Annotated in this window: 48 protein-coding genes and 1 tRNA gene (2 of these 49 only partly in view); 32 read left to right on the plus strand and 17 right to left on the minus strand. The window is 44.5% G+C overall.

Features of this window, described 5'->3' with window-relative positions; translation table 11 throughout:
* Nucleotides 1-563, minus strand: the 5' portion of a protein-coding gene (locus ACHZBG_RS08075; RefSeq protein ID WP_320128940.1) for a diguanylate cyclase. 352 nt of this gene lie to the left of the window's left edge; 563 of the gene's 915 nt are visible here — the first part of the coding sequence; its start codon is at nt 561-563; its stop codon lies beyond the left edge, outside the window.
* Between the two features lie 199 nt (nt 564-762).
* Nucleotides 763-2,853, minus strand: coding sequence for a glutamine synthetase III (locus tag ACHZBG_RS08080; protein WP_320128941.1), 2,091 nt, complete (start codon nt 2,851-2,853; stop codon nt 763-765).
* 399 nt (nt 2,854-3,252) lie between these two features.
* Between ACHZBG_RS08080 and ACHZBG_RS08085 the strand changes: the two genes are divergently transcribed.
* From ACHZBG_RS08085 to ACHZBG_RS08125, 9 genes are all read left to right on the plus strand, one after another.
* Nucleotides 3,253-4,356, plus strand: a complete 1,104-nt coding sequence (locus tag ACHZBG_RS08085; protein WP_320128942.1) for a glutamine amidotransferase family protein — start codon at nt 3,253-3,255, stop codon at nt 4,354-4,356.
* Nucleotides 4,357-4,368: 12 nt separating this feature from the next.
* Nucleotides 4,369-5,874 carry a glutamate synthase-related protein gene (locus ACHZBG_RS08090; protein ID WP_320128943.1) on the plus strand — a complete coding sequence of 502 codons (1,506 nt, stop codon included), beginning with the start codon at nt 4,369-4,371 and terminating at the stop codon, nt 5,872-5,874.
* Between the two features lie 9 nt (nt 5,875-5,883).
* Nucleotides 5,884-6,312 (plus strand): 4Fe-4S dicluster domain-containing protein, encoded by a 429-nt coding sequence (locus tag ACHZBG_RS08095; protein ID WP_320128944.1) that lies wholly within the window; start codon nt 5,884-5,886, stop codon nt 6,310-6,312.
* Between the two features lies 1 nt (nt 6,313).
* Nucleotides 6,314-7,546 carry an FAD-dependent oxidoreductase gene (locus ACHZBG_RS08100; protein WP_320128945.1) on the plus strand — a complete coding sequence of 411 codons (1,233 nt, stop codon included), beginning with the start codon at nt 6,314-6,316 and terminating at the stop codon, nt 7,544-7,546.
* Nucleotides 7,543-8,268, plus strand: a complete 726-nt coding sequence (locus tag ACHZBG_RS08105; protein ID WP_320128946.1) for a glutamate synthase — start codon at nt 7,543-7,545, stop codon at nt 8,266-8,268. The genes ACHZBG_RS08100 and ACHZBG_RS08105 overlap by 4 nt, the downstream gene beginning before the upstream one ends.
* A 16-nt stretch (nt 8,269-8,284) precedes the next feature.
* Complete coding sequence (locus ACHZBG_RS08110) at nt 8,285-9,565, plus strand: glutamine synthetase family protein (protein WP_320128947.1); 1,281 nt, start codon at nt 8,285-8,287, stop codon at nt 9,563-9,565.
* 14 nt (nt 9,566-9,579) lie between these two features.
* On the plus strand, nt 9,580-10,149 hold the full coding sequence (locus ACHZBG_RS08115; protein ID WP_320128948.1) for an ANTAR domain-containing protein: 570 nt from the start codon (nt 9,580-9,582) through the stop codon (nt 10,147-10,149).
* 12 nt (nt 10,150-10,161) lie between these two features.
* Nucleotides 10,162-11,766: a CTP synthase gene (locus ACHZBG_RS08120; RefSeq protein WP_320128949.1), complete on the plus strand. Its 1,605-nt coding sequence runs from the start codon at nt 10,162-10,164 to the stop codon at nt 11,764-11,766.
* 129 nt (nt 11,767-11,895) lie between these two features.
* A tRNA-Ala gene (locus ACHZBG_RS08125) sits at nt 11,896-11,968 on the plus strand.
* Between the two features lie 198 nt (nt 11,969-12,166).
* On the opposite strand, the gene ACHZBG_RS08130 is transcribed toward ACHZBG_RS08125, so the two are convergent.
* Nucleotides 12,167-12,319, minus strand: a complete 153-nt coding sequence (locus ACHZBG_RS08130) for a hypothetical protein (protein ID WP_320127719.1) — start codon at nt 12,317-12,319, stop codon at nt 12,167-12,169.
* On the opposite strand from ACHZBG_RS08130, the gene ACHZBG_RS08135 reads away from it, so the two are divergent.
* Nucleotides 12,302-13,678, plus strand: coding sequence for an ISL3 family transposase (locus ACHZBG_RS08135; RefSeq protein ID WP_320127720.1), 1,377 nt, complete (start codon nt 12,302-12,304; stop codon nt 13,676-13,678). The genes ACHZBG_RS08130 and ACHZBG_RS08135 overlap by 18 nt on opposite strands.
* Before the next feature lie 105 nt (nt 13,679-13,783).
* Here the strand turns inward: ACHZBG_RS08135 and ACHZBG_RS08140 are convergent, their stop codons facing one another.
* Nucleotides 13,784-14,446: an RloB domain-containing protein gene (locus ACHZBG_RS08140; protein ID WP_320128950.1), complete on the minus strand. Its 663-nt coding sequence runs from the start codon at nt 14,444-14,446 to the stop codon at nt 13,784-13,786.
* Nucleotides 14,433-15,758 carry an ATP-binding protein gene (locus tag ACHZBG_RS08145; protein WP_320128951.1) on the minus strand — a complete coding sequence of 442 codons (1,326 nt, stop codon included), beginning with the start codon at nt 15,756-15,758 and terminating at the stop codon, nt 14,433-14,435. Before ACHZBG_RS08145 ends, ACHZBG_RS08140 begins: the two co-directional genes overlap by 14 nt.
* A gap of 447 nt (nt 15,759-16,205) precedes the next feature.
* On the opposite strand from ACHZBG_RS08145, the gene ACHZBG_RS08150 reads away from it, so the two are divergent.
* The 3 genes from ACHZBG_RS08150 (at nt 16,206) to ACHZBG_RS08160 (ending at nt 18,147) form a co-directional block, all read left to right on the plus strand.
* On the plus strand, nt 16,206-16,550 hold the full coding sequence (locus ACHZBG_RS08150; protein WP_320128952.1) for a helix-turn-helix transcriptional regulator: 345 nt from the start codon (nt 16,206-16,208) through the stop codon (nt 16,548-16,550).
* Nucleotides 16,543-17,499, plus strand: coding sequence for an HAAS signaling domain-containing protein (locus tag ACHZBG_RS08155; protein WP_320128953.1), 957 nt, complete (start codon nt 16,543-16,545; stop codon nt 17,497-17,499). Before ACHZBG_RS08150 ends, ACHZBG_RS08155 begins: the two co-directional genes overlap by 8 nt.
* A gap of 147 nt (nt 17,500-17,646) precedes the next feature.
* Complete coding sequence (locus ACHZBG_RS08160) at nt 17,647-18,147, plus strand: hypothetical protein (protein ID WP_320128954.1); 501 nt, start codon at nt 17,647-17,649, stop codon at nt 18,145-18,147.
* 1 nt (nt 18,148) lies between these two features.
* On the opposite strand, the gene ACHZBG_RS08165 is transcribed toward ACHZBG_RS08160, so the two are convergent.
* The gene (locus ACHZBG_RS08165; protein ID WP_320128955.1) at nt 18,149-20,341 is read right to left on the minus strand and encodes a DUF4954 family protein; all 2,193 of its coding nucleotides are present in this window, start codon (nt 20,339-20,341) and stop codon (nt 18,149-18,151) included.
* Nucleotides 20,342-20,464: 123 nt separating this feature from the next.
* On the opposite strand from ACHZBG_RS08165, the gene ACHZBG_RS08170 reads away from it, so the two are divergent.
* On the plus strand, nt 20,465-21,550 hold the full coding sequence (locus ACHZBG_RS08170) for an acyltransferase domain-containing protein (RefSeq protein WP_320128956.1): 1,086 nt from the start codon (nt 20,465-20,467) through the stop codon (nt 21,548-21,550).
* Nucleotides 21,551-21,599: 49 nt separating this feature from the next.
* On the opposite strand, the gene pepT is transcribed toward ACHZBG_RS08170, so the two are convergent.
* The 8 genes from pepT to ACHZBG_RS08210 form a co-directional block, all read right to left on the minus strand.
* Entirely contained in the window at nt 21,600-22,841 is a 1,242-nt protein-coding gene (pepT, locus tag ACHZBG_RS08175; protein WP_320128957.1) for a peptidase T, read from the minus strand.
* A 17-nt stretch (nt 22,842-22,858) separates the two neighbouring features.
* Nucleotides 22,859-24,121: an alpha-L-fucosidase gene (locus tag ACHZBG_RS08180; RefSeq protein WP_320128958.1), complete on the minus strand. Its 1,263-nt coding sequence runs from the start codon at nt 24,119-24,121 to the stop codon at nt 22,859-22,861.
* Nucleotides 24,122-24,188: 67 nt separating this feature from the next.
* A complete protein-coding gene (locus ACHZBG_RS08185) occupies nt 24,189-25,028 on the minus strand; it encodes a carbohydrate ABC transporter permease (RefSeq protein ID WP_320128959.1) in 840 nt (279 codons plus the stop codon).
* A gap of 1 nt (nt 25,029) precedes the next feature.
* Complete coding sequence (locus tag ACHZBG_RS08190) at nt 25,030-25,908, minus strand: sugar ABC transporter permease (protein WP_320128960.1); 879 nt, start codon at nt 25,906-25,908, stop codon at nt 25,030-25,032.
* A gap of 96 nt (nt 25,909-26,004) precedes the next feature.
* Nucleotides 26,005-27,507, minus strand: a complete 1,503-nt coding sequence (gene ltrA / locus ACHZBG_RS08195) for a group II intron reverse transcriptase/maturase (RefSeq protein ID WP_320128961.1) — start codon at nt 27,505-27,507, stop codon at nt 26,005-26,007.
* A 377-nt stretch (nt 27,508-27,884) separates the two neighbouring features.
* Nucleotides 27,885-29,189 (minus strand): extracellular solute-binding protein, encoded by a 1,305-nt coding sequence (locus ACHZBG_RS08200; RefSeq protein WP_320128962.1) that lies wholly within the window; start codon nt 29,187-29,189, stop codon nt 27,885-27,887.
* Between the two features lie 86 nt (nt 29,190-29,275).
* The gene (locus ACHZBG_RS08205) at nt 29,276-30,700 is read right to left on the minus strand and encodes a response regulator (protein ID WP_320128963.1); all 1,425 of its coding nucleotides are present in this window, start codon (nt 30,698-30,700) and stop codon (nt 29,276-29,278) included.
* Nucleotides 30,693-32,480: a sensor histidine kinase gene (locus tag ACHZBG_RS08210; RefSeq protein ID WP_320128964.1), complete on the minus strand. Its 1,788-nt coding sequence runs from the start codon at nt 32,478-32,480 to the stop codon at nt 30,693-30,695. The genes ACHZBG_RS08205 and ACHZBG_RS08210 overlap by 8 nt, the downstream gene beginning before the upstream one ends.
* A gap of 314 nt (nt 32,481-32,794) precedes the next feature.
* Here ACHZBG_RS08210 and ACHZBG_RS08215 point away from each other — a divergent pair, with 314 nt between their 5' ends.
* Complete coding sequence (locus ACHZBG_RS08215; RefSeq protein WP_320128965.1) at nt 32,795-33,868, plus strand: alpha/beta hydrolase; 1,074 nt, start codon at nt 32,795-32,797, stop codon at nt 33,866-33,868.
* A gap of 107 nt (nt 33,869-33,975) precedes the next feature.
* Here ACHZBG_RS08215 and ACHZBG_RS08220 read toward each other — a convergent pair whose 3' ends face one another.
* A complete protein-coding gene (locus ACHZBG_RS08220; protein ID WP_320128966.1) occupies nt 33,976-36,222 on the minus strand; it encodes a helix-turn-helix transcriptional regulator in 2,247 nt (748 codons plus the stop codon).
* A 201-nt stretch (nt 36,223-36,423) separates the two neighbouring features.
* Between ACHZBG_RS08220 and ACHZBG_RS08225 the strand changes: the two genes are divergently transcribed.
* The 11 genes from ACHZBG_RS08225 (at nt 36,424) to ACHZBG_RS08275 (ending at nt 50,565) form a co-directional block, all read left to right on the plus strand.
* Complete coding sequence (locus tag ACHZBG_RS08225; RefSeq protein ID WP_320128967.1) at nt 36,424-37,395, plus strand: ABC transporter permease subunit; 972 nt, start codon at nt 36,424-36,426, stop codon at nt 37,393-37,395.
* 82 nt (nt 37,396-37,477) lie between these two features.
* On the plus strand, nt 37,478-38,362 hold the full coding sequence (locus ACHZBG_RS08230; RefSeq protein ID WP_320128968.1) for a carbohydrate ABC transporter permease: 885 nt from the start codon (nt 37,478-37,480) through the stop codon (nt 38,360-38,362).
* A 71-nt stretch (nt 38,363-38,433) separates the two neighbouring features.
* A complete protein-coding gene (locus tag ACHZBG_RS08235) occupies nt 38,434-40,056 on the plus strand; it encodes an extracellular solute-binding protein (RefSeq protein WP_320128969.1) in 1,623 nt (540 codons plus the stop codon).
* 159 nt (nt 40,057-40,215) lie between these two features.
* Nucleotides 40,216-41,301, plus strand: a complete 1,086-nt coding sequence (locus ACHZBG_RS08240; RefSeq protein WP_320128970.1) for an alpha/beta hydrolase family protein — start codon at nt 40,216-40,218, stop codon at nt 41,299-41,301.
* A gap of 293 nt (nt 41,302-41,594) precedes the next feature.
* Entirely contained in the window at nt 41,595-43,346 is a 1,752-nt protein-coding gene (locus tag ACHZBG_RS08245; RefSeq protein ID WP_320128971.1) for a DUF2264 domain-containing protein, read from the plus strand.
* Nucleotides 43,347-43,696: 350 nt separating this feature from the next.
* Nucleotides 43,697-44,695 carry a LacI family DNA-binding transcriptional regulator gene (locus ACHZBG_RS08250; protein WP_320128972.1) on the plus strand — a complete coding sequence of 333 codons (999 nt, stop codon included), beginning with the start codon at nt 43,697-43,699 and terminating at the stop codon, nt 44,693-44,695.
* A 40-nt stretch (nt 44,696-44,735) separates the two neighbouring features.
* Nucleotides 44,736-46,001: an ABC transporter substrate-binding protein gene (locus tag ACHZBG_RS08255; RefSeq protein ID WP_320128973.1), complete on the plus strand. Its 1,266-nt coding sequence runs from the start codon at nt 44,736-44,738 to the stop codon at nt 45,999-46,001.
* Between the two features lie 65 nt (nt 46,002-46,066).
* The gene (locus tag ACHZBG_RS08260; RefSeq protein WP_320128974.1) at nt 46,067-46,939 is read left to right on the plus strand and encodes a sugar ABC transporter permease; all 873 of its coding nucleotides are present in this window, start codon (nt 46,067-46,069) and stop codon (nt 46,937-46,939) included.
* On the plus strand, nt 46,936-47,763 hold the full coding sequence (locus tag ACHZBG_RS08265; protein ID WP_320128975.1) for a carbohydrate ABC transporter permease: 828 nt from the start codon (nt 46,936-46,938) through the stop codon (nt 47,761-47,763). The genes ACHZBG_RS08260 and ACHZBG_RS08265 overlap by 4 nt, the downstream gene beginning before the upstream one ends.
* Nucleotides 47,764-47,767: 4 nt before the next feature.
* On the plus strand, nt 47,768-49,816 hold the full coding sequence (locus tag ACHZBG_RS08270; RefSeq protein WP_320128976.1) for a hypothetical protein: 2,049 nt from the start codon (nt 47,768-47,770) through the stop codon (nt 49,814-49,816).
* A 14-nt stretch (nt 49,817-49,830) separates the two neighbouring features.
* Entirely contained in the window at nt 49,831-50,565 is a 735-nt protein-coding gene (locus ACHZBG_RS08275; RefSeq protein ID WP_320128977.1) for an endonuclease/exonuclease/phosphatase family protein, read from the plus strand.
* Nucleotides 50,566-50,569: 4 nt separating this feature from the next.
* Here ACHZBG_RS08275 and ACHZBG_RS08280 read toward each other — a convergent pair whose 3' ends face one another.
* A complete protein-coding gene (locus tag ACHZBG_RS08280) occupies nt 50,570-51,361 on the minus strand; it encodes an SGNH/GDSL hydrolase family protein (protein ID WP_320128978.1) in 792 nt (263 codons plus the stop codon).
* A gap of 261 nt (nt 51,362-51,622) precedes the next feature.
* Nucleotides 51,623-52,366: a GntR family transcriptional regulator gene (locus ACHZBG_RS08285; protein WP_320128979.1), complete on the minus strand. Its 744-nt coding sequence runs from the start codon at nt 52,364-52,366 to the stop codon at nt 51,623-51,625.
* Between the two features lie 240 nt (nt 52,367-52,606).
* On the opposite strand from ACHZBG_RS08285, the gene ACHZBG_RS08290 reads away from it, so the two are divergent.
* The 6 genes in view from ACHZBG_RS08290 to ACHZBG_RS08315 are tightly spaced (at most 39 nt apart) and all read left to right on the plus strand, a layout consistent with a single transcriptional unit that may run on beyond the window.
* Complete coding sequence (locus ACHZBG_RS08290; protein ID WP_320128980.1) at nt 52,607-53,596, plus strand: C4-dicarboxylate TRAP transporter substrate-binding protein; 990 nt, start codon at nt 52,607-52,609, stop codon at nt 53,594-53,596.
* 20 nt (nt 53,597-53,616) lie between these two features.
* Nucleotides 53,617-54,072, plus strand: a complete 456-nt coding sequence (locus tag ACHZBG_RS08295; RefSeq protein WP_320128981.1) for a TRAP transporter small permease subunit — start codon at nt 53,617-53,619, stop codon at nt 54,070-54,072.
* Nucleotides 54,073-54,088: 16 nt separating this feature from the next.
* Nucleotides 54,089-55,369, plus strand: coding sequence for a TRAP transporter large permease (locus ACHZBG_RS08300; protein ID WP_320128982.1), 1,281 nt, complete (start codon nt 54,089-54,091; stop codon nt 55,367-55,369).
* 39 nt (nt 55,370-55,408) lie between these two features.
* Complete coding sequence (gene yiaK / locus ACHZBG_RS08305) at nt 55,409-56,419, plus strand: 3-dehydro-L-gulonate 2-dehydrogenase (RefSeq protein WP_320128983.1); 1,011 nt, start codon at nt 55,409-55,411, stop codon at nt 56,417-56,419.
* A gap of 11 nt (nt 56,420-56,430) precedes the next feature.
* Nucleotides 56,431-56,904, plus strand: coding sequence for a YhcH/YjgK/YiaL family protein (locus ACHZBG_RS08310; RefSeq protein ID WP_320128984.1), 474 nt, complete (start codon nt 56,431-56,433; stop codon nt 56,902-56,904).
* On the plus strand, nt 56,901-57,671 hold the 5' portion of the coding sequence (locus ACHZBG_RS08315; RefSeq protein ID WP_320128985.1) for a zinc-binding alcohol dehydrogenase family protein. 246 nt of this gene lie beyond the right edge of the window; only the first 771 of its 1,017 coding nucleotides appear in the window; its start codon is at nt 56,901-56,903; its stop codon lies beyond the right edge, outside the window. Before ACHZBG_RS08310 ends, ACHZBG_RS08315 begins: the two co-directional genes overlap by 4 nt.

The following is a 57,671-nucleotide window of genomic DNA, read 5'->3' on the forward strand; positions in this document are numbered from 1 at the left end:
TTGATAAATTTGAAATGGTCGATATCACACAAAAGAACATGAACCGGCACCTGATTGATCAAGAAACACTGGAGCTCCTCGGTGACGCGCTCAAGAAAGAATCTCCTGTTTGCAATCGCAGTAAGCGGATCGAGATACGAAAGCTCATTCAGGCGCTGGTGAAGCATTTTTCGTTCCGAGATATTAATAAGCAGAACGGAAACGGCACGATGACCTTTATACGGTTTTTTCATCGGATACATCCGCGCTTCAAACCACTGCAAACCGCCGGGCCCGTTCTGCTCAGGAATATCTACCCTATCGGTTTGAAGCTGGTACTCAAAACAGTTGAGGGTAGTTCCCTGAAGGGTCTGGGTAACCTTACCCATGAAAAAACTGACAAATTCAGGGTCAAGGAAATCGTGGATATTCCGATTTTTCAAGGAGCTGGCATCATCATACAGGGTTCTTTCAGTTCCCCCAAGAACCTCAAGATAGATACCATCTTCGGAGACGACAAGAAAAGGATCAGGAATCATATTGAAAAGAGATATGGATAACTCTGACAGGTCATCTTCTTTCATAGCATTCCTCCTCCTGTCTCGAACATACCAAAGACTTGCAGTAAATACCATAAGCATACCATTCTTTCTCTCAAAAAGGGCGAAAGAAATTCATATTCCAAAAAATGCACAAACCAAGCAAAAGACGTGAATGAGGCCTCCTTGTCAAAGGGAGGCCTCAAAGGAAGAAAAAAGGAGGTTGCAATACAGATAAGGGAATTTATACGGAAAAGAGCAATTGCTCATAGGTTGGCAAGGGCCAATCCTGATCCGATACCAACAATTCCATCTCATCACAGATAGCACGGGCCGTAGCCATTGGAGGAATTATCTGTGCATGATAGAATCTGGCACTTTCCGTTGTATTACCAATCATTTTCGCCTCTATGACCAGTTTCTCAAGTCCCTCGGTCTCCTTGGCAAGACTATCGGAAAGATCGCTCAAGCGAGTAATCAAGCCAGTCTCGTAGGAAAGGGCAAGAGCCGGTGTCACAAGATGCTTGCTATTGGCACTCGAGGCAAGAGAGCCAGTAAATTTACTGACAGCAGGTAAAATCTGTCTTCTGATCATATCCACCATGGTCAAGGCCTCGATATTGATGGTCTTGGCATAGTTTTCCATGACAATGTCATACCTGCTGTGAATCTCGGAACTCGAGAAGATATTGAACTTCTTGAAAACATCAATATTCTTCTTTGCAATGAAGGTTGGCAATGCATCGACGGTGGATTTAAGGTTGAGCAAGCCTCTTCGAGTTGCTTCCTCAAGCCATTCGTCACTGTAGTTGTTGCCATTGAATACAATCCTGCGATGCTGTTGGTAGGTCTCTTTTACGAGTTTGGCCAAGGCAACGGAGAAATCCTTCGCACCTTCAAGCTGCTCGGCAAAAAGTTGGAGCCTGTCGGCAATGATGGTATTGAGAATGATGTTCGGGCCAGAGACACTGAATGAAGAACCAAGCATACGGAACTCGAACTTGTTACCGGTGAAGGCAAACGGGCTGGTACGGTTTCTATCGGTAGTGTCCTTGATGAAATGAGGAAGAACATGTACGCCAAGAAGCATTGATTCAGGTGCTTTGTTAGCCGAAACGGTTCCATTTGCAATGGAATCGAGAATTCCTGTCAGCTCATCACCGAGGAACATCGAGACTATGGCAGGAGGAGCTTCGTTGGCACCAAGGCGATGATCATTTCCGGCACTTGCAACAGAAACTCTCAACAGATCCTGATAATCATCGACTGCAGCGATGACGGCAACAAGGAACAACAAGAATTGTTCATTATCCTTGGGACTGTCACCAGGCTCAAGCAAGTTGATTCCCGTATCGGTGGAGATCGACCAGTTGTTGTGCTTGCCGGATCCATTGACCCCTGCAAACGGTTTTTCGTGCAACAGGCAAACAAGTCCATGACGGTCGGCAACCTTTCTCATCAACTCCATGGTCAATTGGTTATGGTCGGTGGCAATATTGCTGGAAGTAAAGATAGGGGCAAGCTCATGTTGGCTCGGCGCAACTTCGTTGTGCTCTGTCTTGGCAAGGATTCCCAGTTTCCACAATTCAACATCCAGGTCTTGCATATAGGCAGCTACCCTAGGCTTGAGGCTTCCGAAATAGTGGTCTTCCAGTTCCTGGCCCTTGGGAGGACGTGCACCAAGCAAAGTTCTTCCGGTGTTGATCAAATCCTTGCGCTTGAGATAAAGAGCCTTGTCCAACAAGAAATATTCCTGCTCGGGACCTACTGTGGTTATTACTCTCTTGATCTCAGACTTTCCGAATAGGTGGAGGATACGCACTGCCTGTTCACTGATGGCTTCCATGGAACGAAGCAACGGAGTCTTCTTGTCCAGGACTTCACCACTATAGGAACAGAAAGCTGTGGGGATGCACAGGGTCTTTTCCTTGATAAAAGCATAGCTGCTTGGATCCCAGGCAGTATACCCTCTTGCCTCAAAGGTTGCCCGAAGGCCACCAGAGGGGAACGAGGAAGCATCAGGCTCACCCTTGATCAATTCCTTTCCGGAGAATTCCATGAGGGCACAGCCATCCTTGGTGGGGGTAATGAAGCTTTCATGCTTCTCTGCCGTAATCCCGGTCATTGGCTGGAACCAATGGGTGTAGTGGGTAACTCCGTTGTCCAGAGCCCATTCCTTCATCGCATGCGCAACAACGTTGGCAATGTTGATATCAAGGTCTTTTCCTTCCCTGACAGTTTCCTTAAGAGCTTTATATGTCTCCTTGGGAAGACATTCATGCATTTTCTTGTCATTGAATACCATAGAACCGAAATAATCCGCTACTGTTTCCATTCCCTTTTCCTCCATAACATTCATTAATAATGGGGTATCTGGCTACACCCTTCGTCAGTCTGAACACCCGTAGGCCGCGACAGAAAGGAGAGCCACCCAACCCCTCCCCGATTTAGTTTTTTTAATCGGGAAAACAGAAAAAGCGCTGTAGTCTCTCTATACAACGAGACTACAGCGCCTTTGCTGATGGTCTTTTCTACAGCAAATAAGCCTTGCTTGTCAACGAATTAGTCCATTTTTTTTGTAAATTTATTTTTTTGTCACCCCCGTGACAAAATTCTCCTTCTTCGTTATGATGTTTCCAATTAACTCTGGACAAAGACGTCCATCAAAAAAGGCTTGTCAGCACAAGTCTCATTTGATGGGCGTCTTTTTCATTTTTTTGAGGGAGAACAACCTATGGACGAGTATCACCAACGATTACCCCTTGAGGGAGATGAACGGTATCCGAGCGGATGTGCCATCAGCGGTATTATCAGCAAGAAAGGAAAGCGATTTTCCGGTAGAGACGCAATTACGTCAATTAGCATCATGCACGACCGTTCGAATGGACTGGGTGGAGGATTTGCTGGCTATGGGATTTATCCCGAGTACAAAGACTTTTATGCCTTCCATATCTTCTATTATAGTAATGAAGCAAAAAAAGCTTGCGAAGACTACCTGGAAGAGCACTTTGATCTGATCAACCTTTCAAAAATCCCGACTGAAAAACATACCAGAATCACGGATGAACCATTGATCTGGAGATATTTTGTCACCCCCTTGCCGACAAAATTGGCAAATAGTCAGTTGGATGAAAAAGAATATACGGCACGTTGTGTCATTTCCATCAATGCAGAGATAAAAGGTGCCTACGTTTTTTCTTCCGGGAAAAACATGGGAGTCTTCAAGGCCGTAGGCTATCCCGAGGATGTCGGTGAATTCTATCGCCTGGATGACTACAAAGGGTATTCCTGGACCGTCCATGGTCGGTACCCTACCAATACTCCCGGCTGGTGGGGAGGCGCCCATCCGTTTGCCTTGCTCGATTACTCGATTGTGCACAACGGCGAAATTTCCTCCTACGATGCCAACCGTCGTTTCATAGAGATGTTCGGTTATCATTGCACGCTCCAGACCGATACGGAAGTCATTACGTATATGATAGATTACCTGAACCGAAAACAGGGCTTAACCCTGGAAGAAGTTGCCCACGTAATCGCTGCTCCCTTCTGGACGACCATCGAGCGCAAGAGCGAGGAAGAGAAGGCTGAGTATACCTACCTGCGAAATACGTTTGCAAGCATGCTTATCACAGGGCCTTTCTCGATTATCCTCGGATTCAACGGCGGCTTGATGGCTCTCAATGACCGTTTGAAACTACGATCTTTGGTAGCGGCGGAAAAAGACGACATGGTCTATCTGGCAAGTGAAGAAGCGGCCATCAGAATTATCGAACCCAATCCGACACGGGTCTGGCATCCAAGCGGCGGACAACCGGTAATCATTACCCTCGACAAGTAAAAGGAAAGTCTTATGGCAATCAATTATTTATATCCCGACTTTGAAGTACATAGAGATATCCAAAAGTGCATAACCTGCCGGGTTTGTGAAAGGCAGTGTGCAAATGAAGTTCATAGTTATGACAAGGAAACCAACAAAATGGTCGCTGACGATACAAAATGCGTCAACTGCCACCGTTGTGTATCCCTTTGTCCCACCCATGCCTTGAAAATCGTCAAGACCGATCATTGTTTCAAGGAAAACGCCAACTGGAAGGGCGAGGTAATCCAGAACATCTACCGGCAGGCAGAAAGTGGCGGGGTACTGCTCGCCTCCATGGGAACTCCCAAGGATTATCCTGTCTACTGGGACAAGATGCTTATCAACGCCTCACAGGTAACCAACCCCTCCATCGACCCGCTTCGCGAACCCATGGAGACAAAAACCTTCCTGGGACAAAAGACCTCAAAGGTCAGACGAGATGAGAACGGAAAACTCATAACAGAGACTCCTCCCCAACTCGCCTTGAACATACCTATCATGTTCAGTGCAATGTCGTATGGATCGATCAGCTACAACGCCCACAAGAGCCTTGCCCTGGCCGCCCAGAAACTCGGTATTTTTTACAATACCGGTGAAGGCGGTTTGCATGAGGATTTCTATAGATATGGTCCGAACACCATCGTACAGGTAGCCTCCGGCAGATTTGGGGTACATCCCGATTACCTGAGAACTGGTGCTGCCATCGAAATCAAGATGGGTCAGGGAGCAAAACCCGGTATCGGGGGACACCTTCCGGGGTCCAAGATCGGGGAAGATATCTCCAAGACCCGAATGATTCCCGAGCATGCCGATGCGATAAGCCCTGCCCCTCACCATGACATCTATTCCATCGAGGATTTGCGCCAGCTCGTCTACGCCCTCAAGGAAGCGACCGAATACAAGAAACCTATCATCGTAAAGGTAGCGGCTGTGCACAATATCTCGGCCATCGCCTCTGGAATAGCACGAAGCGGAGCTGACATCATTGCCATCGACGGCTTCCGTGGAGGCACGGGGGCAGCCCCCGCCATGATCAGGGACAATGTCGGCATCCCGATTGAACTTGCCCTTGCCAGTGTCGATACCCGCCTCAGGCAGGAAGGGATTCGCAACAATGTGAGTCTGGTTGTCGGAGGATCCATCCGAAGCAGTGCCGATGTCATCAAGGCAATCGCACTCGGAGCCGATGCAATATATGTCGCAACCAGTGCCTTGCTTGCCTTGGGTTGCCATCTTTGTAGGACTTGTCAGTTGGGAAAATGCAACTGGGGTATCGCAACGCAACGACCGGAGTTGGTAAAACGCCTCAATCCTGAAATCGGATCCGAACGGTTGGTAAACCTCATTACCGCCTGGAATCATGAGATCAAGGAAATGATGGGCGGAATGGGTATCAACTCCATCGAGGCTCTGAGGGGAAACCGTCTCATGCTCAGGGGTATCGGGCTTACCGAAACCGAATTGGAGATCCTCGGAATCAAGCATGCTGGACAATAGGAGAATATAATGAAAAGGGTTTACGTCAACGAACAATGGTGTCTGGGATGTCATCTCTGTGAATTCTACTGTGCCTACGCGAACTCCGGCGAAGAAAATATGGTCAAGGCCCTCAAGGATGCAATTATCAGACCAAGAATCAAGGTCGAGGAAAAGGACGGCATCAGCTTTGCGGTAAACTGCCGTCACTGCACTGAGCCCTTGTGCGTAAAGAGTTGCATTGCAGGCGCCCTTACCCAAGTCGATGGTTTGATCGTAATCGACCAGAGTAAATGCGTCGGGTGTTTTTCTTGCATAATGGCTTGCCCCTACGGAGCACTCATGCCGAATGAAAACGGCGTGATGCAGAAATGTGAACTTTGTACCACCAATTCACATGGAACCCCCGAATGCGTAAAAGGTTGCCCCAACAAGGCAATCGTCTTTGAGGAGCGGTGATATGAACTATGTAATCATTGGAAATTCAATTGCCTCGGTCGGCTGTATCGAGAGTATCAGGAAAATTGACCAGGAGGGAACGATAACCGTTATAGGGGATGAGTCACACCAGTGCTATTCCCGCCCCCTTATTTCCTACTTGCTTGAGGGCAAGACCACCAAGGAAAAAATGGTTTACCGTTCTCCGTTGTTCTATGAACAAAACAAGGTGAGGCTTGTCCTGGGCAAGAAAGCCACCAGCCTCGATACCAAGAAAAAGTTGGTTATCCTGGAAGACGATTTGCAATATCCTTACGACAAACTTCTTGTTGCAACAGGTTCTTGCCCTTTCGTCCCACCGATGAAAAACCTTGAGCATGTAAAGAATCGTTTCACGTTCATGACCTTGGATGATGCCAACAGTCTTGAGAAAGCCATTTCCAAGGATAGTAGGGTCTTGATTATCGGTGCCGGCCTTATCGGACTTAAATGTGCCGAGGGAATCCTGGATCGAGTTAAATCGATAACTGTGGTAGACTTGGCAAAACGAGTGCTACCCAGTATCCTTGACGAGGAAGGGTCTTCCCTGGTAGAAAAGCATCTGAAAAAACGAGGAATTACGTGTATTCTGGGAGACAGCGTCGCTGAATTCCAGGACACTGATGCCTTGCTGAAAAGCGGAACCGTAGTAGGTTTCGATGTTTTGGTACTTGCAGTCGGGGTTCGCCCGAATATTTCCTTGGTAAAAGAAGCCGCTGGAGCTACGAATCGAGCCATCCTGGTCGATGAACAATGCAAGACCTCACTTGAGGATGTCTATGCCGCTGGGGATTGTACCGAAGGTTTCGATCTGGTAAGTGGTGAAAAGAGAGTACTGGCAATTCTTCCCAATGCCTACATGCAGGGAGAAATAGCAGGGAGAAATATGGCAGGGGAATTAGCTTCCTTTGACAAAGCCATGGCAATGAATGCCATTGGATTCTTTGGTTTGCATATCATCACTGCAGGAGCCTATGTAGGAGATGATACGGTAATCAGGACAGAGACCGGCTACAAACGATTGTTTGTACAGAATGGATGCCTTGTCGGATGCATTCTTATCGGGGATATGATCGACAGGGCAGGCATATATACCTCCCTGATCAGGAACAAGACAGACCTTTCCACCATAGATTTCGCCTTGATCAGCGAAAAACCCCTCCTCATGGCTTTCGCAAAGAAAGAACGGAAAGAAAAACTGGGAGCTGCACAATGAAAACCATACAAGTAGGATTGACCCATTTCCAGGACTTGAACAGGGAAATCAGGGAATGCGAAGATAAGGACTTACAACTCGATGATGTCAATGGCCAACGATATATAGGTTGTGCTCTCAAGGATAGGAATATCATCATCAATGGAACAGCAGGCAATGCCCTCGGCTCCTACCTTGATGGTTCTACCATTACGGTAAACGGAAATGCCCAGGATGCCACCGGCGATACCATGAACGAAGGCACTATCATCATCCATGGCAGTTGTGGCGATGCCGCCGGTTATTCCATGCGCGGGGGAAGGATCTTCATAAGAAATAGCTCGGGCTACCGAGCGGGCATCCATATGAAAGCCTATCAGGAAAAGCAACCGGTACTGATAATCGGTGACAGGGCCGGCAGTTTTCTCGGTGAATATCTCGCCGGTGGAACAATAATCGTCCTTGGTCTCGACCAAGAAGGCAAACCTCCTGTAGGATATTTCTGTGGAACGGGGATGCATGGTGGAAAAATATACCTAAGATGTGATACCCTACCGGTAGATTTACCTCAGCAAGTTTCTGCTTCCGATGCAACACCGGAGGATTTGGAAGAAATTTCTGGGTATCTTGATGCATATTGTGGGGTATTTGACTTGGATAAAGATACTTTGTTGTCACACCATTTTTATGTATTGAGGCCAAATTCGAGTACACCGTACAAAATGCTCTATACATATGTTTAATTCGGGGAGGATGGTAATGACCAATACACAAGAAGAAGTAATGCAGTTTATCAAGGAGCAAGATGTTCGTTTTGTCCGCCTTGTATTCTGTGATATCTTTGGTCATATAAAAAACATTTCCATCGCCGAGGATGAATTGCCAAGGGCCTTTGCCACAGGGATTTCGTTTGATGCCTCTGCTGTCAAAGGCTTTCTCCAGATTGATGAAAGTGACCTATTCCTATTCCCCGATCCCTCTACCCTTGCCGTTCTTCCCTGGCGCCCTTCCCAGGGACGGGTAGTACGATTATTTTGCTCAATCATGCGACCGGACGGAACGCCCTTTGAAGGAGATGGTCGCTCCCTGCTTCAATCAAAAATCAGGGAAGCTGCCCTCGATGGATATAAAATGGGAATTGGGCCCGAGTGCGAATTCTACCTTTTCAAGAACGGTGAGGATGGCATGCCTACCATGACTCCCCTTGACAGGGGCACGTATCTTGATGTAGCTCCTGTAGACAAGGGAGAAAACGTTCGCCGGGAAATTTGCCTGATGCTTCAACAGATGGGGTTTTATACGGAACGATCCCATCATGAGTCAGGACCTGGCCAGAATGAAGTTGATTTCAAGTATGGACCGGCTCTGGAAGCCGCAGATAATTTCTTGACCTTCAAGTCAGTTGTGAAGACAGTCGCGGACAGAAGCGGACTTTTTGCTTCCTTTTTACCCAAACCCCTGGAAGGAGAAAGTGGCAGTGGCTTGCATATCAACCTTTCCCTTTCAAAAGAAGGGGTCCCGGATCAATATCTTGAGGAAGCCATGACTGCAGGAATACTGAGGAGAATCAGGGAAATAACCCTATTTCTCAACCCGATGGTCAATTCTTATGAACGCCTTGGAGCTTTCGAGGCCCCAAGATACGTTGGCTGGGGGAAAGCCAATAGATCCTTGCTTATCAGGATTCCCCCTTCCAGCGGAGAATACAGAAGAATTGAGGTCAGATCCCCCGACCCTTCCTGTAATCCCTATCTGGCATTCTCTCTTCTTATCGCTTCAGCTATGGAAGGTGTAAAGGAAAATCTGAAGGTCCCGGCAGAATATTGTGGGGATGCATTCCAAAAACAGAATGCCCCGACACTGCCTGAAGACCTAGCAGAGGCAATGGAATTAGCAGAAAACAGTAGTTTTGTGCGTTCTGTAATTCCAAAGCGGTTGTTTACTTTTTTCCTTGAAGGCAAACATGCCGAATGGAAGGCGTATGAAGAAAGCAGTGACAAAAACCAATTTAGCCGCAGTTCTTTCTTCCTGACAACCTAGACCCAGGAGAATTTATGCTTCGTGTCCTTGTAGTTTCGTCGACAGTGAAAGGGAGTGAGTCCCTTTCAACCCTCATCAGGGAATATGAGGGATATGTTGACATCGCTACAACCACGTTCTGCAGTGAAGCCAGACGAATGATTTTTGACAATGAATTCGACCTGGTAGTCATCAATGCTCCCCTCAGTGATGAATCAGGAGAGCAACTAGCCTCCACAATAACAGAACAAACCCTTGCAGGGGTAATCATGGTAGTCAGGAACGAATACCTTGAAACCACGGAAACCATCATGGGAGCCAGTGGTGTCCTGGTAGTTTCCAAACCGGTAATCAAACAACTCTTTTTCCAAACGTTGGGTCTCGCACGTTCGATGCGCAGACGACTTACCGTGATGCAAAACGAAAATGACAAACTTCAAAAGAAAATTGAGGAAATAAAACTCATAGACCGGGCAAAATGGACATTAATCCAGAATCTCGGTATGGATGAACAGCAGGCACATCGTTATATTGAGAAGCAGGCAATGGATTTGAGAAAAAACCGTTATGATGTTGCTTCTGCAATTCTGAAAACATATCAATAGAGGAGATTCAAAATGTCCAAACATATATTTGTGACAGGTGGGGTCGTTTCAGGCCTAGGGAAAGGAATTACGGCGGCATCGCTAGGAAGACTGCTGAAGGCACGCGGATTGAAGATCGCTGCACAGAAACTTGACCCTTACATGAACGTGGATCCGGGAACCATGAGCCCATACCAACATGGGGAGGTCTTTGTAACCGACGATGGGTCGGAAACTGACCTTGATTTGGGCCACTACGAACGTTTCATCGATGAGAACCTGAATAAGTACTCCAATATGACCAGCGGAAAGGTGTATTGGAATGTTCTTACCAAGGAACGCAATGGAGAGTTTCTGGGATCGACAGTCCAGATCATTCCCCATGTAACCAATGAAATCAAGCATTTCATTTACTCCTTGGGCGAAAAGACCCAGGCCGATGTAGTGATCACCGAAATCGGCGGTACTACCGGCGATATCGAAAGCCAGCCTTTCTTGGAAGCCATAAGGCAGATCGGGCATGAGGTTGGCCATGGCAACTGCCTGTTCATCCATGTTACGTTGGTTCCTTATCTCAGAAGCAGTGGCGAGCACAAGAGCAAGCCAACCCAGCATTCTGTCAAGGAATTGATGGCCTCGGGAATTTTCCCGGACATCATCGTAACCCGTTCGGATGAACCGATCGAACAAGGGATCAAGGACAAGATTGCCCTGTTCTGCAATGTAAAGAAAGATTGCGTCATTGAGAACAAGACTGTTCCGGTACTCTATCAGGCTCCGATCATGCTCAGGGAAGAAAATCTTGACGAAATCGTCTGCAGGGAACTCAAGCTCAAGACAAAGCAACCTGACTTGAAGGAATGGAAGGCAATGCTCAGCCGTATCGAGAAGGCTGACAAGTCCGTAAAGATCGCACTGGTAGGAAAATATACACAACTCCATGATGCCTATCTCTCGGTCATGGAAGCTCTCAAGCATGCCGGTTGGGAAAATGAAAGCCAGGTGTCGATTTCCTGGGTTGACTCGGAAACCGTCAATCCAGAATCAGTGGAATCCCTTCTGGGAGATGTCCAGGGTATCCTGGTTCCCGGAGGATTTGGGGACAGGGGCATCGAAGGGATGATCGAAGCCGCTCGTTTTGCCAGGGAACGCAAAATCCCCTATCTGGGAATTTGCCTTGGCATGCAGATTGCCGTCATTGAATTCGCTCGCCATGTATTGGACCTGGAAGATGCAAACTCACGGGAATTCAACAAGAAATCGAAACATACGGTTATCGACCTGATGCCTGACCAGAAAGGAAACATTCCCAAGGGCGGCACCATGCGTCTGGGTTCCTATCCCTGTGCAATATCAGAGAATACCATTATGGACAAAGCCTACGAACAAGAGAAGATGATCTCGGAAAGACATAGGCATCGATATGAATTCAACAATGAGTACAGGGACCAGATGGTAGAGGCCGGCCTGATTATTTCCGGTACCAGTCCTGACGGTAAATTGGTTGAGGCCGTTGAATTGAAGGGACAGCCCTTCTATCTCGGCGTACAGTACCACCCCGAATTCAAGAGTCGCCCGAACAGGGCCCATCCGGTATTCAGGGAATTCATTGCATCGGCATTGAAAACGATAGAGTAAGGGACATGCAAGAAAGGCAGACCAGGAATGATTCTTAAAAGATCCTTCCTGGTTCCAGGCCTATTGCTCCCTTGGGTGCTGGCAGTTGACAGTTTCCGCACTCTACAGTAGTTTGTCATATGTAATTCTGGGGCCATAGCTCACCTGGTAGAGCGACTGGTTCGCAATCAGTAGGTAGAGGGTTCGAGTCCCTTTGGCTCCAAAAGAAAAGGAACTTCCAATATGGGAGTTCTTTTTTTAGGTTCATGGGAAAAATCTGTGGGAATTGAGAAAAGAATAGAAAGCAACTAACCATTGAGAAATAGAAAGAGGGCAATCCTTCTGTTAGTATTGAAGTAACAACAAATCAAGCTAACAAGGAAGGACGCCCGTGGACCAGTATACCAATTCCATCCTGCATTTACCAGATTTCCTGGTGACAGGCCCTGCAACTATCAAGGGAAAAGAGACCGAGTCCGGTCTTGTCATCGTTGAAACCATCCACGGGAGAATGACAAGTCCCCTGCCCGCGTGCTGCCCGCATTGCCAGGCAAAGATGCACGTCAACCAGCATCTGGACATCCTGCTGCACCACCTGAGCCTGGGAAACAGGAAGATCATCCTGGAGGTGGGCTACGAGCAATACCTGTGCACGGGATGCCACAGGACCTGCTGCCAACCGATTCCCTTCAAGCAACCCGGGCACTTCGCCACCACTTGCTTCCAGAGCATGGTGGAAGGATTCCTCAGCCATGCGGACATGACAGTCAAGGGGCTTGCCACCGCACTCCATACCAATCGCAAGCTGGTCAGGGAGATCGACAAGTCCATGCTGCAAGGCAAGTACGGGCAGATGCTGCCCACCCATTACAGCGCCCATCTGTGCGTCGACGAATTCTCCCTGCACAAGGGGCACCGGTATGCCACCGTGGTGCTTGACTGGCAGACAGGGGAGATATTGTTCTTGGAGGAAGGCAACGGAGAGAGGCAGCTGCTGCATTTCTTCGGCAAGGTCGGCCATGCATGGATGGCGAGGGTGCGATCGATATCAATGGACATGAACGCCCAGTATTGCAAGGCCGTGAAAAGCCTGTATCCCCATATCCATATAGTCTATGATGCATTCCACATCGTCAAGAACTTCAACGAACGGATATTGACGGAACTGAGGAGGCTCGAGCAGAACCGCTTGCGCGAGGGAATCGCCCAGTGCAAGGCCCGTTGCGCCAGGCTGAGGAAGGCCTGCAACGGTGCCCCGCCGGAAAGGAAGCAGGCCTTGCTGGCGGAAATCGCCGAACTGAGACTGTCCATCCAGGAGGCAGGGAGGAAATATGCCTCGCTCAAGGGTAGCCGGTATGTGATAACCAGCAGCAGGAAGGCCCTGATGAAGAAGGACGGGATAGCCCGGGAACACAACAGGGAACTGGCGGACAAGTATGAGGGAAAGGGGCTTCCCATGCCGGAGGGCGAGCACAAGTGGTCGATACGCAACGAGAGGAGGCTCGAGGAGATACTGGGGGAGGACCAGGACCTGAACCTGGCATTCTTCTTGGGCGACCAGCTGAAAGCCGGGCTCGAAAGCACCGACGGGCAATCCATGAGGGACGGCCTCGAGCAATGGTTGCGGCTCTCGGGAAGCTATGTCGCGCAGATACCGATGCTCGGGGCATTCAACAAAATGATTCGATCCAGAATGGATGGCATCGTCTCGCGTGTCCGCTTCCCTGTCTCCAACGGTCCGTTGGAGGGAACCAATAACATGATCAAGACAGTGCGGAGGCAGGCCTATGGCTATAGGGATACCGAATATTTCTTCCTCAAGCTTTGGGACAGGAGCAGGCGAAATCCCAAGCACAGGTCACTCGACCAGGTCATTGAGAAACGAAAGATGCTGAATGCGAAGGAACAGAAATCCCACAAGAAAATCTCATGAACCTTTTTTTAAGCCCTTTTCTGGTCAAGCCTCTTTCTGATTATCAACGAAAATATTTCTTGGGTAGATACAGGTATTTCTTTTTAAATAAACAAATCATAAGCATCATAACAATTCACAGTCTTTCATTATTTTTTCAATAGTCATCCAAAGATCTGAGGAAGGAGCATCTCCATAGTACGAATACCCAAATTGCTCAATTGGCTTAATATTATTTTCCTTCTTAAAAGTTTGAATTCGTTTAGCTCTCCTAATTGCATCAAAAACATCATCCAATGATAATTTATTGAGAATTCTGGCAAAATTATCCTCATGCTTATAATGTCGCAAGTCTGAAAAATGCTCATCATAGGCCCTATTAATCGGTACAAGGTACTGTGTTCTATTTTCAAGCATTCCAAAGCAGTCGGCCTTATGAAGAACAATCCAAAGTTCAAAGGTAAAGTTGCTATATCCCAAGTAATAAACAATCCCATTTTTCAGTTTTTTTGCCCTTGAAAGATTTCCCAGCATCTCCTGAAACTGAATCCTATGAACCTCTTCGTTGCTTTCATAATCCGAGACATGAGTTATTTCTGTTGTCTTTTGAATAGTTGAAAGTCCTTTTACAAATGAGACAGGATTTTTCTCTATCTTGATAACAAAACTTACCCTTGCTTTTGAACATTCTGTATTGTTAATAGTTTTCTGAAGCCATTGTAAATACCATTTCTCAGTTTCTCCCTCTACGGAAAAATAGTATTTACGAGTACTTTTAATTTTTCCCATTTCCCTGCTTCCTTTCAATGAACAAAGGTGCTAAATCAATATCGCTTATAGCACCATATTTGTTTATAAAATAATTCTTCAGGTAATCTTCTCCTTTACGCACACCATTTTCACCACTTGTCTTAAAATCAGAAAGGGCATAGTGAATACTCTCCTTTGTTTCTGTACTACGCTCAACAAATTTTATTTCATCTCTGCGGAATAGATTGGCATTAAGAAAAATCGGGTTCTGCGTATTAAAAATCAACTGGGCCTTATTTATATTGATCTCATCATTATGAAAGATATTGATTATGCTCATAACAGCCATGGGGTGAATTGAGGCATCGAACTCATCGATAACAAGCGTAGATCCTTTTTGAAGAGCCTCCCACAAGATAGGAAAAAGGTTCATGAACCTAACCGTTCCAAAGGACTCAAAATTCTCCATAGGAATAATAAGCTTCTTATTTTCTTCAAACACCGAGTAAAGATGTGCCACGGTCTCACCTTTTGGTGCAAAATAACCAAGATTGCTGGAATTGACCCCGAAGGCTTTTGCAACGGTATTCGCAAATTGATTGATATAGACTTTCTGATCATTGGGATCTGTCAATAATTTCCCGGATTCAAGAGAATTAGCTCGATAATACACAAGAAAACGATGCTCAAACCAAGAAGAAATAATCGAGGATAACGTAGGAGAATACAACGTCTTGAATCCGTTAGTCAAAAACAATTCCTGGTCATTGAGGGATTCTTTGCTCAGATTCTCGAGCATTTCCATCTGCTTGGGCTTATATTCTTGGCTGGTATAATCTGAAATTTCTTTTGTTTCAATATGAACTGCATTGTTTCCCTTTCTCTCATACAATAATTTTCCATTTACCTTTAGAGACTCCTGTACAATTTTTCGGCTGTACTCATAATCCGCAAATAATCCAAGATCCAAAGAAATAGAATAGGAAAACAAATATCCTGAATCAGTGAAATCAATGGAGAGATTAACAGGTTCTGGTTTCTTGAGACAGCAATTTGGAATCAATTCAAGACTATTGGATGCAGGGTCGGGATTATTATCTTCCTTCATATTTCTGATGTGCCCTCTGATAACTATCATTTTCAGCACATGCATTGCCCCAATGATGTTTGACTTCCCAGAAGCATTGGGCCCGTATATCACAGCGGTACTCAATCCCTGATACTCCTTCCCTGCAATGATGGTAGATAAAATACTATAAGGAAGGTCCTTCTGTTTAGGCGCAGGTTTCATTTCAAATACAAGGGGTTCCCGAAAAGATTTAAAATTGGTAGCAGAAAACGTCAATAGCATTGGTTACTCCTTAATACTAATTCCATATAGTTAATATTATTCTAAATTGTTTATAAAATCAAACAAAATACCAATATATCTATTTATTTTGCGAAAATTTCGCAAAATAAATACTTTTATGCAACAAATTCATTGTAATCATAAAACAACTGATTTGAATTTAAAAAGTCCTGTATTGGTGAATGGTTTGAAAGAAATCCAGAATTTTCCGAATAGGTGACATGATATTACTTTGAATTAAGGCAAGCTTTTGCAAATCAGTAGGGACAAATTAAAACCCTCCGCTACGGAGGGTTCCTTGGCTACTGTGGGTGTTTCTTCGGTTATTCCCCAGCTTCGCCACCACAAAGAAATTGTATCATCGAAAAAGTACCTTGTCAATTTTTTTATATAATATGATATTGACAATAATGTGTATCATACAGTATACAAGACAAGGAGGAAGCTATGGACGAAGAGCAGATGATGAACAATCTGGTAACCGAACTCAAACGAGGAACCTTGGCCCTTTGCGTGCTCAGTCAACTCAAGACACCCCAATATGGGTATTCGCTTTTGCAACTCCTCAAGGAAAACGATATCGATATCGAGGCAAACACCCTCTATCCCTTGCTCAGGCGTCTGGAAACCCAAGGCTTGCTGACCAGTATCTGGAACACTTCCGAAAACAGACCCAGAAAATTCTACCAACTCAACGAGCAAGGGGAAAACCTATATATCCTTTTATTGACTGAGTGGAAAGAAAGTACCATGCATATTTCTCGACTTATCAGGGGGAACCATAATGAATAGTCTCATAAAACGGTATGTTGCGGAGGTATCCAGACATCTTTTGGAAAAAGATCGGGAAGAAGTAGCCAAGGAACTGGAAAGCAATATCCTGGACATGCTTCCGCCAGCTTATAGTGAGGAAGACGTCAAGAAAACCCTCAACGCAATGGGCAATCCCAGTAAACTGGCAGACACCTATAGGGCAAAGGGCAGGTATTTGATCGGGCCTGACACCTTCGATCTATACCTATACGTCCTGAAACTGGTGACAGTGGTACTCGCCTCGGTTACCGTTGGTATCAACCTGATCGAATTGTTCCTTACCTCGGTGCCTACCATTGCCTCGGTCATAACCTCAATCCTGTCCAATGTCGCCGAAGCTCTTTCAGGAGCTTTCCTATCGGTCACGATTACCTTCGCCATCATAGACTTTTTCCAGGTGAAGATAAAAAATGATGAAAAATGGACAGTTGAGGAACTCCCCCAGGAGATAGAGCCCCAAGGTCCAGAAATCAGGAAATCAGAGAGCATCGCCAATATTCTGGGTTCTGCCGTCTTTATTGGCATTCTTGCCGGAATGCTCTACAAGAATCCCGACATCATCGCGGTCTATTACAAGGGGAATCCTCCGATACCCTTGTTCCTGGCACCGATGATCAAGCCTTTCATTCTGGTACTGATAGCATTTCTTGCCTTCTCTTTTTTCAAGGGAATCCTGGAACTCATCACAGGTCGTTGGACAAAACCACTTTTGCTCTATAACGGCATTCTCAGTTTTGGTTTTTCCCTGTTCATCCTGTACTCTCTCAACCGCTATGACTTGATCAATCCTGATTGCGTTCAGTTGCTTCCCAACGGAATGGATACCTGGGTGCAAATCACGAGGCTTGTCTCGCTATTGGTGGTTGTTCTCATGCTTCTGGATATAGGATTGAAAGTCCTGAGAGTATGGAGAGGTTCACAAAAATAGGCTTAGACAATTTTCTATCTTTGTATAAAAATTACCCATTTTCTCGATTTTATTGATTGTCTTTCTCCAATTCTATGCCTACTATATATATGTATTTTGACACATAAAGCAATAAGTGTCATAATATATATAAGTGGGGATTTGAGTATGGAATTTTATCCTGAGAAATTTGGAGCCATTCTTATTCTTAGCCAGATTGCCGCATCGTTGGTGGCTGACCATCTTTCGATGGAAAACCTGCAATCCTTGAGAAAGAGAATGAGCAGTCTTCAATGGGAACAAGACGGAGAAATCTACCAGCACTATTTTCGGATAAGGATATGGAAAGACAAAGTCCCTGAAATGGGAAACCAGTTCAACAAGGCTCACCTGGCTGCAATTTCAGAAGCGTATCTGGAGCAATTCATACTGGAATCAGAGCGAGCTGAACTTTGCCATGGACTCGCCTTGGTCTTTGCCCTCCCGATCCTGCTCAATGCAGATCCATCCGTAACAAACTGGGCAATCTTGTATTGCCTTGTTGCAAATGTCCCCTTCATATTGATCCAGCGATACAACCGTCCACGATTCGAAAAGATACTGAAAACGAGAAAGAAGACTGAAGAAGCTTGTACAATCCAGACTATTCCGGCGTTATCCCGACGCTAGGTCAGAATACCACTGACTTGACTTGCTCAATCAACTGCTGGCTTATCTGCTTCGATTCAAGGACAAACGGATTGTCATTGAGGCAACCCAATACCGCATCACGCTCGGCATGACTACGATAGGTGCTCTCTCGGAAGGTATTGCTGAAATCCTTTTCCTTGGTCTTGAACACTTGTTCCTCAATGTACGATCTCGTCTCGATTACCTTGGCTACCAGGCCCTCCCAGGTCTCTTGATCAAGAACTGTGAGGCCCAATACCTCTTTCAGAACCAAAAATCCATTGAGTGCCTTATCCTTGTTATACGATAAGAACCAAGTCTCATACATCTGATGGACCGCAGTCCAGCTGGTCAGTAAACCTTTCTTGAGAAGCTCCTTGAGCGCCTCAACCTTGAACTCAGGGACCAGTTGTCCTCCCAGATTCAACCAGGTCCCATATCCTTCGGTACTCTCTTGCTGGAAATCTGAAACCTTGATTGATTGCTGACAACACCATTCGCCAATAGATTTCGCTCCATAGAAAAGCAACATATCGGTATACGAACGATACGCTTCCCGTACCTTGAGTATTTCCATTGGTTTTGAGCCATTCTCCAAGGAAGGCGCTGTCACTTTCAAAGTTGCAAGCAAGGAACTCTGTTCCTCCAACAAGGACTTTCCCTGTCCCTCCAACTGTTCCCTTGAATAGGTGCGATCATCACAGGCACGTCTGTTCCAGCTCTGGGCTACCCATTTTTGCAGGAGCCTGCGGGCCAAAAGTATTTCCTGCGCTGTATCAGGGGCAAGATAATCAGTCTCGATATGCTGGCGAATGACCTTGCGCTTATCCCGTTTACGATACTTGTAGCTGTTCCGTTCCAGGGCATAGAGGTTATACATCCACCAGTAGGCTGGCATGAGCACCCTTCGGTCTTCCTTGTTATTTGCACTCAAGAGGCTGAACGGAAGAGGAATATTCATCTCATACGGATAATTTCCCTTGGCTATCAGGACATAACTGGCAAATCGGCAATCATATTTGAGCGTACTGGACAGAGCAGGCCAAAAACCTCGGCCGGCAACCAATTCTCCATCATTGCCCCTGCTGTTATGATTGGACCCTATGTTTGCCCCTGCTGCCATATTGGATTGTCCCTTGATGAGACTGGCAATGAGAAACGAGTTATTATGGTGTTGCTCATGCCCGGGAAACACAAGATTGCTGAGCATCTCGCAACAACTGACTGTTGAGTTGTCACCCAGGATGGAATGGATGAGCCGGGCCCCATACTTCAGGTTGCAATTATCTCCCATGACAAAACGAATTGCCTTGCATCCATAGAAAACACGACTTCCAGCTCCGATGATCCCGTTAACCAGTTCTATGCCTTCCCCTAGCTGGACAGGCTCCTCCAAGGTGGAACGAAGCGTAAGGTTCTTCAACTTGTTTGCACCCTTGATATAGGAACCTTCCCCGACCCAGACATCCTTGATGGTATCGCAGGACTTGATTACCGATTGCTGTCCGACATAGCCATACCACCCACGGCTCTTGTCGCTTTCGTTATCGGCCATCCTGGAAAAGCATTCCATAAGAGCAGCATCATCACGGTAGGTACCCCACAACCAGGCATCGGAACAACGAATACCGGAGAAAGGATAGATTGCCCTGCCCCCTGCCTCGTTCATGATATCAATGGTCACCCTTACCTCGGGATCCTCTCCGTCCTTGACAATACCATTGCCGAATTTTGCATGATTGGTGGCAAGCATCTCCCCTATCCGGTAAAGAATTACATGCTTGTCAATAATATAATGGCTCAGGTAGGAACAGTCGAGAATTGCACAGTCATCCCCGATATCGCAGGATACAAGCCGGCTATTGCTTATCCCTATGGGAACGGCAAAATCATGGAAACTCACTACTTTTCTCTCCATTCGCCCCAGCCTTACCAATCCAAAGAATTCTGAATTCTTTATCAAGGAAGGGTCAAAGGGATCGGAAACCAAAAGATCGTTCCAGTTCTGGCAACTATTGAGATTCTTTAAAAGAAGCGCAATTTCCCCTTCGGTCAAATGCCTCCATTGCCGGGAACTGGCTTGTACCTGCCTGTTCCTCAGATAATACTCATCCATTCCCTCAGGAAGAAAAGAATCAGCAATGAACCCATATCCGAATTTTTCACCATTGAGAACTTTTACCGTGTTTTCCATATGCAAAAGTATAGCAATCACATCAATTCTCTTCAATGAAAATCATCAGAAGTTTCATGCTCCCTCAGGCCTTTACAGGGTAAGCCAAGGATGTGATACACTATCGGGCAAAAGGATATTCAAATGCATGCAATAGATTGGAAAACCTTTGGGACCCTGACAAACATTCCCCAGAATCTAATGCAATGTTTGGCAGAGATCTCTCTTCAATTACAGGATAATGTTCCGGTTGAAGCCCTTCTTGCTGAAGGGAAACAGGCAATCGAAGAACAAAATGAGAAAAAAGCCCAGGCCTACATCCAAAAGGAATGTGCGTTGGTTGATGCTTCCCTACAGGATTTATTCCCTTTGATATTCATGGCATATGTACTGCCTGAATCAGTGAAACTATTTGAACAAAAAAAAGTATCAAGACAGATACTCCTCGACACCTTTTGTGATGTAGGACGATGGGTCGCCGTATATGGCAGGAACCATGACAGAGCCTATGGATGCGACCGAAACCGTTGGCTTATGCACCACTTTTGTGCACATCTGTTCCAATTGGGAAGGTTGCAATATGAGATACAAACCTTCGAATTTCCCTATTCTCTGTATTGGTCTACCGACAAACAGGATTTTGTCTGTCTGGCCGAACACGGTATACCGGTCAATCTGGAAGGCCATATTTGCGGAACCAACGGAATTACTGAAGAAAAATACCGCACCTTCAGAAAGGAAGATCCCACAACAATTTGGGCAAACCCAATTGACTTGGCACAGGGAACCCTCAAGCAAGAAAGAGAATCCTTTTGCAAATCCAGTCTGAAACCCTTGGTCGTTCCCCATTCCCCTATTCTCGCCCTCCATATTCCCGAAGGACCTTCCCTTACCCCCTCTGTCGTCGCTGAATCGATAGAACAAGCAAGGGCATTCTCCAAGGAACAAAATACCCACTTTTGTGGAGTCATTTGTGACTCTTGGTTGCTCGATCCCAATCTTGCCGGATTTCTTCCGCCAGAAGGAAATATTTGCCAATTCATGCAGCGTTTCTTAAAGTTTCCCACACTTCATGCACAGCCTCAGATATTTGAACGGGTATTGGGCCCCTTGGCTCCACAAAACCCAGGTTCTACGCTCAAACTCCGACTTGAAAAGTATCTTGGCAAAGGGGGAAAGGTATATACAACCGGTGGATTCCTCTCTGGGTGGTACCCGTCGCAAACATAAAAAAACTGGGCAAAGAAAATCTTTGCCCAAACCTTTTTCCATTTCGATATTATTCCACTGCCAGCTCGAGAAGCCTGACCATCAAACGAACACTGTCTTCCATTGCCCGAAGGGCAACCCATTCATAGACAGAATGCCGGTTGTATCCCCCGGTAAATATATTCGGGCAGGGAACATGATGCGCCTGAGCCATCCAGGAGCCATCTGTTCCTCCACGAATTACGGTCTCCTTCAAGTCCAGCCCCAATTGCTCTCCGGCCTTGAAAAGGGTTTTTACGGCTTGGGGAACCTTTCGGGATTCCTCTGCAAAATTATAGTATTGATATGCCGTATCCAAACTGATGCTTGATCCCGGGTACATAGCTTCCAACACCTTTGCCAAATCCTGTATGGCGGCAATACGTCGATCAAGTTGCTGCAAATCAAAATCCCGAAGAAAAATATCAAGCTGGGCCTGTTCAGCGGTCCCCCCTATCTTCAAGGGGCAATAGTAACCATAGCGCCCATCGGTTGCCTCCGGGCTCTCAGCCTGGGGCAACGCATTGATCATGGCTCCTACAATAGTGACTGCATTGACCATACGCCCTCTTCCTGCTCCAAGATGATAACTTATACCCTTGACGGTAACCTGTACGGCTGCGGCATTGAAACACTCGGTATCGATGCAATCCCGCTTCTCACCATCTACCGTATAACACCAATCGCAAGCAATCTTGTCATAGGGGAAATAGTTCATGCCACGATCAATTTCCTCATCCGGAGTAAAATACAATTCAATCGGACCATGAATAATGGAAGGATCGTGTACCAAAAGATTGGCCACTGCCAGGATCTCGGCAATACCGGCCTTGTCATCTCCCCCCAACAAGGTAGTCCCATCGGTTACTACAAGAGTCTGACCTGTGTAGAGGCAAAGTTCCGGGTTGTCCTTCTTAGTGAGAATGCAGGAAGCATTGAGACGGATATCCCCACCCTCATAGCTTTCGATCACCCTTGGTTTGACCTGGTTACCCATTACTGCACTGGACGTATCCACATGGGCCATCAGGGCAATGACAGGAGCTGTACAACTGCAGGTAGCCGGAATCCTTGCAATAAGGATTCCCTTTTCGTGCATTTGTACATCAACAATTTTCAGATCTTCCTTCAATTCCTTTTCGAGCAACCGAAGCAATTCCCATTGCCCTTCGGTGGAAGGATGAGACAATGAAGAGCTATCGCTCATGGTATCCACTGCTACATACCGTAAAAACCTTTGCAAGATATCACGATCCAACGAGTGAAGATCCATCGTTTATTCCCCCATTCCTAAAAATGGAATTCCCAATGGGGAAGACTCTCGAAGGCTACCTGTTTTTCAGCAGTCTCGACACAAATGACAAAACGCTTGGTTCCATAATATTTGGCAGGAGGAAAGAACTCCCAGAAATTTTCATTCTCGCTGGTCTTTTTCTGTACAAAACGAACCTCTTCCTTTGTCTCCAGGATATAGGCCTTCACTATATTCGCTGCAATGGACAAGAGATAAAAACGCTTCATCTCCTTGATAATATGTATGAAAAGACGGTGTTCCTTGGTGGTGAAAAGCGCCCAGGACAATTCATAGGGATAGAACCCTAGGGCATGGGTACCGTAGATGCTCTCGGCATTGGCATTGACATATTTTGCGACGGTATCCAGGATATCGATGGAAGCTTGTGGAATATTGCCATTTGCATCAGGACCAACATTGAGCAGGTAATTTCCGCCTCTTCCATTGATTTTCAACAACAAATTCAAGATTTCCTCTGGGCTCTTCCAATCGTGGTCACTCTTTTTGAATCCCCAGGTTTCATTGAGTGTCGCCGGTACTTCCCAGTCACCATCATACGGAAGCAAGGGGATGAAATTATCGTTAGTGGACAGATAATCACCAAGGTTGTTCCCGATACGACCACTTACCAGACAATCGGGTTGCAATTCGCGAACCACCTGTACAAGCCTATTGCTCTGTTGTTCGGTCATCGTCAAAGGGGTATCGAACCAGATCATGGAAATATCCCCATAGGTTGTCAGTAATTCCTTCAGTTGCGGTATGCACTTGTTATCCAGGTAGATATCAAAATCCTTTTGGGAATTATCGTGCCCGGCAGATAAACCATTTGGATCATCCCAATCCTGGGCCTGGGAATAGTAGAGTCCCAATTTCAGGTCATACTTGTCACAAGCTTTTTTCAATTCACTGACAATGTCGCGCTTGCAAGGAGTTGCATCGACAATATTATAGGGGTTGCACTCAGAATGATACATTGCAAAACCTTCATGATGCTTTGCCGTAAAAACGACATATTTCATTCCCCATTCCTTCGCTTTCTTGACAACAGCGTCGGCATTGAAGGCCTTCGGATCAAACTGGGAGGCAAGTTTTTCGTATTCGGCAACGGGAATATCCATATGGTTCATGATCCATTCCGCGATGTTGCGGGTTTCCTTACCCTGATATTCCCCGGCAAGAATCGCATATAATCCCCAATGGATGAATAGACCGTATTTTGCATCCTTGAACCATTGAGCCTTTGTGTCCTTCAGCATACTGCACTCCTTATGAAACAACTCTTTCTATACGGGATTCTCCCAAGAGACCCAAAAAATATTACGTTTATTCTTTCACTGCACCGGCGACCATACCGGCCTGTATTTGTTCCTGGAACAACATATAGATAACAACCATGGGAATTGTTGCAAGGACGATTCCCGCGAACATAGGGCCCATATCAACAGTTTTCTCCCCGGAAAAATAGAGCATCCCAAGGGAAATGGTATATTTGGCCCTGTCACTCAAGAAAACCAGGGCAAAGGTCATCTCGTTGTAACAATGCAAGAAAGCCAGGATACCTGCTGTCGAAATTGCCGGGACACTTATGGGAAGCAGGATATGGAAAAACAAGACAGGAACAGAACATCCGTCTATGATTGCCGCTTCTTCCAATTCCTTGCTGATCCCCTTCATATATCCGGTCAGTATGAATATGGAAGTTGGCAAATTAAAGGCAATGTAAAGCAAGATCAGGGTACTGAAACTATTGCTTTTCATGAAAGGAATATGGGTTACCATCTTGGCAAGTGGAATGAGCGTTGCATAGATGGGAAGCACGATGCCCATGAGGAACAACGCAAAGATTGCCTTGTTGAACTTGAAATCCGTTCGTGCCAGGACAAAGGCGATCATGCTGGAAAACAACAAGATTCCCATAGTCGAGAAAACAGCGACGATAAGCGAATTGAAAATACTCCTGTCAATTCTGGCACCGACAAGCGCCTTGATATAATTACTCCAGAGAGGATGGGTAGGAACCTTGAGCATATCCCCTAATATTCCATCATTGTCCTTCAAGGAAGAGAACACCGCAATCACAAAAGGATACAGGGTGGCAAAAGCCCATAGACAGGCAAATATCAACAAGATCCAATACGATTTTTCTTTACGTACACCTTTCATCCTAGTCCTCCTTCCTTGACAACAACTTATTCGTAAGGAGACTCAGGGTGACACCAGATACCAACAGGAAAACGCCTATGGCATTTCCGACTCCGAAATTACGGTATTTGAAGGCTTCGTTGTACAACAAGGTTGCCGGCATCTCCGAGGCATGGGAAGGACCTCCCCCTGTCATGACAAAGACCAGATTGAATTCCATTATGCATCCAGTGACGCACAGGACGGAGAAAATCCTGAAATAGGCATTCATCAGAGGCAAGGTAATATATTTTATCTGTTCCCAGCCACTTGCACCGTCTATTCGTGCAGACTCATACAGGCTCTCGGGAATGGAGACCAGACCAGCGGAAAAGATCAGCATATTAAGCCCTGCATAAATCCATTCATTGACCAGCACGATGGATTTGGCCGTCCACTTTGGATCTCCGAGAAAGTTCGGGGATGAAATATGGAAAAACTTCAAGAACAAGGGAACCACTCCACTTTCGGGAAACAGCATATAAACCCACATGAGGCCTACTGCCGCCGTAGGAAGAACCACCGGAAGGAAATAGGTGGCCTTGAAAAACTTCTTCAAACGAAAGCTTTTATTGATGATGATGGCCAGGATAAAGGAAAGTGGCATGAGAACCACAAATCCCCCAATAAGAAACCAACCGACATTTTGCAACGAGTTCCAAAAACTTTGGTCCTTTGCCAACGCCCGGTAGTTATCCCAGCCAACGAATTTCATGGGAGAAATGGATATGCCATTCCAGGTATAGAAAGATTGGATTACTGACTCACCGATGGGAACCATTACCAGAAAAAGGAACAGGAGAACCCCCGGAGCCAGGAATACGAGATACCAACCTTTTTGCTTTTTATTCCCGACAATCATCGTGCCCTCCTTCTTTTGTGTACATGATCGAGTAGGCGGGGGCCACTAAGCCCCAACCTCTCACACCACCGTACGTGCCGTTCGGCATACGGCGGTTCAACCAAACAGACTATTGTACCGGAAATCCAGCACAATCCCATCTTGCTCCATACGCACAGTATGGAGCTTCTTGTAATAACCCAGAATATCCACCAGTCGGTAATGCTCATGAAGGCTCTCATTGCTGATGAGATAGTTCATGGATTTTGCCATCTTCCAGTACGACCTGCTGGCAAGTGTCCATTTCTTCAGCTTCCACTCTTCCGCTCCCAGTTGCCTGATGCGGTGTTTCCGGTTATTCCCGGACTTCCACTGTTTCCATAGATACTGGCGTATGCGCCTCCGAATCCACTCCATCAGGCCCTTGAGGTATTCCTTGATGGCACTTCTTGCAAAGTACCCAACCCAACCCCTCAGGATGCTGTTGAGCTCCCCAATGACCGTCCAGATGCTCACTCCGCGGTTGCGCTTCGTGACCAGCCGTATCCGGTCCTCAAGTTTCTTCAGCTTTTTCTCGTGGGGAACGGTCCTCCCAAGTTTTCCTCTCTCGCCGTATGTCCGGAATGTGAATCCGAGGAAGGTCGAACCTACGGCCCTCCTTGCCTCCGTCTTCTCCATGTTCACTTTCAGTTTCAGCTTCCGCTCCAGATAGCTTTTCGCGCTGTCCCTCACCCGGTAGGATGACATCTTGCTCTTGGTGAATATGTTGCAGTCATCGGCGTACCTCACAAACCGCAGTCCCCGCTTCTCCAGTTCCCTGTCGTAGGGGGTGAGATAGACGTTCGACAGCAGGGGCGACAACGGGCCCCCCTGCGGGGTACCCAGTGCTGTTGCCATCATGCTCCCGTTGGTCATCACTCCGCTTTTCAGATATACGTAGATGAGCCTCCTCACGTCCTTGTCGTCCATGTGCTTGTCGATTAGTCCCATGAGGATGTCATGGTCGACCGTGTCAAAGAACTTGGACAGGTCCAAGTCAACCACGTGCTTGTACCCTTCGGACATGTAGGTCTGGGCGAGTCGGACCGCATCCTCGGCGCTCCTGCCGGGCCTGAACCCGAAGCTGAAGTCGCTGAATGTCGGTTCGAACACCGGGGTCAGAACCTGCACCAGGGCCTGCTGGATTACCCGGTCCACTGCCGTCGGTATCCCCAGCAGACGCACGCCCCCGTTGTCCTTGGGTATTTCCCGTCGGAGCACCGGTTTGGGTTTGTACGTCCGAGTGACAATCCGCTCGCGAATCAAGGCCCAGTTGGCTTCAAGGTAGGATGGAAGTTCAGTCACTTCCATCCCGTCGATTCCCGCAGAACCCTTGTTCTGCATCACCTTCCTCATCGCTTGCTGGATGTTCGCAAGGGAAATCAGTTGCTCGCACAGTCTCGTGTTCGGTCTTGACCTGTCTTCCTCTCTCATTCGTTCCTTTCTCACCCGCATCATCACTGGTAGGCTCTCGCCGTTCGGATTTGCGGATGGACCTTTCCCTTTCGAAAGGCGTTTGATTGTTCGGCCCTTTGCGTCCGTTTCCCCGGTCGCTACTACGGCCTCTGCTGACTTCTCCACATTCGTTGTTACTACGTCGTCATAAGCGATGTTGCAGCCTCGTACGCTGTGGAGACCTCGCGGGATAAGTCATCACTCTTTCCTCGTTTACCCGCCTGATTTACAGATGAAGGTCACATTGCCTTTGGGATTCACTGATAGTAGCCAGCTTGTCCCCTCCACCTGCCTACTATCAGGTTTCTGTCCGTCGGGCCACGATTTCGCTATTGCTTCTTCCCTCCCACACCTCGCGGCGTGAAACTTGCAAGTCGCTATCGGGTTCGTCGGCAACTACGCCCCTTGGGAATTTCACCCAAGAATGATGACATGCCCGTCATACTACCCAAGGGAACGGATAATCCGTCCCCTTGATGAATTACTATAAATGAACGTGTCTTTTAGTTTCCGGCATTCACTACTGTCATGATCTCCTGGGCGCATTGCTCAGGGGTCTTGCCGACAAACAACCCTTGCAAAGCCATGCGAACAGTTTCCAGCATCTTGGTATTGATATCGTAGTTCTGGATGTCAGTCCTGAATTCCTTGGACGTATCCAAAGCCTTGGAGACTTCGATGGAGATGGCAGAAACCTTTGAGGTATCGGAAGTAAATTTCACGGGATAGATCCCTCCTCCGTTGACAGCTTGCTGCGCTTTGGCAAACTCGCTGTTGGTCAAGGCCTTCACTACCTGGACAGCTTTGTCGATCGCTTGCTTATCCCCGGTATTCACAACTGACAGGCCACCATTGTTCCCCCCCTGCCAGGAACCGGCAAAAGCAGGATCAATCGTCGGAAAGGGAATGAATCCCATATCATCGGCAATCGCGCATTTTGCTGCGGTGCCAAGATACCAAGTGCCATCAAATTGCATGGCTGACTTTCCTGCATGGAAATCGGTACGAGCCATACTGTTGTCTTTATTGATTGCATTTGGCCCGAAATAACCCTTTTTATTGAAATCGGAGATCATCTTGTACAATCTGATCATCTTGGGATCATCATAGGCAAGCGTCCTGTTTCCCAAGGCAGTTACGGCTTCAGAACCGTAGGCCTTCAATACCAGATTATTCAGGAGGTGTCCGGCACGGTAGCTGTCTTTCTCACCGAGAGGCATCGGGATATACCCTGCAGCAAGTAATTTGTCGCAAACAGCCGTGAACTCTTCAATGGTTTTGGGAGGTTCAAGACCAAGTTTTGCAAAAATAGCCTTGTTATAGAAAATACCGACTACATAAAAAGCTGTGGGAACACCATATACAGAACCGGGATAATCGGAATATTCCCAATCTTCAATGACATTCATAAAATCATTGGCCCACTGGGGGTCTGCATCAAGGTAAGGCCTAAGATCGACCAATACACCACTCTTGACGTAATCATAGGAGCGAGCCCCACCAAAATCTTCAAAAATGTTGGGAAACTCACCGGTAGCAAAACGGGTGCGCAACTTATTGTAGTAAGATGTCTCATCCCCTATCATTTCCTGATCGACCTTGATTCCATTGTCTGCTGCATCAATTTCGGAAAGTTTGTTTCGGAAAATGACACTTCCGGGAGAGTCCCCGGACCATGTGGACATAATGGAAACAGTCACATCCTTTTGGGAAGCAGGGACTGATCCGGCCTCTTTTCCTCCCTGCGCAAACAAAAAGGAAGGAAATAGCAGAGCAAGCACGAGAACTGGCAAAAACCGTCGTTTCATGTTCGTATCCTCCTATGGATGGTTCATTGTACTGAAAGAAAATGCAACCAGCTATAGAGGAAATTAAGGACCTATCGGGAATATTCTCAGTTGGACGGATCCTGGAAGTTCTTGGGCGAATACCCGTATTGTTTCTTGAAACATTTACTGAAGTACCCGGAATCCAAAAAACCTACGGACAGAGCTATCTGCTTGCAGGATAATTGGGTAGTCTGCAAAAGCGCTTTTGCTTGCTCGAGCCTGAGAGAAGTAAGATATTCGATGACCGTACTGCCGGTTTCTTCCTTGAACCGGGTACTCACGTAATTGGGATGGGCAAACACCTGCAACCCAATTGTCTCCAGATTCAGCTGTGGCTGAGGATAGTTGGCAAGCAAGAAGGATCGAACACGCTCAACCAGGGGCAAACTGGTATCCTCGGTCTCGGGAAACAAGGAAGAGGCTACATTCTGGAGATACTCGATGTATTGGGAAAGGCTCGTAAAACGTTCCAGGATCCACAAGGGAGAATAGGCTTTCCAGGGAAATCGTTGCGCATCAGGGGAAAACTCCCCAAACAACAAAGCCATATCAGCAGTATATGATTCCAAGGCAAGCGGATTATCAATTGCCCTCACTTCCTTTGCAAGTAACTCGCGCAATCGGAAATATTGTTGCTGCCGGATCAATTCCCTATTTTCTTCGGAAAAATCAGCAGATACCGATAGGGCCTCCCTGTAATTCTCCTGATAGTATACGTGCACTTCGGGCGTAAAGAATCGTTGTAGCAAGGTTCTTCGCAACAAAGGAAAATTGCTGCGTAGTTGTTCTACATCGGACAAGGGTTTTCCCAAGGCAAGATACCATTGATCCCTGGGAAAACGATTCATCAAATCCGTCGTACCAGCTTTCAAAAATACGAGATGAAGACCATTTGGCAAGAGGTAATGCAAGGGCGAGACAGGTTCCAGGGGTTCTGTCCCATAGGCTAGAAGAAGCCGATAGGTTTGTGGATGCTGCAAGATAGCGGAAAGCTGGGAAGAGAAGAGCTGCGAAAGATCCTCTCCTGAAAGAAACCGATAGAGTGCTGCGGATTCCTTGAGATTTGCATAAGCACTGGCCAGGTTCTGCTGTTTTCGTTCAAAGGCAATCTCCTTGCAGGCTCGTTCGGCGGCCTTGATCAACTGGGAAGGATCAATGGGTTTGAGCAGGTAGTCGGTAGCTTTGTTTTTCAGTGCAGTGAGGGCAAAATCAAACTCATTGTATCCAGTGATAAAAATAAATTTGGCTGTATTTCCCTCTTCCCTGGCTTGTTTGAGAAGTTCAATTCCCGAGACAAAGGGCATGGCGATATCCGTAATGACAATATCCGGTTGAAGCGAGATCAAAAGCTGGGAAGCTTCCCTTCCATCCTTTGCAAAGCCAACGATAGAATACCCTGCTCTCTGTAGGTGCAAGGCAATTCTTTGACGAATGATGGTTTCATCATCCACTATGAGAATCGAGATGTCAGTAGCAGGTTGTTCATTCATCAATAGTACACTCCCCGGGAAGTCTGATCGTAACACAGGTCCCGACATTTTGCTCGGAAACATAGGAAAGCCCATACCATTCCCCAAAGGCAAGTTTGAGCCGTTGGTCAGTGGCATATACCCCCACTTTCTTCCTTGTATTCCAAGAAGAATTACTGTCTTTTTCCAATATCATCCAAAGGGTCTGGTCATCCATACCCACCCCATTGTCCTTGATGGTCAATACAACATCACTTCCGTCAGGTTCTCCATCAATGGCAATGAACCAATCCCCTTCCTTTTTCTTCAATCCATGGGCTATGGCATTTTCCAATAACGGTTGGATAGTCAATTTCACGATAGGGGCATCCTTGATCGAATCCTTGACATCTATATGAAAATGAATGCGATTGTCATATCGCACATTCTGTATTCTCAAATATAGATTGGCAATTTCCAGTTCCCGTGCAACAGTGACCATTACTTCGCCCCCGGAAAGGACAGAACGATAAAAAGAAGCTGTATCCATAATCAGGGAAAGGGATTCCTCTTGTCTTCCAAGTTCGACCAGCCCACTGATATTTTCCAGGATGTTGTTGAGAAAATGAGGATTGATCTGCGCCTGCAACAAGGAAATCTCATATTGGCGAATCTGTTTCTGCTCGGCATTATTTTGCTCGATTGACATAGCTATCCTATCAATCATCTCATTGTAGACAGTTGCAAGACGGCCAACTTCATCAGTACCGATAACCGGTACATGTTGGAGGGAAACAGGATCCTTGAAGCCACTCATCGACTGTTCCATCACCCTTAGGGGTTTTGTAATGCTGTTGGAAAGATAATAGGAAACAATCAGGGTAATGAACAAGGACAATACTCCCAGTAACAACAAACGCATTATCAAGGGATGGGAAACCGAAACCAAGTCATTCAGGGAAACAATACTGACAAGCAACCACTTCGAAGCAGCATACGTCCTTGCTTCATAAAGAGATGTATTATGCATTATTTGTGGAGCCCCAATCGAGGCCAAGCAAAAGGCTACTTCCTCTTTGCTGAATTTCCCAAGAATTTTTTGGGGATCTCGGTTGGCCAGGATCGTTCCGTTCTTGTCAAGAATATACAGTTCCGCTGACTTTGACGTATCATTCTCCGTAAAGGACTCAGAAAAGAGATAGAGGGGAATATCGCTTTCCAAGAGACCCAGGGGAGCTCCTGAATATCCATTGTAAATTTTCATGAAAATAGGAACAGTATAAATTTCCTGAGTACCGGCATTTGGGGATACTTGTGTCCGGGGATCTCCCCAAACAACCAAATTACCGGGATTCAGGCTATTCTTGATCTCCTCGATCTTCTCGGCAGGCAACTCAGTCAATGCAGATGTATTGATGGTGGAATACACAGAGCCACTGTTGAAATCCAGGATGCTCATGGATTCAATGTCCGTCCGGGGTTTTACGAACGTACGCAGGATTCCTGAAATGGTATTGTTCTTGTTATAATAGTTTACCTCGTCTGCTTCCTGATCGGAAAAAAACAATTCTTCCTGGAGCGAAGAGTCCGCGATGGCCATCTTGGAAAACGTCTCAATGTCCTGGAAGGTCATATCAAGCTTCTCGGAAATATAATACAGATTCTTGCTGGAAGCCTTCTTTGCCTGGTCGATGATGACGCGTGAGGATAACCGCGATGAGATGAAAATAACCACCGACAGGGTAGACAGACTGATCAAGAACATGATTACCCAGATTTTTCGGGCAATGGAAGTATGGGCCAAGGTCTGTTTGATTGTCATGGGAAATATTGTATGCCTGATGTTCCGAATTTTACAATCATAAAGAAGAGTCATATGCAAATCATGCATAAAAATTCAATGCTTGGTCAGAAATGGATATATGGATTTCACATATTTGTCACCAACTGACTATAATTAAATCAGTTAGAAGTTTTTATCCTGATTTTGTTTGCCAATTCGCAGTTTCTCCCAGACAGGCACTATCTCTGCGCTAAGCAATTTTTCTAACCAGAATTGTACCTGGACATTCGAAATATCAGATTCTGAGGGGTAATTGCTTGCACGCCCTACAGTGTTATACTACGATACATAGTATGGATAATTATGATTTATCTCCAAAGATGAAACGACTGGTGGCACTTATCGAAAGAGTTTCTCCAAACGACCCTGACGAACTGACACCGAAACGCATCCAAGAGATTAACGATATTTCGATTCCCAACAATGCAATCATGAGAAGGCTTCTTGGCAAGAAAGCCTCAAATATCGATAGCAAGACTTTTATCATTCCAGTCACCGATGGAGTTGTCACCGGCTATTATTTTGAGCAGCGAGGAAAGAGGGACCTATCGGATCTTACTCCTCTCATCATTTTCTACCATGGAGGAGGTTGGGTATGGGGAAATATGGCCCTTTACAACTTCTTCTGTGCCCGACTGGCCGACATAACCCAAGCTGCGGTCCTTTCTGTCGATTACCGCTTGGCCCCGAAATATAAATTCCCCACGGCTGTCGAGGATTGCTACGATACCCTTATCTGGGCTGCCGCAGGTTGTCGTTACTGGAAAACTGACCCGGACAGGATATTTTTGGTGGGCGATAGTGCCGGAGGCAATCTTGCAGCAGTTGTAAGCAAGTTGGCCAGGGACCGCAAAGGCCCTCCCATTGCCGGACAGATTCTGCTATATCCGGTAACCGACGGAAGAATGAGAACTGATAGCTATACCAAATACAAGGATTCCCCGACACTCACGGACAAGGATATGGCCTTCTTTATCAATAATTACCAGAAGGAACCCAAGGATATCTTGAATCCAAATTTCTCTCCTCTTTTGGGAAAAGACCATTCCAGATTACCCCCGACCTTGATCATCGGGGCAGAATACGACCCACTCCATGATGACGGTATGCTCTATGCCGATGCCCTTGCCTCCGCCGATACCCCAGTAAAATATCTTGAAGCCAAAAAAACAGTGCACGGCTTCATCAATTATCCCAATGCCACAGGATCAGAAGAGACTGAGTGTGCAATAGTCCAGTTCATAGGAGGCAGGCCGGTAGAACAGGTAGCCCTCATAACTCGCAGTCAATGGGATAAAGCAAACAAGAAGGAACTCAGGAACATCAAGAAGCAGAGCAAGTATCATATTGAGGCTGAGATACAGTAATCATCATTGATTTTATTTTCAGGTTTATTTTATGAAACCCTTCAAGACTTTTTTCTTTTTCCTGCTGCCTCATCCGTATCCTTGTACGGATAGTATTCAACTCTGCACTAGGTGACATTTCGATAGGTAGCAGGTGTCAATCCAGTTTCCTTCTTGAATATGGAATAAAAATAGTTGGATGTGGTAAAACCAGTAGCTACAGCAATTTCATTAATGGTCAGGTCACTATTTTGGAGCAGTTCCTTCGCTTTCATTATTCGTACCTGCCGAATATAATCATTGATATACAATCCATTGATAGATTTAAAAATACGTGCAAAATAACTGGATGAATAACGATATCTATCTGCCAACACATCAACATTCAAATTCAAATCCGTGTAATGAGCCATTACATAGGCTTCACTTTCCTTAACGTTCTGATAATGCTTGTTGCCCTTCATTTTCTCAACTTCATAAACACGTTTCTGGTAACCTTTGAACAGATTAAACATAACAGAACGGCCTTCTTCCAAAGTACCGGGTAGGGAAATCCAACCTTCAAGATAGTCATTTTCTACATGACTTCCTGTATTTTGCATGGAAGAGAGAACATCAAGATAAAGCCTTGCAAAAAGCAGAGAGGCTGTCTTATATGTATATTGACGCAGAGTTTCGATAAAAGCATCCAGTTTTTCTTCAAAATCCGGTTGGTTATTCCTAATAATGGATTGTACGATTTCCGTAATGATTTTATCGGGATATGTAATCGGATTCTCAAACAATTCCATTACGCGTTTTGGATAAATAATCTGATTGTCTCCCATGACAAAACGATTATTCTGCAGTTCTTTTACACGCTGGTAAATCTTATTGCAATCTTTTGCAGAAGCGAATATTCCGTCGAGACCAATAGTAAGGGAAATCGGATATTCCCCGAGAATTTCTTCCTTGATCTTTTCCAATGCCTTTACAAGTATATCAAACGTGACAACATTTGAAGTATCCTGTGCATTGATCAAACCTACCACCTCATTTACCCTTAGCGAAATATTTTCAAGATAAAATGCAGGTGTCAAGGAATCATTCATCAGTTGCTGGATCCTAGCACGTACAAGCGGGAAAAACAGACTGTTATCCAAACTTTTATCAATGACAACAGAAAACAGGAACATGCCTTCAAAGGGGATATGATATTCACCCTTTTCCAGTTTTTCCAGTGTTTCGGAGTTTTCCCCTGAATTCAAGATAAGATCCCTCAACAGTTCGTTTTTTTGCTTGCAAGCCAAAATTGCTTTTTCCTGTTCCAGATGATTGATTTCATCCATTGCCATCGTATAAAAATGGTGAATCATTTCGAATTCATTGGTGGTGGTCACTGCCTCATTGGTATTGAACTTTGAATTACCCAATTCGGTCGTGATGGTTTTGATCGGTTGGTAAAGTTTTCTGGAAATGAAAAATTGCAGAAGAAGACTGAGAAACATTATTGATATAGAAATTGACAAGAAAATATTGCGCCTCTGTGTCATGGAGGAAAGCAACCTGTCATACGTCGTTAAACTTAGATATTTTCTCCCACTTGCAGTCTCTTTGGCAAAAGAACAGATATATTTGGTATGATTGAAAGTAAAAATATGGCTGCCTGTATCCTGGTTTTCCCCATCAATCCAAGCCAATGATGCATTGAGATAGGATTGATCATCAGAAATCTTTTCATCTTGGATATGCAACAAAATATTGTTGTTACGGTCGGCAATAACCTGTTCACAACTATAGGGACCTAAAATATGTTCAGAAATATAAGCCTGGTCCATAACGATAAAGACACCATTGGGAGCATCGTTATAGGTCATCGCATAGAAAGGATAGGCGAAGACCAATGCTTTCTTTCCATCATCAATACCCGTAAGTTCAGTAGTATAGACAAGAGGGCCTTTACCGTCGAGAAGTTTCTGCTTCCCCTCTTCAAGATTCAATGTATCCTTCCCACAGAATATAGTATCTTCCGTCAAGATATTGCTCAATCCGATGGCATACACATAGGGATTGATCATCATGATTTTTTTCAGGTCCAAATAGGTCCTGTAGTGCGTAGTTGGATTGAATTGTGTCAATGAAATAAATCTATTGGCTTCAGAATCGATATTGATCGTTGTATATATTTGATGTGCTTCATTTTCCAGATCGCGAAATGCCAGCATATCTTTTTTCAATTCATTGATACTATCATCGTAGTAATTTCTTTGGACAACTCCTGAATATTCCTTGTAAAAATATAAGGTCAATATAACTGATGTAAAAGCAATCAGAAAAGTATATAAGAAGATCATTTTCTTGAAATATGTTTTACTGGCCTTCTTCTTTTTTTTCATATTTTCAGTATATGACCATATAGCAATAATCTTCTATTTTTTACATAAACAGAACCCAAATTTCATTGTTTTTGCAGGAAAAGTATAGTTTTTATAGCCAATATCCCTACTGTATTTGACAATATTCAAAGTAATTCCACTGTCTTCAAAGTTTACGACCCCAAAAGGGCGACCTATAGTAAAACCGTAGGCGGATATAGTATGAAAAACAAAAACATCAAGATCGGAACCATCAATCAGCATTTTACGGGCTTCAAGGGATTCCTTTATGAAATGCATAAGAACTCAACTCTTTATAGTATGTTTATTCCTGCAGCAATAGTTTTGTTCTTGTTCAATTATCTTCCGATGTTCGGACTGTTGACAGCTTTCAAGGATTTCAATTTTAGGGAAGGTATCCTGGGCAGCCCTTTCATAAAACCCATCTATGGTAATTTCAAATATCTATTTTCTACAGGCTCCGCTCTAAGGGCAACAAGAAATACAGTGGGGCTGAATCTCCTTTTTATTTTATTTGAACTGGTTATAGAAGTAGGATGTGCCTTGCTGTTTGCGGAACTGCATAATAAGAAATTCAAGAATGTTGCTCAGTTTTCGATATTCTTGCCCTATTTCATCTCATGGATCGTTGTAGGGCTTTTTTCGTATAATCTATTTAATTATGAGCATGGGAGCTTGAATAATTTACTCTCGGTATTTGGCTTGGATCCAGTCAATTGGTACAGCAATGCATCAATGTGGATCGTAATCCTGGTTATCTTCAGGATCTGGAAAATGGCCGGTTATGGAATGGTCATGTATATTGCAGCATTGGGATCCATTGATTCCACCTTCTATGAGGTGGCAGAAATCAATGGGGCAACGAGATGGCAGAGAATCCGATATGTCAGTATACCGTTGATAGCACCGACAATCATCACCTTGCTCTTGTTAAATTGCGGAAAGATCATGAATGCAGATTTCGGAATGTTCTATGCAATGATCGGGGACAATGCCCAGTTATACAGAACAACGGATGTTCTGGATACATTCATATACAGAAGCCTTCGTTTGAATGGTGATGTCGGAATGGCTTCTGCCGCAGGATTCTATCAGTCAATATTGTCAACTTCAATTTTGTTGTTAATGAATAAACTGGCCCGAAAGTATAATCCAGAAGGTGCTTTGTTCTGATTCAAGGGAATTTGAGGGAATACCATTGCTTCAACCAGAAAATCGCATCCACAAATAAGTAAGAGTGCAAAAATGAGGGAATATGAAAAAAAATAAACTTCCTTGGGAGAATCTTCCAATTGTAATCATCCTATCGCTGTTTGGCCTCCTATGCATTTTGCCCTTTTGGCTAGTTCTTGCAGGATCCTTGACATCGGAAAGTGAAATTGCCTCAATGGGATATGGACTATGGCCGAAACATATTGATATCTCTGCCTATACGATCCTGTTCAATGATTTCGGAAGAATTGCCTCAGGTTACAAGATTACCATTACCGTTACGGTCATAGGTACCTTACTCAGTCTACTTGTTACTTCAATGGCAGCATATCCTATTTCTCAAGATAGAGTTAAATATCATAGCATATTGAATTTCATAGTCCTCTTCACCATGTTGTTTTCTGGTGGAATGGTTCCCTGGTTTATCGTTTGCCGTCGTTTCCTGCATCTGACAGATAGCATCTGGGCGTTGATCCTACCCTATCTGGCAAATGCCTGGTACATCTTTCTTGTCAGGAATTATTACAGAAGCATTCCCATTGCGATGGTTGAAGCAGCTAAAATCGATGGGGCCTCGGAATACAGGATTTTTTTCCAGATCATCACTCCATTGTCAAAACCCGTTCTTGCTACGATTACACTTTTTATTAGCTTGAATTACTGGAATGATTGGTGGCTGGGCATCATGTTGATTGACGATCCAGATAAACAACCCTTGCAATTGTTGCTCAGGACAATTACTTCCAACCTACAATTCTTGAGTTCCTCCTCCAATGTAAACGTCGTCAGTGAGGTGATGAAGAATATGCCAAGTGAAGCAATTAAAATGGCAACATGCATTGTCACGATAGGTCCTATCCTAATAGTTTATCTCTTTGTACAAAAATATTTTGTAAAAGGGATTATGGTAGGGGCAGTCAAAGGATGAAGAAAATTCCCTGATATGTTGCAGGATGTACTATATTTGCCCTGAAATTCGAAAACGCAATAGGAGGTTTTATGAGTTTGGATTCAAAAACCAACCACTTCGATGACAGGGTAGGAAATATAATAGAAAAGGAGAAAATGGTAATGAAAAAAAGAGTGGGTAAGAAAATGATTACTATCATTGCTGCAATGGTTATGGCGGCAATGGTCCTTACAAGTTGCGGTTCCTCGGGTTCAACCACCTCGGAGGCGACAACCTCTACTGGTACGGCTACCTCGTCGGCCACAAATCTGAAACCTGTCACATTGACTTTTTGGTCTTGCGGCGATAAACGCTCTGCGCAAGACCAGGTATTGGCGGCTTTCTGCAAAGAATATAAATCAGAATTGAATATCGATAAGATTAAATTCAATTATGTTTCTTTTGGTGACTATGAAGATAAGATGACATCCCTTGTAGCCGGTGGGGATGACTTTGAGGGATGCTTTGTAGCAGACTGGATGCTTTATAATAAAATGGCAAACAAAGGTGCATTTTTGAACCTCAACGATTTGCTGGCACAATATGCCCCCACACTTTACAAAACATACAAAGATGCCGGTGTAGCAAATATATGCAGCATCGATGGACAGATGGTCACCCTTCCCTGGTTGCAAAAAAAATCATCCAAACCAATTTTGCTTTTCCGTAAAGATTTAGCTGACAAATATGGTGTCGATTATTCCAACTTGCAGACCATCGAGGATATTGATGCATTTTTGGAAGAAGCCCATGCAAAGATACCAAATATCACTACTTTTGAATCTGGATTTCCAAGAGGTAATACCTACAGCGATGTACTGGCAATCCTGAATTCCAAATACAATATGGATACCATGAATTACCATATGCTCACAAATAATTTTGACACTAAACTAATTCCGATCGAACAAACGGAGATGTTCAAAAAAGCAGTTACCTGGATGCAGAAATGGTATAACGACGGATTTGTCAGCAAAAGTGAATTGTCTGAAACAGACACCCAGGAATTTGCCAATGGCAAGACTTTCTGCAGGGTTGGGTTATATGAGAATGCGGTACAGGGGATAACCTTTAATGTGAGCGGGGCAGAACTCGGATGGGCTGAACCTTATCCTGATGGCAAGTTCAGATATGACTCTCCCTTGAACAATGCTTTTGCAATCAACAAGAATGCCGCAAATCCTGAACGGGCCTTGATGTTGCTGGAACTTCTGGATACGAATGAAAAGGCATATGATATGTTCATGTATGGAATAGAAGGCAAAACCTATGTAACGGAAGCTGATGGATCCATTGGTTATCCCGAGGGTCAGGATTCTTCGAATTCAACCTATCTTGACTGGTTCAAGTGGCCATTCATACGAACACAGTTTGAAAAACCATCAGGATCCAATACACAAAAAGCAATTGACATGAACAATACCTGGCTGGCAAAAGATAATTTCATAGTGGCTCCCCTTATAGGTTTCGGGCCGGATACCAGTCCAATCAAAACGGAGCTGGCACAACGTGATCAATTATACGATGAACAAGGTAAACTGCTTTTGGCAGGAATCATTGAAGGCGGAAATGTCGATGTTGCAGTCCAAAATTATATCAAAGCGCAAAAAGCAACAGGTCTGGACGATATCCTGAGCTATCTTCAAACGCAAGCAGACTCCTATGCAAAATAGAAGGCTATTCCAGGCAGTGTTGCTTTAGAATAGCGCATAGATAATCTACCGAATAAAAAAGGTATCAATACAGACTGCAGTACAGCAAGACTACTGTGGTCTGTATTACCTTACCCAGTAGCTATCATGTATGAAAAACTATAGGGGGAGAGAAGCATTATGCAAGAATATTCATATCTCAGTTTTTTCCAACATGTTTATCAAAGGAAAAAGAAAAAACTCAACTTTGAGGCGAAAACTGTGCAAGAATTTTATCAATGGCAAGCAGAGAGCAGGAAAACCGTACAAAGTTTGCTCGGATGGGATTTGTTGGAAATGGTGGATCAGGAACAGAAAACTCCGCTATCGCCAGTGGAACTGTCAGTAACCCAAAAGGACAGCTACACTATTCGGAAAATGGAAATCACAACACTACCGTATGTAAAAATGCCATTTTATCTGATGATACCGAATGATATCAAAAAAGGAGAGCAACGCAAGACCATTATCTGCCTACCGGCTCACGGTTCGAATAAAGAAGTTGTTGCTGGTATACAAAATAATGAACAGGTCCATAAGAAGATCCAGGAATCACCACGGGAACAATATGGAAAAGAGTTCTGTGAACGTGGGTATATCACCGTTTGTCCGGATCCTTCCGGTTTTGGGGAAAGGCAGGAACTTGTCGCCAGTGAAGACATCGCTTTCAAAGAGAATAATCAATGGAATGCCTTGGCCTCATCCTGCGGTAAGTTGTCAGAGACAGCAGAGGCAATGGGCCTGAGCCTTGCAGGTCTTATTGCATGGGATAATAAAAAACTGCTGGATTTTCTTGCCACCTTGCCCTATGTGGATATGAATCATATCGGTTGTGCAGGTTTTTCCGGTGGAGGATTGCATACCCTGTGGTTGGCATCATTGGATGACAGAATTCAGCTTGCAGTCATCAGCGGTTATATTCATGGATATTATGACAGCATTCTGGACACCCATCTATGTGCCTGCAATTTTGTCCCCAAGCTATGGGAATATGCTGATATCAGTGATATCGCCTCATTGATCGCACCACGTCCGATGTTTGTAGAGAATGGAATTGAAGATCCCTTGAATGGCCACCGTGGGGTTGCAGATCCCAAAGAACAGGTAGAAAAAATCAAAAGAGCATATGCACTCTTCAGATCAGAGGACAAGATGGAACAGTATACCCCAGAAGGACTGCATGCATGGCATGCCGGTTGTTTTGATTTTGTTGAAAAGAATCTGTAGGCTTTTGGGGATTCATGCATTTTTACTGAAAGCTGAAAAAAGAAATTAAGTGGGAAAAATACCAATTGGCATTTCCTTTCGAACAAGACAGGCAAGAAACGTTGGCTTCCCGGTTTAACTGTAAAAATCTGTTATGAGGATTTACTCTTCAATCATCAATTTGCTCATTTCAATTTGTTTAAGGATAGCGAACCAACACAACGCCCAGATATTTTTTGCATTGATTCATCGAAGAAAACAAGGGAAAGAATGAAAGAAAATGATTGATTGCAAAACCGAAAAGGTAGCGAATAATGGAATTTGATTGGCGAACACCAAAGAACAGGGATGATTACCGCACAATGATGCTTACGATACTGAATCCCCTAAAGCCTTATTATAGTGAGAAGAAAGCAAATCTGGACATTGGTGCGACATCTGCACATTATGCGAACAGAACAATACCGATGGAAGCTTTTATCCGACCATTGTGGGGTCTTACTCCCTATTGGGCAGGTAGCCAGGAATCAAGAAAAAAATCTGAAGATCCCACGAATTTCCAAAATATATATATCAAGGGAATTATTTCAGGAACCAATCCAGAATGTGCAGAATATTGGGGAAAATGTCAGGATTTTGATCAAAAATTCGTAGAGATGGCAGCAATAGCCTACAATATGCTGATGGCTCCAGAGGCACTCTGGGAGCATATGTCCAGACAAGAACAGCAAAACCTTTGTGAGTGGCTACAAGAAATCAATAGGCATGACTGCCCTATCGGGAACTGGTATTTCTTCAGGGTACTGGTCAATGTGGCATTAAAGCATGTGAACGCGGATTATGATGAGAAAAAACTGCAAGAAGCCCTGGAGGTAATCGAAACTCTCCATTTAGGAGGAGGTTGGTATCGTGATGGGAAAGGGAATGCCCATAAGGATTATTACATCGCCTTTGCCTTTCAATTTTATTCGGTAATTTATTCCATGTATATGCAAAAAGAAGATCCTCGAAGGTGTCTGGTCTTTCAGAAAAGAGCAATGGAATTCGGACGTGATTTCATATACTGGTTCGATGCAGATGGCAGTGCCATACCCTATGGAAGATCACAGACCTATCGGTTTGCACAGTGTGCCTTTTTTTCCATTTGCATCGTGGCAGGAATAGAGGTATTCCCTCTTTCAGTCATGAAAGGAATCGTAACCAGACATGTAACAAATTGGCTTTCACAACCTATTTTTGACCATGCCGGAATTCTTACCATCGGTTACGGATATCCGAATCTGAATATGTCCGAGCACTATAATGCCCCAGGATCTCCCTACTGGTGCATGAAGGCCTTTGCTTTTTTGGCTCTACCGCCAGATCATCCATTTTGGAATGAATCTTGTGCAGAACTTCCTGATATGGAGGGAATCACCTTTCATCCGAATGCGGATATCTTGATTCAGAGAAGCGAGGGACATGCCATTCTGTTTACACCAGGAGGTATGTTGCGGGGAAAGCATTGCCATCAACAACCTCATATGGAAGAAAAATATGATAAATTCTGTTACTCAAGTGTATTTGGATTTAGCTGTGGACGTTCTCAGATGACAGTTGAGGAATGTGCACCGGACAGTGTACTTTCTTTTGAAATCCTTGGTCAGATTTTCATGAAAAAAGAGAGCTCTTCTTTTCATATCAATCAAGGAATATTGACAATCCACTGGTCTCCTATAACAGGAATACGTATAAAGACCACAATAAAGCTGACTTTAAGCGGGCATATACGCGAGCATGAAATTGACAGTAAGTATGATTGCATTGCATATGATAGTGGTTTTTCCGTCTCGGTAGATGACAGGCAGGACGGAATTGAAACCATGCAACGAGGAAAGAAGGCAGAAGCAAGAAATCAAAAAACCTTCTGTTTGGCAGTGTGCAGGGAAGGCAAGGGAAAAGGTAATCTCATTTATGCCAATCCCAATACCAATCTGATCTACAGCAAAACGGTGATACCCTCGATTCGGTACAGGATCCAGAAGGGAAAGAATTATCTGGTTACCAAAATAGTTTATATCTCATAATTTTTTATGGGTGAGAAACATGAATAAAAACAAGATTCCCTATATCACTGTAAATAGTTCATAAAGGATACTGAAGGAAGGTATCGCCAAGTTGAGTGCAAATTATCATTCAAAAGAGACGCTTACCCTTCTGGTTTTTGGAGGAGATTCGAGCTCTTATGCAGGACAAGGCTCAGAACCCTGGAAGGAAAAGAATACTGAGGGCAACCATTATTAAGGAAAAGCAGAGCAAGTATCATATTGAGGCCGAGATACAATAGAGTTAACGTTAATCCTATTTTTAGGGTCTTTTTGGGGCTAATGCCCCATAAATTTCATAAGTAAACGTGTTTTCATGTTAACCTTAACCCGTGAGTATACTATTAAAGGATATTGCAAGGGCAACAGGATTCTCGATCAATACGGTCTCCCGCGTCATGCGTGGAGACGAAAAAATATCAACTGAAACTGCCAAGATTATCAAGGAAACGGCTGATAAGCTTGGCTATATCCCCAATTCCATTGCCTCAAGCATGCGTTCCAACCGATCAAAGATGGTCGGTATCATTTCTGCCGACTCCGCCAATCCTTTTTTCAGTGAGGTGGTTCGGGGAATCGAGGAAATGGCGAACAAGGCCGAGTATCATATTCTTTTGGCCAGTACCGAAGAATCCATGCAGAAGGAATGCGAATTGATCCGAATGTTTCTCTGCAGGAAAGTCGATGGCATCATCTCGATGCCGGTATTCGATAACAGCAGCAAACACCTCCAACTCTATCAAAACCTCTCCATTCCCTTCATTTTCCCGGGACGACGTCTTGAGGGCTTGAGCGAACACAGCATATTGCACAATGACAGGGAAGGACAACGACAAGTAATAGAGCATCTCATATCCAATGGGCATACAAAGATATTGTATATGGCAGGGCCAAAGAAAGTAAGCAATACCATAGACCGCCTTGCCGGTTTCGCAGAAGCCTATGCAAACAATTCCCTTGAGGTCGACCCAGCCTATATCGTCGAGGCCTCCGGTCATATCGAGGATGGATACTATCTTACCAATCAAGCCCTGAATAAAGGTCTGGGATTCACCGCCATAGCCTGTTTCAACGATATGGTGGCAATGGGTGTGCTCAAGAGCCTGCATGAAAACAATCTAAGGGTCCCCGAGGATATCGAGGTATTCGGCTATGACAATCTATATATGTCCCAATTCATGCAACCCAGTCTCAGTACCGTCGATGTACCGAAGTATCGTCTGGGATATGTTGCCATGGAAACCTTGATCTCCCATATCCAGGACCCAGACCTGGAATACGTAACAAAGGATTTTTCAACTCGGTTGGTTTTCAGAGAAACCTCCCGTTAGAAAAAATATCAATTGTGCATCTAAATTAAGGAGGATTCACATGAGAAAAAACATTTTGCTGATTGCAATGGTGGCAGTACTGGCTTCCGGGCTCTTGTTTGCCCAGGCAACCCAGGAAGAGCCAAAAAAAGAGGGCCCCATTGAACTGACCTTCTGGTCGTTGTTCACTGGTGGAGACGGAGAGTATTTCGATGCAATGATCCAGGAATTCAATGCATCCCAAGACAAGATTGTCATGAAGAATGACATGGTCAAGTTTGACAACTACTATACGAAGCTGACTACGGCACTCGCTGCAAAGACGGCCCCGGACGTAGTGGTCATCCACCAAGGCAACTTGCTTAACTATGTTCCGAGTGGCTCCTTGCTTGCCTTGGATGGTCTTGTTGACAGCACCACACTCGCTGATTTCCAAAAGGCTCCCCTCGATGGTTGCAGGTTTGACGGGAAACTCTATGCACTTCCATTGGATGTCCATCCGATCGTGATGTACTACAACAAAGACCTTCTCGCAAAGGCAGGAATTACCGAGATTCCCCAAAGCGCACAGGATTTGATCAACGCAGGGCTTGCTGTCAAGAAAGCAACCGGTAAATGGGGCTTTGCAATTGACAATACAACAGGCACCTACAAGGCCTATACCCTGACAAGGCTCTTCATGTCCATGGTCGCCCAACAGGGAGGAAGCCTCCTCACAGCTGATGACAAGGCACCCAATTTCGATAATGCCTATGGCTTAAAAGCCTTGAAATGGCTTCAGGAACTGGTCAATACCTATAAGATCAATCCAACCGAACTCGATTATGACGGCGCCATGAATACCTTCAAACTTGGGGATGCTGCTTTCTATTTCAATGGAGTCTGGGCAACAGGCACTCTTGAACAACAGAAAGGCCTTAATTTTGGGGCAGCCCCACTTCCGGCGATCATGGGAGGCCAAGCAGCCTGGGCAGGTTCCCATACCTTTGCCATTCCTACGCAAAAGAACCAGGATCCCCAGAAAGTAAAAGCTGCAGTGACATTCATCGAATGGATGACCAGTCATGGGGAACTCTGGGCCAAGGCAGGTCATATTCCTACCAGAAAGAGCGTGGCAGCCAAGGATAGTTTCAAGGCACTGCCGTATCGAGCGGATTATGCCGCTTCAGCCGCTTTTGCCCTTTCCACACCCCGCACCCCGGCCTGGGAGGAAATCTATGGAACCCTTAGCGACAAACTGGAATATGCGGTGACCAAAAACCAGGATCCCGCACAAGCACTTGCCGATATGTCCAAGACAACAAAGGATATCCTCGCTTCGTATTGATTTATTTCATTCGCATCAGTCTCGCCCCCTACCTCAGGGGGCGATTTTCCAGAAGGAAGGTTATCATGATACCTGGCAACAAGGACAACAGGGATGGAATCCTCTTTTCCCTTCCCTTCCTATGTATCTATACTGCATTTCTGATATTTCCATTGCTATATGGTTTTTATATAAGTTTTTTCAACTGGAATATCTTATCCTCTGCAAAATTCATTGGTTTGGGAAACTACAAAACCCTCTTGACCGATGAAAAATTCTACTCTTCCCTTTGGCATACGCTCCAATTCGTTTTGATCACCACCCCATCCCTTTTGCTTCTAGGTTTCATTATGGCCTTGGCAGTGACTTCAAAATCCCCATTGACCAGAATGATGGAAAATGCCTTTTTCTTCCCCTACATCTTTTCCATGACCGTAGTAAGTACTCTTTGGGCCTGGTTGATGCAAAAAGACTTCGGATTATTCAACCAAACCCTGATTTTTTTCGGCCAGAATCCAGTAAGTTGGCTGACCAACGAACAAATGGCCATATGGTCAGTGTCATTGACAACCCTCTGGTGGACAGCAGGCTTCAACATGGTACTTTTCAGTGCCGGGATAAAACAGATACCCAACGAGGTTTTTGAATCAGCAGCCATCGATGGAGCTTCCTACTGGCAAAGAACCTTCCATATAACGATTCCCTTGGTATCATCCACCACCGTGCTTTGCTTGATTCTCCAAATCATTGCTTCCTTCAACGTATTCGGCCAAGTATACGTCATGACCGGGGGAGGTCCCCACGGCACGACCAGGGTTCTCGTCCAATACATCTATGAATCAGGATTCAAGTACTACAAGATGGGTTACAGCGCTGCCATGAGCTATGTGCTTTTTGTCATCATCATGATTGTCTCCGTCGTACAGTACCTGGCACTGGGAAGGAAGGAAAATGTATGAACAAGACCAATCATTATAAAAAGCTCCTGCTAAGGCTGCTTGAATTGACCTTCATCCTCATCTGGTTCCTTCCCTTGGTCTGGATGGTGCTCACCTCCTTGAAGCTGGAGAATGAAGTCATAACCAAGACCTTCTCCTTTTTCCCCGCGAACCCTACGCTGGACAACTATACAAAGGCCTTTACCTCCACCTATATACTTCATTGGATGGTGAATTCGATCATCGTCTCTTTCGGAGCAATGGTGCTGACCCTCATTGTCGACGCACCGATAGCCTATGCCTTTGCAAAAATCAAGTTCAAGGGAAAAAATCTTCTGTTCTGGATTGTCATGGGAGGCATGATGGTTCCTTTTCAGGTCCTCATTGTTCCCTTGTACCTGCAATTCAACTCCTATGGTATGGTAAATACCCTAGCCGCAGCCCTTTTGCCAAGGATTGCCCTTCCCATCGGTATTTTCATCTTGAAACAGTTCTATGAAGGCATTCCCAATGACCTGGAAGAAGCTGCCTTTATTGATGGGTCTTCCCGACTCAGGATTTTTCTGCGTATCATCCTTCCCTTGGGGCAATCGGCAATGGCAACGGTCATCATTCTCTCCTTCATCAATGCGTGGAATGATTTCCTCTGGCCCCTGATCGTCATAAACGATACCATCAAATACACTATTACTGTCGGAATCGCAAATTTTCAGGGAACCCACGGAACCCAGTATTCACTGATAATGGCAGGGGCCACCATTGCTTCGGTTCCCCAAATCATTTTCTATATTTTCTTCAGAAAAAAGATTATAGCAGGAATTGCCACCAGTGGAATGAAAGGATGACACAATGCAACTCATAAAGTTAGGCAATGACAAAATCCTGGTACAGGATGCGGAACCGTTTTGCATGGTTTCCTATAGCCTCAACCATAATGGAAACAGAGTCCCCTGCTCTGACCTTCTTATCCAAGGGAATGACAGAGTATCCGTTTCGTTTGGAGAAACAGGAAATATTCAGGACATCTTCACGTTCAGTTCCGGTTTTCTGACCTTGCGACGAACCTGGAATCTTGATCAAGGCGGGTCCTATCGGCTTCATGCCGCTTTCTCGTATCCCGACGAGAACAAGGAAAACACGTTGCTGATTCCCTCGGTATGGTACCGGGACAATATCCAGGGGAAAGGTTGTTTTCCATCTTCTGAGAAAGCTCCCGTCTGGTCCTTTCTGGAAACCAGGATGCCAATACCCTGTTGCGAACAATTATCCAATGGCAAGCAGTTTTTTACGTGTGCTACGGAGAAAGCCACAGAACAATGCTTTCTTGCATCGGTAGCCAATGAACGTCACGGAATCATCATATCGATTCCCGGTAGCGAATGGCCTTTCAGCTATGAGGGGAAAACCATCCTTGCCGATACCTCAGATGCAGCGTTGCCGACCTTGCAGGTCGAAACCCTCCCCTTTTGCTATGAACGATCCTTCTTCATTGCCAACCAATCGGCCAAGGATAGCCTGGAAGCCTATCGTTTTTTTGTGGAAGGCTTTCCCCTTCAGTCGAACCAGACCAAAAAAACAACCTTGCTCTGGCCTCAATGGTATGAATACAAGCTTACCAGACTTCTCAACCTCCTGCAAAGAAGCGAAAAGGGATACGCCTTTCTGATCATGGGAGAAGGGAACGGAAAGATCCAGGAAGTATATAATTATACGGCCGCTTCCTTTTTGGTAAAAAGTCTCGAGGCAGCCTATGAGCTTGCCCTTTGCACAAAAAGAGAGGCAAACTCAAGCTTTCTGCAAAAGGCAAGAAAGCGTGTTGCCGATTTATTCGCCCTTCCTGACGATTCCCTGCTTCTTGCTACGCTTGCCATGAAAATAGGACAGTTCTTCCTTGCAGGTGAGATAGAGGACGGAGTGTACCAAGACTGTTATGACCTGAAGGAACAGTGCTGGGGAGGGTATCTTGGCATTGGGGAACATGATGAATTCAGGCATATGGTCAATAGCAGATGCAATGGTGAGGTAATGAAGCACTATGTCCTGCTTTTCGGGGAATTGAATACCCTGGGAATTCGACAGCCCCAATTTTTGAATCTGGCAAAGCGGGTAGCCAGATTTTATTGTGATTGCCAGCTTTTGGGAGGGTCTTTTGGACGCTGGTGGTCCAAGAAAGGAAAACCCGTGGATATCAAGGGGACCAATGGAGCCTATATTGCATCCTTTTTTTCTGCACTCACTCCCTACCTCAATCCTTCAGAGCCACTGAGAAACGATATCCTTGCCGCGCTGCATCAATCATATTGGTATTATGGACAAATGGCTAATGAAGGGAATTTCTACGGGGACACCCTCGATGCCGATTCCTGTGACAAGGAAGCAGGGGTCACCTTGCTTTCGATGTTTCTGGATTTGTATGAGATGGAACAGGATAAAAGACTTTTGGAAAGTGCACAAAAAGCTGCCAATTTCATTCTGTTATGGATTTGGCAAACCGATAGTTATCTTCCAGCTGACAGTGCACTGGGAAAACAAGGTTTTCACACAGAAGGAATGACGTCGGTTTCCGTTGCCCACCATCATCTTGATTTCTATGGAATGGAAATAGGCTACCAATTTCTCAGGTTGGCAAAAGAGACCGGGGACTCGTTCTACAAGAACCAGGCAATCAAGATGATTCGATCTTGCAACCAACTTGTGGCAACCAAAGAGAACGGGCTTGGCCGGGACAGCTCCTTTCTGGGTTGGCAGCCTGAACAGATCAATCATACCCGATGGGATTATTTTGACCGGAAAGCCTATCAACAGGGCTCGTTTGATATAGACGTTGCCTGGGTCACCGTCCTTACCCTTGGATCCTTTCTCCAAATCGAAAAGCATTTTCCTACCGTACTTGCATAAGGAGTGTAATTATCGTGGAACGAATCAGCATCATATCGTTGAATCTCTGGAATACAGAGCACTGGGATGCCCGTAAGGAATGTGTAACAGCGTTTGTACAAACCTATTGCAGCGATATTTTTTGTTTCCAGGAAGTCAGGGAAACAACCTTGGCTGTCTTGGATAAGGCTTTGCCTGAACACCAGCGAATTGTGGGTACTGAACCAGGATGGATATGTGAAAACAGCATCTATGTCAAGAAAGACAAGTTCACCATCCTGGATCGGGGAAGAATAGAGCTAACCATGCCGGAACCCTACAGGGGAGTATTCTGGACAAGGCTCAGGACCTTGGAAGGAAAAGAGCTCTTGGTCGCAACCATGCACCTTACCCATCAATTGAACGCCGATGAATTGAAAACAGGTATACCGTACAGACATGCAGAGGCCAATACGGCAGCAAGGGAACTGAATCTTCTTATCCAGGAAAAAGAGGCCATCGTTTGCGGGGACTTCAATGATCCGGTCCATCCTTCCAGGATACTGCATGAAATTGCCTCTTTCGAGGATGTATTCGAGCATCTGGGCCTTTGTGCTCCCGTTACCTTCCCCTGTCCATTTTTAAGCGAAGAACGATACCTGGTCGAGGCAATCGACAAGATAATGGTCAGGGGAAACCTTACGCCGCTTATGGCGATGTCCCCACAGTATTTCCACAAGGGAGGCGTGCTCTCCGACCACTGGCCTGTCATGGCCATGCTGGAAATCTAGATAGCTATTTTTCTTTCTTTCTTGAAAACCCGGGGATTCTGAAAGAGAGAGGTGCATGACTCTTTTTAGGAGTCGGGACTTCAGGAATTTCGGAAGGAATAGGTTTCTCCATGACTTTTTCAACGATCGGGACTATAGGCTCCTCAAAGGAAGTCTCCCGTTCGTCATTGAACTGCTTTTTGATAATTGGCAGCAAAGCCTTTGCCAGATGTTCGTGATCCTCTGCTTCCATATGAAGTTGGTCTGTTTCACTTGGATTTGCAACTGTTGAGGCATCGAGGAAAAGACAACCATATTCCTGAGCTACTTTCTCAAACAAAGGGGCCAACTGAAGACTTTTCTCGTAGGATTGATAGTCATAGCTGGCAAAGCGGGTGCTTTCAATATCCTTTCCGATTGTTATGGGAGAAATGACCAGTATTTTAGGAACAGTTGCATCATCACCTTGGGAAGTGGTCTGAACGGTCTTGATCAGATTCTCCAGCCCCTTTGCAATGATTTTTGGGTTGGCATTGAAAAGTACCTTGCAATCATTGGTACCTAGGGAGAGTACAACCAAATCCAAGGGTTTATGACTGTTCAAGGAGACAGGAAGCAAAGCCAATCCGTTTCTTCCTGGTTCCAAAGGATCGTCAAAGATTGTATTTCGTCCGCCCAGGCCTTCTTCGATGACATAGTAATCAGATCCAAGGAATTGCTGGAGTAGCCCTGTCCAGCGAACAGAACGGGGCCATCGTCCACCATGGGGGTTTGACCCAAACGTATTTGAATCACCAAAACAAAGAATCGTATGCATGGAACACCTCTATAATAACAATCCAGCACCGTACTGATACGATGCTGGCAACTGTATTCATTTCACGTGCTAAAGAACTACACCTAGATCAACAAAAATACAAGGGGTATTTATCCCTGATAGCCGTTTCGTCGATTTTATTATAGAACTAGATAGGTAGCAACTGATTTTCAAAAATGGTTCTCTTTTCAGAAAGGCAATCGTACAATGCAATAAAATCTTCAGAATCCCATAACCTACCCAATCCATTGATACAACCTACTATTGATTGATGGTTTCAAGAAAATTTTCAGGAAATACTGTACTCTTTTTAGGATAGCACAGACTATTTTTTGCATCATTATATGTAAAAATTTCTTGATGGAGAGCTACAATTTTTGGGATTTCATTGCTAATTCTTGACAAATGTTGGTGAAGGATTTTCAATGCCAGTTCTTCCTTGTTTTCTTCAACAGCTGACAACAACGACGTATGGGCCATTACAACAGAATTTGAAGTACCGCCAACCGAAGAAAGGGACAATAATCTCAGTCTATGTTCATTGAAGGTAAAGCTCAAGGAAAGTTGCCAGCAAGAAGGTTTATTGATTGCCTTGAAAATCTGCTCATGAAAAGCATCATCCAATTTTAGGAATTCAATGATATTTCCAACCTGCAGTGCAATTTTTTGTCTCTCAATCAAGGTTCTCATGGTCTCGAGACTTTCATCAGTATGGTTGGTAAGAAATTCCTTGAGAGCAGATTCTTCAAGACTTTTTCTAAGAAATCTTTCTTCGCTGACTTTGTCGAGATTAATGAGAGAAACCCTTGTTCCGATTTGCGGAAAAATTTCTACAAGATTGTCTACAGCCAGTTTAATCAAAGCTTCACGAACAGGAGAACGACTTACATTCAATTCCTGAGAAAGTATCGCAGCACTCAGGCTATATCCCGGTTTATATTGGAGATTGAGGATTCGTTCCTTGAGAATTGAGTATATATCTTCCGTAGTTGTATTTCTTGTCATATGAAACCCCAATATTTGTCAAAATAATTATACAAGTTTATTTTAGTTAATACATACTAATCGATTAGCTTTTCATTATTATATACTAACATATCAATATAGAAATAAACACCTATAATTTAGCCAAAATAGAGTATATTTTCTTAGTTTCTACCAAAAATAAAAGAAAATAAAAGATTTGACTTCAAAACAAACCAATGCTAACATGCTAGTATGTTAATTCATAAGGAGAGAATCAAAGTGAAAAAAAGGATTGCTTTTGTTTTTTTGCTCGCAGTGATAGGTATGCTGGCATTTGCAAATGGTTCAGCTGAAAAGACTGAAAAAAACTACACCTTGAAGATTGGAACTGTTCTTACCGAAAACGACCCTCTGTTCAAGGGTTTGGAAGGGTTCAAGGCCAAGGTCGAGGAAAGAACGTCAGGAAAGGTAAAGGTGGAACTTTATTCAGGTTCACAGCTTGGTGCCGATGAAGATATTCTGGAGCAGGCAAAAGTTGGTGCGGGTGTAGGGGTAATCACGGATCCAGGCCGAATGAGTAATTATATCAAGGATTTTGGGATTCTTGGAGGACCTTATATAGCTACAGATTATCAGGATGCCCTCAGGCTTATGGACACTTCCGTATATAAAGAACTTGTAGGTGAATTTGAAAACTATGGCTTCAAGATTCTTTCTTTCAATTTCTTCCAAGGTAGTAGAAATCTCTATACTAAAAACCCTGTGACAACACCAGAGGACCTCAAGGGACAGAGAATTCGCTCTTCAGGATCCGCAATCGTAACAAAATCCCTTGAAGCAATGGGAGCCAACACAACCGTCATGCCTTGGTCGGAAGCTTATCAGGCACTTCAGCAAAAAGTAATCGAAGGAGTTGAGGTTCATAACTCTGCGGCTTATGGTGCAAGTATCTATGAAGTCACAAAATATGTAGCAGAGACGGGCCATTTCCAACTTCTTACGGGATTGGTCATTTCAAATGAATGGTTCAAAAAACTTCCAGAGGATTATCAGAAAATACTCGTAGAAGAGTCCTACAATGCCGGTAAGGCAGCTTCAGCCGTAGTGGTTGCCAATGATGCTGAATATCTCAAGAAGAGTGTAGCGGCCGGAGGCCTTACCGTTACGACTGTTGACAAACCAGCATTTATTGCAGCAGCGGAAAAAGCTTACGATGAAGTCGGATATAGGGCATTGAAAGATAAAATAGATATGGAACTTGGTCGTTAGTTAGCTAGTAAGGAGTCAACATGTTTGTGCATAAATTTGAAGGGCTGTTTGTAAGTATTGGTCTTTTATTATTGATATTACTTGTATTTCTTGCAGCCGTACTAAGATTTTTTGGAATAGATATGTCCTGGTCTACTGATTTGGCACAATTGACTTTTGCTTGGGTCTGCTTCATTGGAGCAGACCTGGCTCTCTCAGTCAAAAGACACATGGGTGTCGATATGCTGATTGAAAGATTTCCTATAAAAGTCCAAACGCTTATTAGATTGATCAATAGTATACTGATTCTTGTTTTTCTGGCTTTTGTTACTGTCTACGGTGTCAACTTAAGTATTGTAAATAGCCAAAGAAGCTTTCAGACTTTGCCTATCAGTTACTCATTTGCAACAGCAAGCGCCCCTTTTGGATGTTCTTTAATGATTATTACTATAATCAAACAAATCATAGAATATACCAAAGCGTTAAAAATTAATTAAAAAGTTGGGATGGTATATGATTTTTCTAGCAATTTCATTTATCGTAATGCTGGCCTTCGGGATGCCCGTCGCCTTTGCCGTAGGGATTTCCAGTAGTTTCTATTTTATAAACGAGGCTGTTCCTCTTCAAATCGTCGTTCAACGTATGGTAAGCAGTACTCAATCTTTTTCACTCCTCGCTGTACCCTTTTTCGTTCTGGCAGGAAATCTAATGAACGAAACAGGAATAACCCGCCGTTTGATCAAGTTTGCGACGGTCATTACGGGCCATATGTACGGGGGCCTTGCCCAAGTATCTGTTGTATTAAGTGCCTTGATGGGTGGCATTTCAGGTTCTGCAACAGCTGATGCTGCCATGGAAGCCAGAATTCTCGGTCCTGATATGGAAAAAAGAGGCTTCTCCAAGGGTTTTACAGCTGCAATATTGGCAATGGGAGGTTTAATTGTCTCTACAATACCTCCTAGCATTGGATTGATTCTCTATGGTGTAACCGGAGAAGTTTCAATAGGTAGGTTATTTCTTGCCGGAATTATTCCTGGAGCTTTAATGACCATCGGCTTGATGTTTTCAGTATATTTGATTTCAAGAAAGCGTGATTATAAAAGGGAACTCGAGAAACCTGCATCCTTCAAGGAAGTGATGATAGGATTAAAAGAAAACATATGGGCAATTATCTTCCCGCTTATCCTGATTGTAGGTATACGCTTCGGTATTTTCACGCCTTCGGAGGCAGGAGCCTTTGCCGTAGTTTATGCGTTGGTAATCGGACTTTTTGTATATCGGGAACTTACATTCTCCAAGTTACTTGAAGTCCTGCACCAAACATCGATTGATCTTGCCGTAATCATGATCATCATCATCTGTTCGAATGCTTTCGGATATGCCTTGGTTACCGGACAAGTTCCACAAACTCTTGCAAGGGCCATTTTGACAGTTTCAACAAATCAATATCTTATACTCCTGATAATTATGGTATTTGTCTTCATAATTGGAATGTTTATGGAAGCAACGGCAAATGTACTCATCCTTACACCAATTTTTCTTCCTATCATAACTCGATTGGGATTTGATCCTGTACATTTTGGAATCCTATTTATGATACTGATCACGATGGGAGGAATGACGCCTCCAATTGGAGTGACAATGTATTCGACTTGTTCGATTCTTGGATGTCCAATTGATATCTATACAAAAGAAGCCTTACCTTTTATCGCTACTATCGTTCTGTTGTTGGTAGTGCTGGCAATATTTCCTCAAATTGTACTATTCCTACCCAATTTAGTTTATGGCATATAGAAATTAAAATTGTTCGTTATGAAATCCAAGGAGAAAAATATGAGACTTTCATTTGATGAGATTCAGAAAGAAATCAAACGTGTTTTCGTAAAGTATGGAATGACAGAAGAGAAAGCTGATACCTGTGCAAGAATCCATACAGAATCAACCTATGATGGAATTTATTCCCATGGTACAAATCGAGTTGCCCGTTTTGTTGATTATATAAAAAAAGGTTGGGTTGATATCAATGCAGAACCGACGGTCGAAAAAGAATTTGGGGCAATTAAGATACTCGATGGAAATATGGGACCAGGAGTCCTTAATGCTTTGTATGGAACCGATTGCGCAATTGAATTGGCGAACGCTTATGGCATTGGAATGGTAGGCATCAAGAACACAACCCACTGGATGCGTGGTGGCACCTATGGTTTGTATGCTGCCAACAAAGGCTATATAGCTATTATGTGGACCAATACTGAATCTTGCATGCCCCCATGGGGAGGTAAGGAATGTCGGCTTGGCAATAACCCCTTTGTCATGGCAATCCCTGGACCAGAGGGCAAACCTGCTCTCCAACTTGATATGGCCATAAGCCAATATGCCTACGGAAAACTACAGGTAACCAGACTAGCCGGCAAAAAGCTTCCATTTCCCGGTGGCTTTGATAAAGATGGAAATATTACCGATGATCCCGGTGCAATTGAGGAGTCAATGCGCATCATGCCAATCGGTTATTGGAAGGGTTCAAGTTTCTCTTTCATGCTCGACATACTAGGAAGTGCACTTACTGGTGGAATCGGAGCCGAGGATTTAGACAAAAAAGGCATGGGAAGTTGCGGTGGAGCCTCACAAGTAATCATTGTTATTGATCCAAAACAAACTTGCGATCGTTCCTATATGTCAGAAATTGTCGAAAAAGCTACAGCATATATCAAGAGCTCGGCATTGTCTGAAAATTCCACTGGAATTTATGCGCCAGGTGAAGACTATGTAGCTTTCAGAAAACAACACGATGAAAAAGGTATTTTTGTCGACGACTCAGTATGGGCTGAAATTAAAACATTATAGGAAAAGAACAAATGATATTTGATCACATTCAATATGCTGAAAGGTATCAGCATATTGATGAAAATTTAAAAAAAGCTTTGCATTTTATTTTTGAACATGCTGATGATCTTACTCTTGCTGACGGTAAATATGAGATCGTAAAAGATGAAGTCGTGGCATTTGTGGTCTCAAAAACAACGCAACCTGACAAGCTACAAAAGATGGAAACTCATCAAAATCTTATGGATGTCCATTACGTCCTTGTTGGTTCAGAGGTTTGTGGATTGACCGCGCATTTTGGAAAAGATGGTGCATATGATTCTGCAAATGATATTACATTCAGCAATTGTGATACAGAAAATTCGCTGCTTGTTCAACAAGGTGAATTTTATGCTGTTTGGCCAGAAGAAGCGCACAAGCCTCTTGTCAATGCAACCAAGGAATTGGGGAATGTGAGGAAAATCATCTGCAAAGTCAAGCTTAAGACCATAGGGAATAAATCATGAAAGCTATACGAATCGAAGAACCTGGTAAAATTGATATAGTCGACATCCCTATGTCAAGAATAGAAAATGACAATGAAATACTTATCAAAATCATGGCTGCGGGAATTTGTGGCAGTGATATTGGTATCTTCAAGGGAAGCAATCCAGTTGCAACATATCCACGTATAATCGGACATGAAATGACCGGGATTGTTACTGAAATAGGCCAGGGTGTTACTAAATTTTCTGTTGGCGACCACGTGATTGTCAAACAAACTGAAAGTTGTGGTCATTGTTATGCTTGCGAACATGGACGTGATAACGTTTGTGTGGATTTAAAAGTACGGGGAGTAAACATTGACGGTGGCTATCGGGAGTACTTAACTGTTCCAGAGACTTCAGCATATAAAATTGCGGATGTGCTGGATTTTAAGACAGCAGTATTGATCGAACCCTTTACCATTGCATTTCAAGCATGTTCAAGAGGTCGGTTACAAGAGGATGATGTGCTTCTTGTGTATGGTGCAGGAGCTCTTGGTTCAACTATAATCGAAGTAGCCCACAGTTTTGGTTGCAAGATTATTGTCATTGATATTCAAGAAGATAAACTTCAACAAGCACTCAAACATGGGGCTTCCGTCGTACTCAATGGAAAAAGCAAAACGTTAAAACAAGAAATCCTTTCAGTCTCAAATAATTATGGACCAACTATTTGTATTGATAGTGTCTGTACTCCAAGTTCTATCGAATTTCTGCTTGATGTAGTCGGAAATGCTGGTCGGTTGATA

It is taken from the genome of uncultured Sphaerochaeta sp. (genome assembly GCF_963676625.2).
In the GTDB taxonomy this organism is placed as follows: domain Bacteria; phylum Spirochaetota; class Spirochaetia; order Sphaerochaetales; family Sphaerochaetaceae; genus Sphaerochaeta.

Excerpts from the sequence above, each read along its gene's own strand:
- ACHZBG_RS08080 (WP_320128941.1), bottom strand. The coding sequence starts at position 2,853 with ATGGAAACAGTAGCGGATTATTTCGGTTCTATGGTATTCAATGACAAG.
- ACHZBG_RS08085 (WP_320128942.1), top strand. The coding sequence starts at position 3,253 with ATGGACGAGTATCACCAACGATTACCCCTTGAGGGAGATGAACGGTAT.
- ACHZBG_RS08090 (WP_320128943.1), top strand. The coding sequence starts at position 4,369 with ATGGCAATCAATTATTTATATCCCGACTTTGAAGTACATAGAGATATC.
- ACHZBG_RS08095 (WP_320128944.1), top strand. The coding sequence starts at position 5,884 with ATGAAAAGGGTTTACGTCAACGAACAATGGTGTCTGGGATGTCATCTC.
- ACHZBG_RS08100 (WP_320128945.1), top strand. The coding sequence starts at position 6,314 with ATGAACTATGTAATCATTGGAAATTCAATTGCCTCGGTCGGCTGTATC.
- ACHZBG_RS08105 (WP_320128946.1), top strand. The coding sequence starts at position 7,543 with ATGAAAACCATACAAGTAGGATTGACCCATTTCCAGGACTTGAACAGG.
- ACHZBG_RS08110 (WP_320128947.1), top strand. The coding sequence starts at position 8,285 with ATGACCAATACACAAGAAGAAGTAATGCAGTTTATCAAGGAGCAAGAT.
- ACHZBG_RS08115 (WP_320128948.1), top strand. The coding sequence starts at position 9,580 with ATGCTTCGTGTCCTTGTAGTTTCGTCGACAGTGAAAGGGAGTGAGTCC.
- ACHZBG_RS08120 (WP_320128949.1), top strand. The coding sequence starts at position 10,162 with ATGTCCAAACATATATTTGTGACAGGTGGGGTCGTTTCAGGCCTAGGG.
- ACHZBG_RS08135 (WP_320127720.1), top strand. The coding sequence starts at position 12,302 with ATGCACGTCAACCAGCATCTGGACATCCTGCTGCACCACCTGAGCCTG.
- ACHZBG_RS08130 (WP_320127719.1), bottom strand. The coding sequence starts at position 12,319 with ATGCTGGTTGACGTGCATCTTTGCCTGGCAATGCGGGCAGCACGCGGG.
- ACHZBG_RS08140 (WP_320128950.1), bottom strand. The coding sequence starts at position 14,446 with ATGGGAAAAATTAAAAGTACTCGTAAATACTATTTTTCCGTAGAGGGA.
- ACHZBG_RS08145 (WP_320128951.1), bottom strand. The coding sequence starts at position 15,758 with ATGCTATTGACGTTTTCTGCTACCAATTTTAAATCTTTTCGGGAACCC.
- ACHZBG_RS08150 (WP_320128952.1), top strand. The coding sequence starts at position 16,206 with ATGGACGAAGAGCAGATGATGAACAATCTGGTAACCGAACTCAAACGA.
- ACHZBG_RS08155 (WP_320128953.1), top strand. The coding sequence starts at position 16,543 with ATGAATAGTCTCATAAAACGGTATGTTGCGGAGGTATCCAGACATCTT.
- ACHZBG_RS08160 (WP_320128954.1), top strand. The coding sequence starts at position 17,647 with ATGGAATTTTATCCTGAGAAATTTGGAGCCATTCTTATTCTTAGCCAG.
- ACHZBG_RS08165 (WP_320128955.1), bottom strand. The coding sequence starts at position 20,341 with ATGGAAAACACGGTAAAAGTTCTCAATGGTGAAAAATTCGGATATGGG.
- ACHZBG_RS08170 (WP_320128956.1), top strand. The coding sequence starts at position 20,465 with ATGCATGCAATAGATTGGAAAACCTTTGGGACCCTGACAAACATTCCC.
- pepT (WP_320128957.1), bottom strand. The coding sequence starts at position 22,841 with ATGGATCTTCACTCGTTGGATCGTGATATCTTGCAAAGGTTTTTACGG.
- ACHZBG_RS08180 (WP_320128958.1), bottom strand. The coding sequence starts at position 24,121 with ATGCTGAAGGACACAAAGGCTCAATGGTTCAAGGATGCAAAATACGGT.
- ACHZBG_RS08185 (WP_320128959.1), bottom strand. The coding sequence starts at position 25,028 with ATGAAAGGTGTACGTAAAGAAAAATCGTATTGGATCTTGTTGATATTT.
- ACHZBG_RS08190 (WP_320128960.1), bottom strand. The coding sequence starts at position 25,908 with ATGATTGTCGGGAATAAAAAGCAAAAAGGTTGGTATCTCGTATTCCTG.
- ACHZBG_RS08200 (WP_320128962.1), bottom strand. The coding sequence starts at position 29,189 with ATGAAACGACGGTTTTTGCCAGTTCTCGTGCTTGCTCTGCTATTTCCT.
- ACHZBG_RS08205 (WP_320128963.1), bottom strand. The coding sequence starts at position 30,700 with ATGAATGAACAACCTGCTACTGACATCTCGATTCTCATAGTGGATGAT.
- ACHZBG_RS08210 (WP_320128964.1), bottom strand. The coding sequence starts at position 32,480 with ATGACAATCAAACAGACCTTGGCCCATACTTCCATTGCCCGAAAAATC.
- ACHZBG_RS08215 (WP_320128965.1), top strand. The coding sequence starts at position 32,795 with ATGGATAATTATGATTTATCTCCAAAGATGAAACGACTGGTGGCACTT.
- ACHZBG_RS08220 (WP_320128966.1), bottom strand. The coding sequence starts at position 36,222 with ATGAAAAAAAAGAAGAAGGCCAGTAAAACATATTTCAAGAAAATGATC.
- ACHZBG_RS08225 (WP_320128967.1), top strand. The coding sequence starts at position 36,424 with ATGAAAAACAAAAACATCAAGATCGGAACCATCAATCAGCATTTTACG.
- ACHZBG_RS08230 (WP_320128968.1), top strand. The coding sequence starts at position 37,478 with ATGAAAAAAAATAAACTTCCTTGGGAGAATCTTCCAATTGTAATCATC.
- ACHZBG_RS08235 (WP_320128969.1), top strand. The coding sequence starts at position 38,434 with ATGAGTTTGGATTCAAAAACCAACCACTTCGATGACAGGGTAGGAAAT.
- ACHZBG_RS08240 (WP_320128970.1), top strand. The coding sequence starts at position 40,216 with ATGCAAGAATATTCATATCTCAGTTTTTTCCAACATGTTTATCAAAGG.
- ACHZBG_RS08245 (WP_320128971.1), top strand. The coding sequence starts at position 41,595 with ATGGAATTTGATTGGCGAACACCAAAGAACAGGGATGATTACCGCACA.
- ACHZBG_RS08255 (WP_320128973.1), top strand. The coding sequence starts at position 44,736 with ATGAGAAAAAACATTTTGCTGATTGCAATGGTGGCAGTACTGGCTTCC.
- ACHZBG_RS08260 (WP_320128974.1), top strand. The coding sequence starts at position 46,067 with ATGATACCTGGCAACAAGGACAACAGGGATGGAATCCTCTTTTCCCTT.
- ACHZBG_RS08265 (WP_320128975.1), top strand. The coding sequence starts at position 46,936 with ATGAACAAGACCAATCATTATAAAAAGCTCCTGCTAAGGCTGCTTGAA.
- ACHZBG_RS08270 (WP_320128976.1), top strand. The coding sequence starts at position 47,768 with ATGCAACTCATAAAGTTAGGCAATGACAAAATCCTGGTACAGGATGCG.
- ACHZBG_RS08280 (WP_320128978.1), bottom strand. The coding sequence starts at position 51,361 with ATGCATACGATTCTTTGTTTTGGTGATTCAAATACGTTTGGGTCAAAC.
- ACHZBG_RS08285 (WP_320128979.1), bottom strand. The coding sequence starts at position 52,366 with ATGACAAGAAATACAACTACGGAAGATATATACTCAATTCTCAAGGAA.
- ACHZBG_RS08295 (WP_320128981.1), top strand. The coding sequence starts at position 53,617 with ATGTTTGTGCATAAATTTGAAGGGCTGTTTGTAAGTATTGGTCTTTTA.
- ACHZBG_RS08300 (WP_320128982.1), top strand. The coding sequence starts at position 54,089 with ATGATTTTTCTAGCAATTTCATTTATCGTAATGCTGGCCTTCGGGATG.
- yiaK (WP_320128983.1), top strand. The coding sequence starts at position 55,409 with ATGAGACTTTCATTTGATGAGATTCAGAAAGAAATCAAACGTGTTTTC.
- ACHZBG_RS08310 (WP_320128984.1), top strand. The coding sequence starts at position 56,431 with ATGATATTTGATCACATTCAATATGCTGAAAGGTATCAGCATATTGAT.